Annotated in this window: 39 protein-coding genes; 22 read left to right on the top strand and 17 right to left on the bottom strand. The window is 71.6% G+C overall.

Annotated features, from left to right (window positions below; all coding sequences use genetic code 11):
• Positions 1-140: 140 nt before the first annotated feature.
• Together DEJ02_RS17070 and DEJ02_RS17065 are read right to left on the bottom strand one after the other, a co-directional pair.
• Positions 141-470 (bottom strand): DUF6507 family protein, encoded by a 330-nt coding sequence (locus tag DEJ02_RS17070; protein ID WP_128780490.1) that lies wholly within the window; start codon positions 468-470, stop codon positions 141-143.
• 107 nt (positions 471-577) lie between these two features.
• Positions 578-874 carry a WXG100 family type VII secretion target gene (locus DEJ02_RS17065; RefSeq protein ID WP_071404660.1) on the bottom strand — a complete coding sequence of 99 codons (297 nt, stop codon included), beginning with the start codon at positions 872-874 and terminating at the stop codon, positions 578-580.
• Between the two features lie 107 nt (positions 875-981).
• Here DEJ02_RS17065 and DEJ02_RS17060 point away from each other — a divergent pair, with 107 nt between their 5' ends.
• On the top strand, positions 982-5,397 hold the full coding sequence (locus DEJ02_RS17060; RefSeq protein WP_111033916.1) for an FtsK/SpoIIIE domain-containing protein: 4,416 nt from the start codon (positions 982-984) through the stop codon (positions 5,395-5,397).
• An 18-nt stretch (positions 5,398-5,415) separates the two neighbouring features.
• On the opposite strand, the gene DEJ02_RS17055 is transcribed toward DEJ02_RS17060, so the two are convergent.
• The 6 genes from DEJ02_RS17055 to DEJ02_RS17030 form a co-directional block, all read right to left on the bottom strand.
• Entirely contained in the window at positions 5,416-6,027 is a 612-nt protein-coding gene (locus DEJ02_RS17055; RefSeq protein ID WP_071404662.1) for an FHA domain-containing protein, read from the bottom strand.
• Positions 6,027-6,635: a hypothetical protein gene (locus DEJ02_RS17050; protein WP_111033915.1), complete on the bottom strand. Its 609-nt coding sequence runs from the start codon at positions 6,633-6,635 to the stop codon at positions 6,027-6,029. Before DEJ02_RS17050 ends, DEJ02_RS17055 begins: the two co-directional genes overlap by 1 nt.
• A gap of 5 nt (positions 6,636-6,640) precedes the next feature.
• Entirely contained in the window at positions 6,641-7,480 is an 840-nt protein-coding gene (locus DEJ02_RS17045) for an oxygenase MpaB family protein (RefSeq protein ID WP_111033914.1), read from the bottom strand.
• Complete coding sequence (locus tag DEJ02_RS17040; protein ID WP_146249329.1) at positions 7,477-7,842, bottom strand: hypothetical protein; 366 nt, start codon at positions 7,840-7,842, stop codon at positions 7,477-7,479. The genes DEJ02_RS17045 and DEJ02_RS17040 overlap by 4 nt, the downstream gene beginning before the upstream one ends.
• 50 nt (positions 7,843-7,892) lie before the next feature.
• The gene (locus DEJ02_RS17035; protein ID WP_035809242.1) at positions 7,893-8,192 is read right to left on the bottom strand and encodes a hypothetical protein; all 300 of its coding nucleotides are present in this window, start codon (positions 8,190-8,192) and stop codon (positions 7,893-7,895) included.
• Between the two features lie 242 nt (positions 8,193-8,434).
• Positions 8,435-10,066, bottom strand: coding sequence for a RecQ family ATP-dependent DNA helicase (locus DEJ02_RS17030; protein ID WP_111033912.1), 1,632 nt, complete (start codon positions 10,064-10,066; stop codon positions 8,435-8,437).
• A 223-nt stretch (positions 10,067-10,289) separates the two neighbouring features.
• Here DEJ02_RS17030 and sucC point away from each other — a divergent pair, with 223 nt between their 5' ends.
• The 8 genes from sucC to DEJ02_RS16990 all read left to right on the top strand — a co-directional run bounded on the left by sucC (position 10,290) and on the right by DEJ02_RS16990 (position 21,557).
• Positions 10,290-11,459, top strand: coding sequence for an ADP-forming succinate--CoA ligase subunit beta (sucC, locus tag DEJ02_RS17025; RefSeq protein ID WP_111024796.1), 1,170 nt, complete (start codon positions 10,290-10,292; stop codon positions 11,457-11,459).
• 11 nt (positions 11,460-11,470) lie between these two features.
• A complete protein-coding gene (sucD, locus tag DEJ02_RS17020; protein ID WP_071404667.1) occupies positions 11,471-12,358 on the top strand; it encodes a succinate--CoA ligase subunit alpha in 888 nt (295 codons plus the stop codon).
• Positions 12,359-12,499: 141 nt separating this feature from the next.
• Positions 12,500-14,539 (top strand): DUF6350 family protein, encoded by a 2,040-nt coding sequence (locus DEJ02_RS17015; protein ID WP_111033911.1) that lies wholly within the window; start codon positions 12,500-12,502, stop codon positions 14,537-14,539.
• A 41-nt stretch (positions 14,540-14,580) separates the two neighbouring features.
• On the top strand, positions 14,581-15,174 hold the full coding sequence (gene purN / locus DEJ02_RS17010) for a phosphoribosylglycinamide formyltransferase (protein WP_071404669.1): 594 nt from the start codon (positions 14,581-14,583) through the stop codon (positions 15,172-15,174).
• The gene (gene purH, locus DEJ02_RS17005; protein WP_111033910.1) at positions 15,171-16,805 is read left to right on the top strand and encodes a bifunctional phosphoribosylaminoimidazolecarboxamide formyltransferase/IMP cyclohydrolase; all 1,635 of its coding nucleotides are present in this window, start codon (positions 15,171-15,173) and stop codon (positions 16,803-16,805) included. The genes purN and purH overlap by 4 nt, the downstream gene beginning before the upstream one ends.
• A 576-nt stretch (positions 16,806-17,381) precedes the next feature.
• Entirely contained in the window at positions 17,382-19,190 is a 1,809-nt protein-coding gene (locus DEJ02_RS17000; protein ID WP_027466673.1) for an ABC transporter ATP-binding protein, read from the top strand.
• A gap of 101 nt (positions 19,191-19,291) precedes the next feature.
• Positions 19,292-21,091 carry an ABC transporter ATP-binding protein gene (locus DEJ02_RS16995; RefSeq protein ID WP_110863292.1) on the top strand — a complete coding sequence of 600 codons (1,800 nt, stop codon included), beginning with the start codon at positions 19,292-19,294 and terminating at the stop codon, positions 21,089-21,091.
• Positions 21,092-21,128: 37 nt separating this feature from the next.
• Entirely contained in the window at positions 21,129-21,557 is a 429-nt protein-coding gene (locus DEJ02_RS16990) for a DUF805 domain-containing protein (protein ID WP_110863162.1), read from the top strand.
• Positions 21,558-21,607: 50 nt separating this feature from the next.
• Here DEJ02_RS16990 and DEJ02_RS16985 read toward each other — a convergent pair whose 3' ends face one another.
• The 8 genes from DEJ02_RS16985 to DEJ02_RS16950 form a co-directional block, all read right to left on the bottom strand.
• Entirely contained in the window at positions 21,608-21,946 is a 339-nt protein-coding gene (locus DEJ02_RS16985; protein WP_111033909.1) for an MGMT family protein, read from the bottom strand.
• A 29-nt stretch (positions 21,947-21,975) separates the two neighbouring features.
• On the bottom strand, positions 21,976-22,431 hold the full coding sequence (locus DEJ02_RS16980; protein WP_027466669.1) for a GNAT family N-acetyltransferase: 456 nt from the start codon (positions 22,429-22,431) through the stop codon (positions 21,976-21,978).
• A 104-nt stretch (positions 22,432-22,535) separates the two neighbouring features.
• Positions 22,536-23,285: an SDR family NAD(P)-dependent oxidoreductase gene (locus DEJ02_RS16975; protein ID WP_111033908.1), complete on the bottom strand. Its 750-nt coding sequence runs from the start codon at positions 23,283-23,285 to the stop codon at positions 22,536-22,538.
• Positions 23,285-24,082 (bottom strand): SDR family NAD(P)-dependent oxidoreductase, encoded by a 798-nt coding sequence (locus tag DEJ02_RS16970; protein WP_217499762.1) that lies wholly within the window; start codon positions 24,080-24,082, stop codon positions 23,285-23,287. The genes DEJ02_RS16975 and DEJ02_RS16970 overlap by 1 nt, the downstream gene beginning before the upstream one ends.
• Positions 24,079-25,428, bottom strand: coding sequence for an MFS transporter (locus DEJ02_RS16965; protein ID WP_175330793.1), 1,350 nt, complete (start codon positions 25,426-25,428; stop codon positions 24,079-24,081). The genes DEJ02_RS16970 and DEJ02_RS16965 overlap by 4 nt, the downstream gene beginning before the upstream one ends.
• Positions 25,429-25,510: 82 nt before the next feature.
• Positions 25,511-26,539 (bottom strand): asparaginase, encoded by a 1,029-nt coding sequence (locus DEJ02_RS16960; RefSeq protein WP_111033907.1) that lies wholly within the window; start codon positions 26,537-26,539, stop codon positions 25,511-25,513.
• Positions 26,536-26,910, bottom strand: coding sequence for a hypothetical protein (locus tag DEJ02_RS16955; protein ID WP_071404676.1), 375 nt, complete (start codon positions 26,908-26,910; stop codon positions 26,536-26,538). The genes DEJ02_RS16960 and DEJ02_RS16955 overlap by 4 nt, the downstream gene beginning before the upstream one ends.
• The gene (locus DEJ02_RS16950; RefSeq protein ID WP_111024790.1) at positions 26,910-27,812 is read right to left on the bottom strand and encodes a polysaccharide deacetylase; all 903 of its coding nucleotides are present in this window, start codon (positions 27,810-27,812) and stop codon (positions 26,910-26,912) included. Before DEJ02_RS16950 ends, DEJ02_RS16955 begins: the two co-directional genes overlap by 1 nt.
• A gap of 195 nt (positions 27,813-28,007) precedes the next feature.
• Here DEJ02_RS16950 and DEJ02_RS16945 point away from each other — a divergent pair, with 195 nt between their 5' ends.
• From DEJ02_RS16945 to DEJ02_RS16925, 4 genes are all read left to right on the top strand, one after another.
• A complete protein-coding gene (locus tag DEJ02_RS16945; protein ID WP_220038398.1) occupies positions 28,008-29,060 on the top strand; it encodes a LacI family DNA-binding transcriptional regulator in 1,053 nt (350 codons plus the stop codon).
• 69 nt (positions 29,061-29,129) lie between these two features.
• Positions 29,130-30,443, top strand: a complete 1,314-nt coding sequence (locus DEJ02_RS16940; protein WP_111033906.1) for an ROK family transcriptional regulator — start codon at positions 29,130-29,132, stop codon at positions 30,441-30,443.
• Positions 30,444-30,552: 109 nt separating this feature from the next.
• Positions 30,553-31,542: a hypothetical protein gene (locus tag DEJ02_RS16930; RefSeq protein WP_146249328.1), complete on the top strand. Its 990-nt coding sequence runs from the start codon at positions 30,553-30,555 to the stop codon at positions 31,540-31,542.
• Between the two features lie 268 nt (positions 31,543-31,810).
• Complete coding sequence (locus DEJ02_RS16925; protein ID WP_111033903.1) at positions 31,811-34,243, top strand: lamin tail domain-containing protein; 2,433 nt, start codon at positions 31,811-31,813, stop codon at positions 34,241-34,243.
• Positions 34,244-34,403: 160 nt separating this feature from the next.
• On the opposite strand, the gene DEJ02_RS16920 is transcribed toward DEJ02_RS16925, so the two are convergent.
• On the bottom strand, positions 34,404-34,916 hold the full coding sequence (locus tag DEJ02_RS16920; protein WP_111024089.1) for a hypothetical protein: 513 nt from the start codon (positions 34,914-34,916) through the stop codon (positions 34,404-34,406).
• Between the two features lie 147 nt (positions 34,917-35,063).
• Here DEJ02_RS16920 and DEJ02_RS16910 point away from each other — a divergent pair, with 147 nt between their 5' ends.
• The 9 genes from DEJ02_RS16910 (at position 35,064) to DEJ02_RS16870 (ending at position 46,076) form a co-directional block, all read left to right on the top strand.
• Positions 35,064-35,618, top strand: coding sequence for a DUF805 domain-containing protein (locus tag DEJ02_RS16910; protein WP_111033901.1), 555 nt, complete (start codon positions 35,064-35,066; stop codon positions 35,616-35,618).
• A gap of 9 nt (positions 35,619-35,627) precedes the next feature.
• Positions 35,628-36,470 carry a PhzF family phenazine biosynthesis protein gene (locus DEJ02_RS16905; protein ID WP_111033900.1) on the top strand — a complete coding sequence of 281 codons (843 nt, stop codon included), beginning with the start codon at positions 35,628-35,630 and terminating at the stop codon, positions 36,468-36,470.
• A 221-nt stretch (positions 36,471-36,691) separates the two neighbouring features.
• The gene (locus DEJ02_RS16900) at positions 36,692-38,050 is read left to right on the top strand and encodes an extracellular solute-binding protein (RefSeq protein ID WP_017888132.1); all 1,359 of its coding nucleotides are present in this window, start codon (positions 36,692-36,694) and stop codon (positions 38,048-38,050) included.
• Positions 38,051-38,157: 107 nt separating this feature from the next.
• Positions 38,158-39,108 carry a carbohydrate ABC transporter permease gene (locus DEJ02_RS16895; protein WP_110894824.1) on the top strand — a complete coding sequence of 317 codons (951 nt, stop codon included), beginning with the start codon at positions 38,158-38,160 and terminating at the stop codon, positions 39,106-39,108.
• Between the two features lie 5 nt (positions 39,109-39,113).
• The gene (locus DEJ02_RS16890) at positions 39,114-40,007 is read left to right on the top strand and encodes a carbohydrate ABC transporter permease (RefSeq protein WP_371830315.1); all 894 of its coding nucleotides are present in this window, start codon (positions 39,114-39,116) and stop codon (positions 40,005-40,007) included.
• Positions 40,008-40,112: 105 nt separating this feature from the next.
• Positions 40,113-43,121 carry a glycoside hydrolase family 38 C-terminal domain-containing protein gene (locus tag DEJ02_RS16885; RefSeq protein ID WP_111033899.1) on the top strand — a complete coding sequence of 1,003 codons (3,009 nt, stop codon included), beginning with the start codon at positions 40,113-40,115 and terminating at the stop codon, positions 43,119-43,121.
• A 728-nt stretch (positions 43,122-43,849) separates the two neighbouring features.
• Positions 43,850-44,386, top strand: a complete 537-nt coding sequence (locus tag DEJ02_RS16880; protein WP_111033898.1) for a hypothetical protein — start codon at positions 43,850-43,852, stop codon at positions 44,384-44,386.
• Between the two features lie 96 nt (positions 44,387-44,482).
• Complete coding sequence (locus DEJ02_RS16875; RefSeq protein ID WP_111033897.1) at positions 44,483-45,223, top strand: histidine phosphatase family protein; 741 nt, start codon at positions 44,483-44,485, stop codon at positions 45,221-45,223.
• Entirely contained in the window at positions 45,213-46,076 is an 864-nt protein-coding gene (locus DEJ02_RS16870) for an NAD(P)H-hydrate dehydratase (RefSeq protein ID WP_111033896.1), read from the top strand. The genes DEJ02_RS16875 and DEJ02_RS16870 overlap by 11 nt, the downstream gene beginning before the upstream one ends.
• The last annotated feature ends 133 nt before the right edge of the window (positions 46,077-46,209 follow it).

Below are 46,209 nucleotides of genomic sequence, written 5' to 3'. Positions count from 1 at the left end.
CTGCAACCGGGTCGAGGCGTCATCGGCCGCGTCGGAGATGCGCTGGTACTCCCGCGCCATCATCCGCAACGTCGACGGATCACCCTTGACCGGATCATCACCCTGATCGACGACGTCCCACCCCGACGGTCGCCCCACGACTACTGCGCCCTCGAGGCAGCGGGTCCGCCGCCGCCGTTCTCGTCGTTGACCTGCAGGGCCTGTGCCAGCTGCTCGTCGGTCTCGGTGTAGGTCTCGATGGACGAGCTCAGCATGTCCGCCAACGCCTTCGTCGACTCGCTGATCTTGTCCCGCTTGTCGCCCCAGCGGTGGTCGAAGTCGTGCAGAGCGTTCTGCACCGTCCCCGAACCGATCTCGTCGTCGGACGCGTCGACACGCTTGTGTGCCTGCTCGAGCGTGCTGTGCACGGTCGTCAGGTCGTTCTGGAGCTCCCCGAGCCCCATCAGGTCAACCAGCAGTTTGCCTGCCACGGAACAATCCCTCCCCGATCACGAACCGGCGCCGTCAGCACGGCGCCACAGGAACCGCGACGACCCCGTGCCCCACGCGATCGCGGGGCACGGGGTCGACGACGGTGTCAGCCCTTGAGGCCGGAGGCCAGCGACTCGTCCGTCTCGGACAGGGTCTGCGAGGCCTTGGAGAGGAACGTGGAGAGGCCTTCGAGCCCCTGGACCGTCTGGGTCACGCCACGGTTGAACTCGTCGTAGGACTCGCCGAACGCGACCGACGACTTGTCGGTGACGTAGCCGTCCGAGATGAGCTGCTGGATCTTGCGCTGCAGTGCCGACAGACGGTCTTCGATGTCTGCCTGGCCCGCCTTGAGGTCGGAGGCTGCTGCCTCGAGGTCTGCGTACGAGACGTTGATGTTCGCCACGGTGTGACTCCCTTTCCCCGGAGTTTCGTTTGTCCCCCCAACGGGGCGTGTTGCAGGGGACACTACCATCGTCCTGCGACACGAAGTCAACGCTACGGGGGAATGCCATGACCTTCACGTTCACGATGGTCGACCGCGAGAGCGGCCAGACCGCGAACGTCTACGTGGACGGCGACGACTCCCGGGCGGTGCGCGAGCTGGTGGCCGAGGCCGAGCGCCTCATCGCGACGGACGTCGTCGCCTCCGGCCGGACCCCCGTGTACTTCGTCGGGGAGCAGCCGCTCGACCTCTCGGCGTCGGTCGCCGAGTCGGGCGTCCGCGAGGGCGTGGTGGTGCGCCGGAGCCTCGAGCAGGTGCCGCCGCCGCCGCTCCGCCCGCTGACCGACGCCGAGGTCCGGATCGTGTCCGGGCTGCACGCGGGGACGATCGTGCGGGTCAGCACCGGCACGGTGACCATCGGTACGGCGCCGTCCGCGCACGTGCGGGTACCGGTGAGCACCACGGACGAGGTCGAGGCCGAGGCGTCGGGGTCCGACACGGTGCCGGACATCGCCCTGCTCGTCACGGTGACCGCCGACGGCGCGAAGGTGCGCCCGGCGAACGGCTACTCCGGCGCGCTGCTGGACGGCGAGCCGGTCACCGAGGAGACCGACTGGCCCGAGACCGCACAGCTCGCGGTCGGCGGGGTCCTGCTCGGCTTCGGCCGTGCCCCGAACCGCGGCGCCCACCTGTCCCTGGCGGACGACGGCATGTCGCTCGAGTACAACCGGCCCCCGCGCATCCTGCCGCCGGACGAACACACCCGCTACCAGCTGCCCCCGCCGCCGACCGAGCCCCCGGCCCGGGCGCTCCCCATCCTGATGGCGCTGGCGCCGATGGGCATGGCGGTCATGTTCGTGTCGACCACCGGTCGCTGGATCTACCTGCTCATCGCCCTGCTGTCGCCGATCCTGATGATCATCACGGGCCTCCAGGGCCGCCGGCAGGGAAAGAAGACGTACCGGCAACGCGTCGTGGAGTACGAGGACACCAAGGCGCGGATCGAGGCGGACGCGACCGAGAGCCTCCAGTCCGAACGTGCACGCTGGATCGCGAGCGCGCCGGACCCCGCCGCCGTCTACGAGACGGCGGTCACGCCCCTGCCGCGCCTGTGGGAGCGACGCCGGACGGATCCGGACCACCTGCTGGTCCGCGTCGGCACGGCGACGCAGCGCTCCGAGGTCACCATCGAGGACCCGGAGCAGCTGTCCCACAAGCGGACCGTCGCGTGGGACGCGACGGACGTGCCGGTGCGCATCCGCCTGGCCGAGCGCGGCGTGATCGGCATCGCCGGTCCGGACGACGACGCCCGACGACTCGCGAACTGGGTGGTCGCGCAGCTCGCGACGCTGCAGAGTCCGAAGGACGTCACCTTCACGCTGCTCACCGACACCACGCGCACGTCGCTGTGGGAGTGGATGTCCTGGCTGCCGCACGTCCGCCGCGACGGTGCGGACCAGCCGATGACGAGCATCGCCTCGAACGCCGCGTCGACCGCGCGGGCGATCGCCGAGCTCGCCGCGATCATCGACGCCCGCAAGGAAGCCGGGATCGGCAAGAAGACCCCGCCGGCCGACGAGATCGTCGTCGTGATGGACGGCGCACGCCGGCTCCGCGCGATGCCCTCGCTCGTGCAGGTGCTCAAGGAGGGGCCGTCGGTCGGGGTGTTCAGCATCTGCCTCGACCTGGACGAGCGGCTCCTGCCCGAGGAGTGCGACGCCGTGGTGGTCGTCCGCGACGACCGGGTGCGGGTCACCCAGCAGCGCAGTGAGCGCATCGACGACGCACGCCCGGACCTGGTCGACCAGGACTGGCTCGAGTGGGTCGCCCGGTCGCTGTCGCCGATCGTCGACGCCAGCCCGGACGTGCAGGACGGCGCCATCCCGTCGTCCGCCCGGCTGCTCGACGTGCTCCAGCTCGAACCGCCGACGTCCGAGGCCGTGCAGGCACGCTGGCTGCTCGGCGGCCGCAGCACCACCGCCGTGGTGGGGGCGTCGATCGACGGGCCGTTCGCGATCGACCTGCGGAACGACGGCCCGCACGGCCTGGTCGCCGGGACCACCGGTTCCGGCAAGTCGGAGCTGCTGCAGACGATCGTGGCGTCCCTCGCCGTGGCGAACCGGCCGGACGAGATGAACTTCGTGCTCGTCGACTACAAGGGCGGCGCGGCCTTCAAGGACTGCGTCGACCTGCCGCACACGGTCGGCATGGTCACCGACCTCGACACGCACCAGGTCGAGCGCGCGCTCGAGTCGCTCGGCGCCGAGCTGCGCACCCGCGAGCACGCTCTGGCCGAGGTCGGTGCGAAGGACCTGGAGGACTACCAGGACCTGCAGGCCAAGCGCGCGGCGAACGGGGACACGATCCCGAGCCTGCCGCGGCTGCTCATCGTCATCGACGAGTTCGCCTCGCTCGCCCGCGAGCTGCCCGACTTCGTCAAGGGCCTGGTGAACATCGCCCAGCGCGGTCGCTCGCTCGGCATCCACCTGATCCTCGCCACGCAGCGCCCTGGTGGCGTCGTGTCGCCCGAGATCCGCGCGAACACGAACCTCCGCATCGCGCTGCGCGTCACCGACCAGTCGGAGAGCCAGGACGTCATCGGCGCGAACGACGCCGCACGGATCGCGAAGTCGACCCCGGGGCGCGCCTACGTGCGGCTCGGCGCTGCCTCGCTGCTGCCGTTCCAGTCCGGTCGTGTGGGTGGGCGCCGGCCCGGCTCGGACGACCAGGAGGCCCGCCCCGCCCTGGTCCGCGAGCTCACCTTCGCCTCGTACAGCGATCCAGCCCCCCGCCCGGCCGCCGTCGAGGCCGCGGCCAGCGACGTGGAGGTCACCGACCTGAGCGTGCTCGTCGCGTCGATCGACGACGCCACCCGCGCCCTCGGCACCCCCGAGCAGCGGAAGCCCTGGTTGCCGCCGCTCGGCGAGGTCGTCGGGCTCGACGACGTCGAGTCGACCGGCACCGCCGACCTGGCACCGCTGGCGGTCGCCTGGGGCGTCGAGGACCACCCGGGTGACCAGCGGCAGCGCCCGGCGGTGTTCGACCTCGACGCGGACGGCCACCTGTTCGTCATCGGCTCGCCGCGCTCGGGCCGCAGCCAGACGCTCCGCACCTTGGCGGGGGCGATGGCCCTGCGGCTCGGCGTCGGCGACGTGCACATGTACGGGATCGACTGCGGCAACGGCGCGCTGCTGGCCCTCGGGGCGCTGCCGCACTGCGGTGCCGTGGTGCAGCGGCACGAACCCGACCGGGTCTCGCGGCTGCTCGGCATCCTGCTCCGCACGGTGCAGGAGCGCCAGGCCGCCTTCGCCGCCGGCGGGTACTCGTCGATCGCGGAGCAGCGGACCGACGCGGGCACCGTGCCGATGCCGCACATCGTCGTGTTCCTCGACCAGTGGGAGAGCTTCATGGCGACCCTGGCGGACGCCGAGAACGGTGCGCTGCACGACGCCGTCCAGACCCTGCTGCGCGAGGGCGTCGGCGTCGGCGTGCACCTGGTCGTCTCCGGCGACCGCACCCTGACGTCCGGCCGGATGTCGAGCCAGGTGGAGCGGAAGCTGCTGCTCGCCCTGGCCGACCGCGGCGACTACAACTACGAGGGCATCAACGGCAAGAAGCTGCCGGAGTCGATCCCACCGGGGCGCGGGTTCCGCAACGCCACGGCGACGGAGACCCAGGTCGCCGTGCTGCCCGGTGGACTCGGGGGCCGTGACCAGGCCGCCGCGCTCCGGGGCATCGGTGACGAGGTCCGTGCGCACGTGCCGGCCGACGCCCCGAAGCCGTTCCGGATCGACGTGCTCCCGCGCTCCATCACCTTCGCGGACGCCGTGCGGTACCTGCCGTCGGCCGAGGCATCGGTGGGTCGGGTCGCACTCGGTGTCGGCGGCGACGAGCTCCGGCTGTTCACGCACGACTTCGTGCAGGACACCCCGGTCTTCATCGTCGGCGGCAGCCCCCGCTCGGGCAAGAGCACCGCGCTCGTCGCGATGGCCCGTCACGTGCTGTCGGCGGGTGGGTCGGTCGTCGCGGTGACACCGCGGGAGTCCCCGCTCCGAGCACTCGACGGGGCCCCTCGCGTCACGGTCGTGACCGACGGCGCCATCGGGGCCGAGGGGCTGTCCGCCGCGATCGACACCGGCTCGGACGGCTTCACGCTCGTGCTGGTCGACGACGCCGAGGCCCTGAAGGAGTCGCCGGCCGAACCGGTGTTCCGGGCGATCATGGACTCCGACCGGGGTCGTTCGGTCGGGCTCGTCCTGGCCGGTGACGTCGAGGGCGTGGCGAGTGGGTTCCGCGGCTGGCAGGTCGACGCGAAGAAGGCCCGTCGGGGCATGCTGCTCGCGCCGCTCAGCACCGTCGACGGCGACCTGATCGGCACGAAGCTGTCGAAGAGCCTGGTCACCCAGGACCGCGTCGCTGGTCGGGCGCTGCTGAACGACGCCGACCAGGCGCTCCGACTCGTGCAGGTACCGGCCGGCGACTAGCGCCCGGTCCGGGCCTGCTCAGCCCAGCGGCGTCTCGCTGACGAGTCCGACGGCGGGTTCGGCGCGGAGCGTGTGCCCGCCGAACACCACGGTGTCGCCGGGCTGCACGGTCGTGCGCTGCGACGGCACGAGCATCGCCGCGGGGAACCCAGGGCGCTGCAGCTCGACGCCGTTCGCCGAAGCGGTGTCGAGCACCCAGAGGGAGCCCTCGGCGCCGAACCCGAACTCCAGGTGGGTGCGGCTGAGCAGCCGCTCCGGGTCCTCCAGAGCGATCATGTGGGCGTGTCCGCCGTCCGGGTGGGCGCTCGCGGGGTCACGGCCGATCAGCCCGCCGCCCGACACGGTCACCCGCTGGGCGCCGTCGAGGACGAGCACGGCAGCCGCTGCCTGGCGGGCGGGGGCGGCGTCACGACGGGCGGTGGTTCCGCCGGACGATCCGAGCGGTCGGCCGGGCAGCTGCGCCACGGTCGCCCGGACCCGGTCGGCACTCGCACGCGGAGCCGGGGGTGGCGTGGTGACCGACCGGGCGAGCTCGCCGCGCTGGGCCATCTGTGCCAGGTCACGCTCGTCGACCCGCTCGACGACGGGTTCGACGACCTTGCGCTTCTTCCGGAACGGCCAGAGGCGCATCAGGACGCCTCGCTGCCGACCGCGGCGGAGTCGATGAGCTCGAAGGTGTCGGTCACGGTCTCGAACAGTTCGTACAGGGGCTCGGCCAGGTCGGTCGCGGGCGACGAGACGCTGACCAGGGCGACCTGGTCGCCGGCGGGCACGAACGTCTGCATGAGCACGACGTCGAACGACCCGCGGCCGTCCGGTGCCTGCACCGTCGAGACACCCCAGACGCGCGGCACCCGGCCGACGCGGGGGACCTCGTGCACGTCGACGTGTATGCCGTCGTCGTCCCCGCCGAGTGCGGCGACGTGGTCGGTGAGCGCGGCGAGCGGGTCGCCGCCGGCCTCGGGCGCGGGCAGGACCGTCACGGTGAGGGCACCGGAGACGATGCCGTCCTCGCTCGGCTCGGCGAACGCGGCGCAGTACCGCGCGCCGCTGTCCCACGCCGAGCGGGCGAACCGGCGGAGCACCCGGACGATCTCGGTGCGGTGGTCCCACAGTTCCCGGTGGTCCTCGATGCGTTCCTGCACGAGGGCGCTGATCCGGTCGTCGCGGCGTTCCGGTTCGACCGGGAGCTCGAACCAGGACCGCGGGACCGTGATGGCGAAGTGGTCGACCGACATGCCCGCTACCGTACCGTGGCGTGTCGCCCAGCGGTCCGCCGCATCGCCCGCAGCAGCAGCGGACCCGGCAGCCGCAGCAGCACCCTCGGCACGAGCGCCCGCACCCCGGCCACCACCCGGACGGTGCGCCGGAAGCGCCGTTCCTCTCGCGGCCCCCACGCGAAGCCGTACGCCGTGCGCACCCGTTCCGGCAGCATCCCCACGGTCACGATGCGGACGAGGGGCATCGCCGCCCGCACCCACAGCGGCGCGAACCGCGGGTGCAGCAGGTCGCGGACGACCCCGCGGGCGTCGTCGGTGACCTCGAGCCCCTCCAGCGTCCGCTGCCAGTACCGGTCGAACGCCGCCACCGAGGTCGGCCAACGCTCCGGCGGCACCCGCAGTGCGGTCGCGATCGGGGCGTAGGCGGCGAGGACCTGCTCGGCTCGGGCCGCGGAGACGCGTGTGCCGAACAGGTCGTGCGCCCGCCGCGCGGAGTCGAACAGGGTCGCGGCCACCCAGAGCTGCCGGTCGACGTCGTCGGCGCCGGCGACGGGCCGGTGCGCACGGTTGACGAAGCCCGCTGCGGTCGCCGAGTCGGTCTCCGTCCCGATGACGACGGCGTAGACGAACATCAGGGTGTGGGCGAGCCGCTGCTGGGGTCGCCGGGCGAAGTCCGAGTGCCGTCGGACACCGGCCGCGACGACCGGGTCGGCGATCTGCAGCAGGATGGCGCGGCCGCCCGCGGCCACTGGGGTGCTGTCGGCGAGGAACCGACGCAGGTGACGGTCGTGGACGCGCCCAGCAGGCGGACGGGAGGCACGGTGCGGGTCGTGTGTCGCGCCTCCAGGCCGTGGGGTGGTCACGCCGCACCCCGTCGGCGTCGCGCCCGCAGGACGGGCCGGAGGTCCACGGCGATCGCCGCCAGGAGTGCGACCCCGCCGACGACCAGGGCGACCAGTGCGGACGAGGCGTCGACGGGCACGTCACCGGTCAGGGCGAGGAGCGTCGCGACGAGCCAGATCGCGGGGAGCGGCCAGAGGCGGGTCGGTGATCCGGTGACGACCGCACCGACGACCCCGACGACGAGGAGCGGGACCCAGCGGACACCGGGCTCCGAGCGGGCGGCGAGGTGTGCCGAGGCGGCGACCAGCAGCATCGCCGCGACCGCCAGCAGCCGCGCCGCCGAGGGCATGCTGCGGACGCTGGAGCGGACTCGTCGGAACACGGCCCGATGCTACCGAGCCGTGTTCCGGGAGAGCCTGATCAGGTCAGCGCTCAGAGCGGCTTCGTGCCGAGGTCGTTGCCGAGGTCGGCGCGGTCCTCGTCCTGCTCGTTCTCGTGCTCCCACAGGTCGGGCGAGCCCTCGCGCGGGGACCCGCCGGTCGGACCGTCGTCGGATCCGTCACCGGGCTGCGGCTCCACCGTCTCGCCGGCGACCGCGTCGTTCGTCACCGTCTCGAGGGACTCCTCGGCCTCGTCCACCTCGTACGGGCCGACGTGCTCACGGTCGATGTCGTCGTCGCGACGCTGCTGGGACTCGAAGTCGTCGACGGGGCTGATGCCGGGGTCGCTCATGGTGGTTCCTTTCCGTTGCGGGCTTCCTGCCTACCCGCCGGCGCTTGGCGGCCGTCCGGTTTCGTGTCGTGTTCACCCGGGCGTCACCTTCCGGTCACACCGCCACGGCAGCATCGCCGATGCTCGGGGGAGTGGAGCGCGGTCGCCGACGGGTGGTCGAGCGACCGCGCCTTCCCCGCCCGGGCCGGCCGGACCGTCCGGGCCCGTGCGCCTGGCGCCGGTGCGATTCGTCCGTGCCGCTGTCAGGCGCGTTCGAGCAGGTCGCGTTCCTCGACGTCGGCGAGTGCGAGGGTGCGGTAGCCGGCGGACTCGAAGAACACCGTGATGCGGTCCTCTTCCGTGCTCATCACCACTCCCGTGCCCCACTCGGCGTGTTCGACGCGGGCATCCGGCGGCCACGCGGCGTCGTTCGCGCCGTCGGCGACGTGGGCAGAGGCCTCGCGGGCCGTGCCGGACGAGCAGGTGTCGCAGTTCCCGCACGGCTCCGGCAGCTCGTCGCCGAAGTAGCCGAGCAGGAACTGCCGGCGGCACCCGGTCGTCTCGGCGAGCTGGCGCATCATCGCGATGCGGGACTCCTCGACCCGTTCCCGTTCGGCGGCACGGTCGGCTGTCGCACGTGCCGCACGGTCGGCGTCCTGCGGGCCGTCCGGCACCCGGGAGACACCGTCGACGTCGTCGCGCAGGGCGCCGGCGTCGAGCAGGGCGTTGAGTGCTCGACCGGCAGTGCGGGCCGACAGGCCGGCGGCCTCCACCAGTGCGGAGCGGGCGATCGAACCGTTCGCCGGGACGGCGTCGAACACGGCCCGGACCGAGGCGGGCCGCGGCGAGCCGGACGCGAAGAACGTGCGCAGGCCGAAGTCCTCGGCGCGGTAGTGCAGGGTGGCACCGGCCGGTTCCGCGTCCCGCCCGGCCCGTCCGATCTCCTGGTAGTAGGCGTCGATCGACTCGGGGACGTCGGCGTGCACGACGTACCGGACGTCGGGCTTGTCGATGCCCATGCCGAAGGCACTCGTCGCGACCACCACGTCGACGTCGCCGTCCAGGAACCCGGTGTGCACGGCCTCGCGCTCCGCCACCCGCATGCCGGCGTGGTACGGCTGCGCGCGGCGACCGCGGGCGGCGAGGGCGTCGGCGTACTCCGTCGTCGCCGCGCGGGTGGCGACGTAGACGACGGTCGGCCCGTCGAGCTCGGCGACCTGGTCGACCACGGCCTGGCGCTTCTCGGCGTCCTCGGCGTGCCGGACCACCTCGAGCCGGATGCCGGGACGGTCGAACCCCGAGGCGAGCACGAACGGGTCGCGCATGCCGAGCCGCTCGACGATGTCGTCCCGCACCGGAGCGGAGCCCGTCGCGGTCAGGGCGAGCACCGGCGGGCGGCCCAGGCGCTCCGCGACCTCGCCGAGCGCCAGGTAGTCGGGTCGGAAGTCGTGGCCCCACGACGAGATGCAGTGCGCCTCGTCGACGGCGACCAGCGCGACCCCGGCGTCGCGGAGTCGCTCGAGCACGTCGTCCTTCACCAGCTGCTCGGGGGCCAGGAACACGTAGCCGACCTCGCCCGCGGCGACGGCGTCCCACGCGTCGGCGACGTCCCGTGCCTTCTTCGTGGCGTTCAGGGCGACGGCGCGGGGCGCGTCGGGATGGTGCTCGAGCCCGACCACCTGGTCCTCCTGCAGCGCCACGAGCGGGGAGACGACCACGACGAGGCCGTCCAGCCCGAGGCCGGCGACCTGGTAGATCGCGGACTTCCCCGATCCGGTGGGCATGACCGCCAGGGCGTCGCGGTGTTCGAGCACCGCGTCGATGACGGACTCCTGGTCGGGGCGGAGCTTCCAGCCGAAGACCTCGGTGGCGCGGGTACGGAGTTCGGGTTGCACCGATCCACAGTGCCGAGCGGGAGCTCGGGCCCGTCCCAGCGGTGCGCGCAGCGGCTCATGCGCGTCGGAGCGGACCGGGGCCTGGCATCCGTGCACCGGCCGTCCACCGAGCAGCGCTAGGCTGCGTGGCGGCCGTTGTCTCGACATCGAGCGACCCTCGATGTGGAGTGCGCGACCGGGAAACCGATGCCGATCGCACGAACCGTGCGGGAAGAAGAACAGCGTGGATCTTTTCGAGTATCAGGCCAGGGACCTCTTCGAGTCCTACGGCGTCCCCGTGTTGCAGGGGATCATCGCCGACACCCCCGAGCAGGCGAAGGCGGCGGCCGAGAAGATCGGCGGCGTCGTGGTCGTCAAGGCGCAGGTGAAGGTCGGCGGTCGCGGCAAGGCCGGCGGCGTCAAGGTCGCGAAGACCCCGGACGAGGCGTTCGAGCACGCGCAGGCCATCCTCGGCCTCGACATCAAGGGCCACACCGTCCAGCGCGTCATGGTCGCCCAGGGGGCCGACATCGCCGAGGAGTTCTACTTCTCCGTGCTGCTCGACCGGGCCAACCGCTCCTACCTCTCGCTCACCAGCGTCGAGGGCGGCATGGAGATCGAGCAGCTCGCCGTCGAGAAGCCCGAGGCGCTCGCCCGGGTCGAGGTCGACCCGCTGACGGGCATCGACAAGGCCGCCGCGCTCGAGATCGCTCGGCAGGCGAACTTCCCATCGGAGCTGCAGGACGCCGTCGCCGACGTCTTCGTCAAGCTCTACGACGTCTACAAGGGCGAGGACGCGACCCTCGTCGAGGTGAACCCCCTCGTCCGCACCGGCGACGGCCAGATCCTGGCACTCGACGGCAAGGTCTCGCTCGACGAGAACGCCGACTTCCGCCACGAGGGCCACAAGGACCTCGAGGACACCGCCAGCGAGGACCCGCTCGAGGCCAAGGCGAAGGCCCACGGGCTGAACTACGTCAAGCTCGACGGTCAGGTCGGCGTCATCGGCAACGGCGCGGGGCTCGTCATGTCGACGCTCGACGTCGTCGCCTACGCCGGTGAGCGCCACGGCGGCGTGAAGCCCGCCAACTTCCTCGACATCGGCGGCGGCGCCTCGGCCGAGGTCATGGCCAACGGCCTCGACGTCATCCTCGGCGACCCGCAGGTGAAGAGCGTGTTCGTGAACGTCTTCGGCGGCATCACCGCCTGCGACGCCGTCGCGAACGGCATCGTCGCCGCGCTCGGCATCCTCGGCGACGCGGCCACCAAGCCGCTCGTCGTGCGCCTCGACGGCAACAACGTGGAAGAGGGTCGTCGGATCCTGGCGGAGGCAGCGCACCCGCTCGTCACCGTCGCCGCGACCATGGACGATGCGGCCGAGAAGGCCGCCGAACTCGCCGCCGCAGCGGCCTGAAGGGACTGACCATGTCGATCTTCCTCAACAAGGACTCCAAGGTCATCGTCCAGGGCATCACCGGTGGCGAGGGCACGAAGCACACCGCCCTGATGCTCAAGGCCGGTACGAACGTCGTCGGCGGCGTGAACGCCCGCAAGGCCGGCACCACCGTCACCCACGGCGACGTGTCGCTGCCGGTCTTCGGCTCGGTGCGCGAGGCCATCGACACCACCGGTGCCGACGTCTCGATCGTCTTCGTCCCGCCGGCGTTCGCGAAGGACGCGGTGATGGAGGCCATCGACGCCGAGATCCCGCTCGTCGTCGTCATCACCGAGGGCATCCCCGTGCAGGACTCGGCCGAGTTCTGGGCGCACGCCAAGGCGAAGGGCGGCACGACCCGGATCATCGGGCCGAACTGCCCCGGCATCATCACCCCGGGGGAGTCCCTCGTCGGCATCACCCCGGCGACGATCACCGGCAAGGGCCCGATCGGGCTCGTCTCGAAGTCCGGCACCCTGACCTACCAGATGATGTACGAGCTCCGGGACCTCGGCTTCTCGACCGCCATCGGCATCGGCGGCGACCCGGTCATCGGCACGACGCACATCGACGCGCTCGCCGCGTTCGAGGCCGACCCCGAGACCGAGGCCATCGTGATGATCGGTGAGATCGGCGGCGACGCCGAAGAGCGTGCGGCCGAGTTCATCAAGGCGCACGTCACGAAGCCGGTCGTCGGCTACGTCGCGGGCTTCACCGCTCCCGAGGGCAAGACGATGGGCCACGCCGGCGCGATCGTGTCCGGTTCGGCCGGTACCGCCGAGGCGAAGAAGCAGGCGCTCGAGGCCGCCGGCGTCAAGGTCGGCAAGACGCCGTCCGAGACCGCCGCGCTGCTGCGCGAGGTCGTCGCCGCTCGCTAGCGGCCAGCGCGTTCCGCAAAACACCGGTGTTCGTCGGTTGAACCGCGTCCTGCGCGTGTTCGTCCTGCGAACACCGGTGTTTTGCGTCGGCAGCCGCGCGGCTCCGGGGCGGCCGCGCGAGGGGCACGTATCCTCGCTGCGATGAACCGCCTGGGAACCGCTCTGCTCGCCGCGATCGAGGCGGTCGTGACGGTCGGCGTCGGCATCGGGATCGCCCTCGTGCCCCTGACGCTGCTCTGGGGGTTCGAGTACGGCCTGCAGGTCGACTGGGACGTGTTCTGGAAGGCCACCGGCAGCGTCTGGCTGGTCGGGCACGGCGTCGACGTCTCGTTCCTGCTCGGGTCCGCACTCGCCAAGAGCACCGGGGTCAGCGGCGCAGCCGACCCCATCCACGTGACCCTGGCGGCCCTCGGGTTCGCGGTCGTGACGGCCTGGCTCGGCGCCCGCGCCGGACGTCGGTTCGCGGAGACCGAGCACCGCACCACCGGGCTGCTGGTCGGGACCGCCGTCGTCGCGCTCCTCGGTCTGGCCGTCGCACTGTCGTCGACCTCGGCTGCCACCCGCCCCACGCTCTGGCAGGCCGTGGTGCTGCCGGCGCTCTGGTTCGGGATCCCTGCACTCGCCGCCTCCGAGGTCTGCCGTCGTCGCCGTGACCTGCCCGCCGACGCCGGCACCCAGCGGGTCATCGACCTGGTCGACCGCATCCCCGCCGTCTGGCGGACCGTCGCCGGGTTCGGCCTGCGCGCCGGGACCGCCGCGACCGCCGTGGTCGTCGGGGTTGCCGCGCTGCTGGTCGGTCTACTCCTCTTCACCTCGTTCGCCGAGGTCATCACCCTGTACGAGCAGTCGCACGCCGGGGTCATCGGCGGCGTCGCACTCACCGTCGGACAGCTCGCCTTCCTGCCGGACTTCGTCGGGTGGGCGACCTCGTGGCTGATCGGCCCCGGGTTCGCGATCGGCACCGGGTCGAGCGTGTCCCCGATCGCCACGACCCTGGGCCCGATCCCCGGGCTGCCGGTCTTCGGCGCGCTGCCGACCGCTGGTCACACCTTCGGGCTCGTCTGGATCCTCGTGCCGGTCATCGCCGGGTTCGCGATCGGCGGCTCGATGCGGCCGCGGTTGGTGCGGGCCCTGGGCGCCGCCGACTCCGCGCTGCACCGTGCGATCGGCGGTGTCGTCGCGGGACTCGTGGCCGGGGTGCTCACGGGGCTCATCGCCTGGGTGTCCTCCGGTTCGTTCGGCCCCGGGCGCCTTGCCGACGTCGGTCCGCACGCCCTCGCGGTCGGCGGGTTCGCCGCACTCGAGATCGGCCTGCCGGCGATCATCGCGCTCGCCGCGGGCAGTGACCTGGTCCGGCTGCCGGACCGCGGATGGACGCGAGAGCGCTGGACCGAGGCCGACGAACCCGACGATGCCCACGACACGGCGCGCGCCGGGGTCGACGTCGGCGAGGGTTCGCTGCTCGCCGCGCTCGACCAGGCCGGCGCCGGGCGCACCACCGACGTGCACCGTTTCGTGGTCGAGGAGTCACACGACGGATCGACCGCTGCACGGCCCCGTGCGACGGCCGAACACGCGACCGAGCCGGTCAGCAGCGAGCCCGCCTCCGCACCCGCACGGCCCGCCTCCGCGCCCGCACGACCCGCCTCCGCACCCGCGCCCGTCGCACCGCGTGCCGGCGACACCGACCACGACGTCGAGCTCCCCGACTGGGCGAAGACCGACGCGGTGGCCGCCGACCGCCTGGCCGCTGAGCCCGAACCGGAGCGCCGCAGTGCCGGACGAGCAGCCCTGGGTGGCCTCCGCGACCGCCTGGCCGGTGCGGCCGAGGGCGTCCGGGGACGAGCCGGTGCACTCCGCGACCGCGTGACCGGCTCCGACGCCGAGCCGGAGCAGCCCGGCTCTGAGCGGCCCGCAGCCCAGACAGCCGCGTCCCGCCCCGCACCCGCCCCGGTGCCCACCGACGCGCAGCCCGCGTTCCCGTGGAGCACCGAGGAGTTCGTGGCCGGCCGCGACGACGTGGACGAGACGGCCGAGGCGGACCGCGTGGACGTCGCGCTCGACACCCGAGCGCCCGCGTCGAAGCCGGCGGAGCAGTCCCGCCCGGCGAAGTGGGACGTCACCGACCAGATCCCCGAGGACGAGCTGCCCTGGTGGCGGCAGCCGAAGGACGACCGGTAACAGCGCCCGTCGGGTCCGTGCCTGCCGGTAGGGTTGGTGCCGTGCTCGAACTGGTCGTCCTGATCTCCGGTACCGGGTCGAACCTCCGAGCCCTGCTCGAAGCGACCTTCGACGCCGAGTACCCCGCCCGTGTCGTCGCCATCGGTGCCGACCGTGACGCCGAGGGGCTCGGGCTGGGCGAGGAGTTCTCGATCCCGACCTTCACGGTGCCGTTCACCCGCTACGACTCCCGCGCCGAGTGGGGCCAGGCCCTGGCGGAGCAGATCCGCCCGTGGTCGCCCGACCTGCTCGTCCTCTCCGGCCTGATGCGCCTGCTGCCCCCGGCCGTGGTGTCCGAGTTCGCCCCGGGGATCATCAACACCCACCCGGCGTACCTGCCCGAGTTCCCCGGCGCCCACGGCGTGCGGGACGCCCTGGCCGCCGGGGTCACCGAGACCGGTGCGAGCGTCATCGCGGTCGACGACGGCGTCGACACGGGGCCGATCCTGGCCCAGGAGCGCATCCCGGTGCTGCCGGGGGACACCGAGTCGACGCTGCACGACCGCATCAAGCCGGTCGAGCGCCGCCTGCTCATCCAGACCATCCTCGACATCGCCAACGGCACCACCGACCTGAAGGGCACCCCGAGCGCATGAGCGTGCACGCAGCCGACCCCAGCCTCTACCGCGACCGTGACGTGGTCCCGGTCCGCCGTGCACTCATCTCGGTGAGCGACAAGTCCGGCCTGCTCGAGCTCGCCGGTGCCCTGGCCGACTCCGGGGTCGAGATCGTGTCGACCGGCTCCACCGCCCAGACCATCCGCGACGCGGGCTACGCCGTCACCGACGTCGCGAGCGTCACCGGGTTCCCGGAGTCGCTCGACGGCCGCGTGAAGACGCTGCACCCGTCGGTGCACGCCGGCCTGCTCGCCGATCTGCGGCTCGAGTCGCACGAGCAGCAGCTCGCCGACCTCGACATCGCGCCGTTCGAGCTCGTCGTCGTGAACCTCTACCCGTTCGTCGAGACCGTGGCGTCGGGTGCCGACACCGCGACCGTGGTCGAGAACGTCGACATCGGCGGCCCCGCGATGGTCCGCGCCTCGGCGAAGAACCACCCGAACGTGGCGATCGTCGTCTCCCCGGCGTCCTACCCCGAGGTCGTCGAGGCCGTCCGTGCCGGCGGCACCACGCTCGAGCTCCGGAAGCGCCTCGCCGCCCAGGCCTTCGCGCACACCGCCGCGTACGACACCGCGGTGGCGTCCTACTTCGCGAGCGACGTCGTCACCGCCGCTGCGGCCCCGACGACCGCCGGCGACATCCGGACCCCCGGTGCGTTCGACGAGCACCTGGCGGTCGAGGCCGAGCTGTCGGCGACCCTGCGCTACGGCGAGAACGCGCACCAGGCAGCGGCGCTCTACACGACGTCGGACGGCACCGGCATCGCGCAGGCGACGCAGCTGCACGGCAAGGAGATGTCGTACAACAACTACGTCGACGCCGACGCAGCGGTCCGTGCGGCCTTCGACTTCGACGAGCCCGCCGTCGCGATCATCAAGCACGCCAACCCGTGCGGCATCGCGATCGCCCCGGCCGATTCCGCCGACCCGATCGCCTCGGCCCACGCCGCCGCGCACGCCTGCGACCCGCTCTCGGCGTTCGGCGGGGTCATCGCCGCGAACCGCCCGGTCACCATGGCCATGGCCGAGACCGTGAAGGACATCTTCACCGAGGTCGTCGTCGCCCCCGGGTTCGACCCCGAGGCGCTCGAGATCCTGTCGCGCAAGAAGAACATCCGCCTGCTCACGCTCCCGGCCGACTTCGCGCTCGCCGACCGCGAGGTCAAGCAGATCTCCGGCGGCTTCCTGGTGCAGGACGCCGACCGCTTCACGGGCTTCGACCAGGCCACCTGGACCCTCGTCGCCGGCGAGCCCGCCGACGAGCAGACCCTCGCCGACCTGGCCTTCGCGTGGCGTGCGAGCCGTTCGGTGAAGTCGAACGCCATCCTGCTGGCGAACCAGGGCGCGAGCGTCGGTGTCGGCATGGGCCAGGTCAACCGGGTCGACTCCTGCCACCTCGCGGTGAACCGTGCCGGTGACCGTGCGACCGGCAGCGTCGCGGCGTCGGACGCGTTCTTCCCGTTCGCCGACGGCCTGCAGGTGCTGCTCGACGCCGGTGTCCGTGCGGTGGCGCAGCCCGGTGGCAGCGTCCGCGACGACGAGGTCATCGCCGCGGCGAAGGCCGCCGGCGTCACGATGTACTTCACGAGCGAGCGCCACTTCTTCCACTGATGTGAACAATCGGTGGCGAACCATTGCGCGCCGTGAGTCACTGTGAATAGTCTGTAAGGCTCCGCGGCAGGCAGCCGACGATCCCTCGGGACCGGCGGCACCGCGGACACAACGGTGACGAAGACGACGACTGGAGTGACGATGGACAACATGACCGGAACCGTGGCGACGGCCGCCCGTGCAGGTCTCGTGTCCGTCGTGGGGACCACTCCCGCACGGCGATCCCTGATCGCACCGCGGCCCCGCGCCGCGGCCGCCGTCTAGTCGGGCCGTTCCCACGGCCCCGCGACGCAGCACCACCGGCGTCCGCGAACCACCCGCCTGAACCCGGGGGACGACTGTCCCTCGGTGCCTCCGGCCCGACCGACGTCACGCGAGTGACGGCGGAGACGCGACCACGCGCCCGGCCGATGATCACCACGCAACGCCACACCGAGCCTCCAGGCCGAAGCCGCGCGACGCGAGCAAGCAAGCAGCAAGCAAGCAAGCAAGCAAGCAAGCAAGCAGCAAGCAAGCAGCGAGCACGCACCGCGCAGCGCGACCCGGGGACCCGGCAGACGCATGAGGACGCAACGCATGTCCAAGTCGCCCACCACGGCGCGCCCGTCCACCTTCCGCGCGATCGCGCGGATCTACCCCTACGTGAAGCCCTACCAGGGGCGCCTCATCGGCGGCATGGCCGCAGCGATGGGAGCCTCCCTGGTGGCGCTCGCAATCCCCTACGTGCTGCAGTGGCTCGTCGACGGTCCGCTGTCGTCGCGCGACTCGGCACAGATCTGGCCCGCCGGGCTCGGGGTGCTCGCCCTCGGTGTGCTCGAGGCGTTCTTCATCGCCTCGCGCCGCCGGCTGGTGATGCGCCCCTCGACCCGCATCGAGACCAGCATGCGCAACTCGCTCTACGCGAAGCTGCAGGACCTGCCGGTCGCGTTCCACGACCGCTGGGAGTCCGGGCAGCTGCTGTCCCGTTCCGTGTCGGACCTGTCGCTGATCCGGCGCTGGCTGGCCTTCGGCGTGGTCCTGCTCGTCGTGAACATCGTGACGATCGTCGTCGGCTTCGTCGTGCTGTTCACCTTCGGGTGGATCCTCGGGCTGATCTTCCTGATCGCGTCGATCCCGCTGTGGATCAACGGTCTGCTCTTCGAGCGCCGGTACTCCGCCGTCGCTCGCCGCAGCCAGGACCAGGTCGGTGACCTCGCCACGAGCGTCGAGCAGTCGGTGCACGGCATCCGCGTGCTCAAGGCGTTCGGTCGCGGCGGCGCGAAGCTCGAGGAGTTCAGCGAGCAGGCCGAGGCCCTGCGCGGCACCGAGATCAAGAAGGCGAAGGCCATCGCGGGCATCTGGCTGTGGCTGCTGCTCGTGCCGGACGTCGCGTTCGCGCTGTGCCTGCTCGCCGGCATCTGGCTCGCATCGCAGGGGCAGCTCAGCGTCGGGCAGCTGTTCGCGTTCTTCGCGACGGCGACGGTGCTGCGGTTCCCGATCGAGTCGATCGGCTTCCTGCTCTCGATGACGTTCGACACCCGCACGGCGGTCGACCGCTTCTTCGAGGTCATGGACTCCGAGAACACCATCACGGACCCGGAGCACCCGAAGACGATCGCGGAGCCGCACGGTGCGCTGTCGTTCAACGGCGTGCACTTCCGGTACCAGGACTCCGCACCGCAGTACCCGGACCTGATCAACGGTGTCGAACTGCAGCTGCAGCCGGGCGAGACCATGGCGCTCGTCGGGCTCACCGGCTGCGGCAAGACGACGCTGCTCTCGCTCGTGCCGCGTCTGTACGACGTGACCGGCGGGTCGGTGACGATCGACGGGGTCGACATCCGCGACCTCACCCGCGAGGAGCTGCGCCGGCACGTCGGCGTCGCCTTCGAGGACGCCACCCTGTTCTCGTCGACCGTGCGTGAGAACGTGCTGCTCGGTCGACCGGACGTGCAGGGTGCCGAGGCCGAAGCGCTCATGCGCGAGGCGCTCGACATCGCGCAGGCGTCCTTCGTGGACGACCTGCCCGACGGCGTCGACACCCGGGTCGGTGAAGAGGGGCTGTCGCTGTCCGGTGGGCAGCGCCAGCGTCTGGCGCTCGCCCGCGCGATCGCCGCACGGCCGTCGGTGCTCGTGCTCGACGACCCGCTGTCGGCGCTCGACGTCGACACCGAGGCGCGGGTCGAGGCGGGCCTGCGACGCGTGCTCGCCGACACCACGTCGCTCATCGTGGCGCACCGTCCGTCGACGGTGACGCTGGCCGACCGGGTCGCCCTGATGGAGAACGGCGTCGTCACGGCCGTCGGGACCCACCACGACCTGATGGCCACCAACGAGCACTACCGCTACGTCATCTCGTCGCTCGACGACGACGACGCGACCGCACGACAGGAGGCGATGGCATGAGCCAGCAGACCGACCAGAACCTGCCTGGAGGAACGGCGTCCGTCCCGCAGGAAGCTCCGGACGAGCAGGCTGCCGCCCCCGTCACCGCCTCGATCACCACCATGGGCGTGCGCGGCGAGGAGCGTGAGGACTTCACGAAGGCCGAGAGCAAGCGCCTGCGGCGCCGGTCCCTCGCCCTGCTCGGGTCCCTCGCCGCACCGCTCAAGCTCCGGCTGGTGCTGCTCGGGATCGTGGTCGTGGTCTCGACCGCCGGCACCGTCGCGGGTCCGGCGCTCATCGCGTGGGGCATCGACAACGCCCTGCCCGCGGTGATGGACCAGAACGACTGGGTGCCGGCGTTCGGGGTCGTCGCGACGTACATCGTCGTGGCCGTCCTCGGCGCGGTGCTCACCGCCTGGTACACGGTGCTCGCGGCACGGATCAGCCAGGCGATCCTGTTCGACCTGCGCAAGCGGGTGTTCCTGCACACGCAGCGGCTCTCGCTCGAGTTCCACGAGACCTACACGTCGGGCCGGATCATCTCGCGCCAGACGAGTGACCTCGACTCGATCCGCGAGCTGCTCGACTCCGGGCTGAACCAGCTCATCCAGGGTGTGCTGTACATGGCGTTCACCGCCGTGGCCCTGGTGCTGCTCGACCCGACGTCCGGGCTCGTGCTCGCGGTGTCGCTCGTGCCGCTCTGGTTCCTGATCCGCTGGTTCCAGACGAACTCGCAGACGCTGTTCCGCTCCACCCGTGTCACCTCGGCGCGCGTCATCGTGCACTTCGTCGAGACGATGACGGGCATCCGCGCGGTGCAGGCGTTCCGCAAGGAGTCCCGCAACCGGGACGAGTACGGCGGCTACGTCGAGGACTACCGGGTGGCGAACACGAAAGTGTTCAACCTGTTCGGGACCTTCGACCCCGTGCTCGTGCTCATCGGCAACGCCACGCTCGCCGCGGTCGTCATCGTCGGCGGCTTCCGGATCGTCGGCGGGACGCTCGAGGTCGGTGCGCTGCTCGCGGTCGCGCTGTACGCCAAGCGCTTCTTCGACCCGGCGCAGGAACTCGCGATGTTCTACAACGGGTACCAGTCGGCCTCGGCGGCGATGGAGAAGATCTCCGGTGTCCTCGAGGAACGGCCGAGCGTGCCGGACCCCGTGAAGCCCACCCGCCTGGCGGACGCCACCGGGAAGATGGACTTCGACGACGTCGTCTTCGCCTACAACAAGGGCAAGGTCGTGCTGCCGGAGTTCGACCTGCACATCCCGTCGGGGCAGACGATCGCCCTCGTCGGGTCCACCGGTGCCGGTAAGTCGACGCTCGCCAAGCTCATGGCGCGCTTCTACGACCCGACCCAGGGCTCGGTCAAGCTCGACGGTGTGGACCTGCGCGACCTCGACACGAAGGACATGCGCCGCGCGATCGTCATGGTCACGCAAGAGGCGTACCTGTTCTCCGGCACCGTCGCGGACAACATCGCGCTCGGCAAGCCCGGTGCGTCGCGTGAGGAGATCGAGGCGTCGGCCAAGGCCGTCGGCGCGCACGAGTTCATCATGGCGCTGCCCGACGGGTACGACACCGACGTGAACAAGCGCGGTGGCCGTGTCTCGGCGGGTCAGCGGCAGCTGCTCTCGTTCGCGCGGGCGTTCATCGCGGACCCGAAGGTGCTCATCCTCGACGAGGCCACGGCGTCGCTCGACATCCCCTCGGAGCGACTCGTGCAGGAGGGCCTGGAGACCCTGCTCGCCGACCGCACCGCGGTGATCATCGCGCACCGACTGTCCACCGTCGCGATCGCCCACCGGGTGCTCGTGATGGAACACGGCCGGATCGTCGAGGACGGCACCCCCGCCGACCTCATCGCCGGCACCGGGCGGTTCGCCCAGCTGCACGCGGCCTGGCGCGACTCGCTCGTCTAGGCCCCGGTCGGGCTGCACCACGTGGTTGGCTTGCTCCATGAGCAACGACAGCGTGGTGCAGCCCGGCGGCGTCGCCCTGCACGACCCCTTCTACGGTGCCCCCTTCACCGAGGCCGTCCGACGGTTCTGGCGGAAGTACACCGTGTTCACCGGACGGGCATCGCGCGCCGAGTTCTGGTGGTGGTGGCTGACGTCGTTCGCGATCGGGCTCGTGCTGCAGCTCGTGCCGCAGGTGTTCACGCCGGACACCCCGGTGCTCGAGAACCCCGTCGGCTCGTACCTGTTCATGCTGTGGGTGCTCGCGACGCTCATCGGCTCCCTCGCCCTCGGCGCCCGACGACTGCACGACGCCAACCTGTCCGGCTTCTGGCAGTTCCTGCACGTGCTGCCGGGCCTCGGCTCACTGATCGTGTACGTGCTGTGCCTGCTGCCCGCGAACCCGAAGGGTGCGCGTTTCGACCGCTGACGGTGGACCCTGACGGTGCACCCTGGCGGGCCGACCTGCGCGGCCGGGGATCAGAACGGGTCGTCCGCGTCCGTGGCGAGTGACCAGCGCGCACGACGCATGTCGAGCCTCCAGGCCGTCGTCCCCTGCGCGAGCGGCGTCCCCTCGACGCGGTAGTGCTCGAGCGCCCGGGCCTCGTGGTGCAGCGGCGGGTGCCCACCCGCGCGCACCACGCGCCACCACGGCAGGTCGGCGCCCTCGTGCGCCATCACCTTGCCGACGGCACGCGACGCCCGCGACCCGAGGGCTGCGGCGACGTCGCCGTACGTCATGACGTGACCCGGCGGGATCATCCGCACCACCTCGGCGACGGCGGCGCCGAAGTCGACGGGGGCGTCGTCGGATGCCACGTCGTCGGAGCGTACGTCGTCGGGGAACGCTAGAGCGTCAGGACCGCGAAGTGGTCGCCGTACTGGGTCTCGCGCACGACCTCGAAGCCCACGGCGCGGAAGAACGCCTCGGGGCTGTCGTCGCCGCCCGGCTCGTACACGACCGTCAGCCGCTCGAACCCGCGGCTGCGCGCTTCGTCCGCCAGACCGTGCACGGCGAAGCGACCGACGCCCCGGCCCTGTGCGCTCGCCGCCACGTTGACGCGCCAGATGCAGCTGCGCAGCTCTTCCTGCGCGTTGTCGGCGTCGAACGAACCGATGATCAGGCCGAGGACCTCGTCGTCGTCGAGGACGACACGGGTCCACGCGGAGCTCGGCTTGACGTCGGACTCGGCGACCCCGTAGGTGGTCGGCTGCACGAACTGTTCCTGGCCCGGCTTGAGCGTCAGGGAGTTGGCCGCGGCAGCGGTCTTCGCGGAGAGTTCTTCCAGGCGCAGGTCGGACATGCGGCCAGGCTAACGGTGCAGACCCTGCGGAAGCCAGTGACGACGGCAGACCGAGACCGCACCGTTGCCGCGGCGGAACCGGGCGGCCGACCGGCGTGTGGTGCTCACGGCATGACGTCACCCGAGTTCGGGCCGAGCGTCTGCCCGGTGTACAGGTCGCCCGCTGGCGACGACGCGAGCAGCAGCGCGGTCGGAGCGACCTCGGCGGGGACCCCGAAACGTCCGATCGGGAGCTCCGCGGCCTTGTCCGTCCGCCACTGCTCCGTCATCCGGTCCGTCATCGGCGACACGATCGGGCCGGGTGCGATCGCGTTGACGAGCACGCCCCGTCCGCTCCACTCGATCGCGGCGCTCTTCGTCAGCGCGATGACGCCGGCCTTCGCGGCCGCGTAGTGCGCGACCTCGGAGCCGCCCTTGATCGCCAGCTGGGAGGCGAGGTTGATGATGCGCCCGTGCCCGTCGCGGAGCATCCGCCGACCGACTGCTCGCATCACCAGGAAGACCCCGGTCAGGTCGATCGCCATGACGCGCGCCCAGTCCGCCGTGGTGAGCTCCTCGAGCGGGGCCTGCGTGAGCACGCCGGCGGCGTTCACCAGGACCTGGATCCCGCCGGACTCCTCGTCGACCGACGCCACGGCGGCCTCGACCCCGTCCTCATCCGTGACGTCGAGCACGATGGTCCGGACGCCCAGCCGCTCGGCGAGGTCCGCCAGGCCGTCGGCGTCGAGGTCCGCGGCGACGACCCGCGCTCCGGCGGCGACGAAGGTCTCCACGATCGCGAGACCGATGCCGCTCGCGCCACCCGTCACCAGGGCGGTCGTCCCGGTGAGGTCGAACACCGTCCCGTCGCTCATCAGTCGGCCATCAGGATGGTCAGGCCACCGTCGACGACGAGTTCCTGCCCGGTGACGTAGCGCGCCTCGTGGCTGAGCAGGAACCGGATCGCCGCGGCTGCTTCGTCGGCGTGGCCGACACGACCCCACGGGATCCGCGCACCCGCGGCGGCGAGGCCTGCCGGGCCGAGCGAGTTCTGGGCGTCCGAGGACTGTGGGGTCTCGATGAGCCCCGGGACGATGGTGTTCACCCGGATCCCGCGCGGTGCCAGCTCGGCTGCCGCACTCCGGGCGAGGCCGATCACCGCCGCCTTGCACGCGGCGTAGTGGCTGTGTGCGACCCAGCCGTACACCCCGCCCGCGATCGAGGACACGGCCACCATCGACCCGCCCCGGTCGAGGTGCCGGGCACCGGCCCGGAGCGTGCGCATCACACCGTGCAGGTCCACCTGCAGGATGTCGTCCCACGCCGCGTCGGTCATGGTGTCGAGCGGCTGCCGACGGAGGACCCCCGCTCCCGCCACCACGTGGTCGACGCGACCCCAGCGGTCGACGGCCGCCTGGAACACGGCGTCGACGTCCTCGGTGCTGCGGACGTCCGCGGTGACCGTCAGCGCACTGCCCCCGGCGGCCTCGACGGCGTCGACGACGGGTGCGGGATCGTGCGGGTCACCCGCGAACACGGGGATGACGATGTTCGCGCCGTACTCGGCGAGCTGCACGGCGAGGGCCGCGCCGATCCCGCTCGCGGCGCCGGTGATGACGACCACGCTGCCCGAGAACTCGGAGTACACGCCGGTCGGTGTCGTGGCGCTCAATGGTCGATCACCGCCACGCGCTTCGTGCCGAGCATGATCAGACCGGAGAGGACCATGCCGCCCGCACCGACGATGAGGGCGGCCGGGCCGAGCCCGATGCTCCCGGCGACGAGGGCCGTCAGCACAGCCGAGCCGATGATGGTGCCGGGCTGGCCCATCGCGGTGACGAACGCGGACCCGGTGGCGCGGCAGCTCGAGTCGAAGCACTCCGCCTGCAGGAAGAGCAGCGACGCGTACGGTCCGAGCAGGAAGAACAGCGTCAGCATGTACGTGACCAGGACGTAGCCGAAGTCGTCCGGACCGAGCACGAAGAGGGTCCAGCAGACACCCGCGAGCACCCAGCCCACGACGATCGTGGTCTTGCGGCCGATGATGTCGCCGAGCCAGCCGTGGAACAGGTAGCCGGCGGCGCCGACCACGTTCGACAGCACGATGATGAGCAGCGACATGCTCGCGTCGACACCCTTGACGCCCTCGAGCATCGTCGTCCCGAGCACGCTCGTGGTGGTGATGCCGAAGTAGTTCACGATCCACGCGATCGAGAGCACGACGGTGTTGCGTGCGTACCGTCGGCCGAAGATCGCCCGCAGCGGGTTCGGACCCTCGTCGACGATGCCGAAGCGGGCGGCGACCTCGGTGGCTTCCTCGGTGCGACCGGACTTCCGCAGCTGCCGCAGGTACGTGTTCAGACGGTGCTGCGGCGTCTCCTTGATGCCCTTGCGCAGGAACAGCACGAACAGCGCCGGAACGGTGGCGATGAGGAACGCGAGCCGCCAGGACTCCTGTCCGAACAGCCCGTTGATGCCGGCGATGAACGCGGCGGCGAGGAGCGCGCCGATCGGCCACCCGGTCTGGACGAGGCTGTAGAAGAAGCCGCGACGCTTCTTGACGCCCTCGAGCTCGGTGAGCGCGAAGACCTCGTTGAGGTAGGTGGAGTTGACCGACTGCTCGGCCATCCCGAAGCCGCTCAGGGCCCGGAAGCCGACGAGCGAGGCGACCCCCGTCGACGCCGCCGTCAGCAGCGACGACAGGGCCGCGCCGCCGATCGTGATCATCATGCCGCGGCGCCGGCCGAGTCGGTCCACGAACAGACCGACGAGGACGACGACGACGAAGACACCGACGCTCACGAGGGTGTTCGCGAGCAGGGCGGTCTGTTCGTTCCACCCGAAGTCCTCGGCGATGCGGGGGAGGAGCGTGCCGAACATGATGAAGTCGTAGACGGCGAGGGTCCAGGCGAAGAACGCCAGGGTCGCGCCGCGCTTGGTCTCCTTCGGCCCGATCGTCGGGAACGTCCCGGTGGCGAGCTCGAGGTCCTCGGGCTCGTGGATGGTCGTGGTGGACATGGTCTTCCTCTCGGTACGGCGGTGCGGCGCTGCGACGGTGTCGCGGCGCGGGCTGACGGGCGGAGGCGGAGCGTCGGTGCGGTCAGGGGTGGCCGGTCGGGGGAGAGCCCCGGCCGTGCGCGGCGAACGCCGCGTGGATGCGGGCGTCCGGGGCGTCGAGGGCGAGCAGGGCAGCCAGCAGGAGACGCGCCTTGAGGCCGTCGAGGTTGCCGGCGGGGACGAGTCCGGCGCCGAGCAGGTCGATCTCGCCGCCCGCGAAGCCGTACGTCGTCGTGAGCGTCGCACCGGCGCCGGTCCGCGACGCCAGCACGACCGGCATCTGCGCGGCGAGGGCGCGGACGGCGTCGACCGTGCGCTCGGCGACGTGCCCGCCACCGAAGCCCTCGATGACCGCGCCGCGGTACCCGAGTCCGTCCAGGGTCGACAGGACCCGGCCGTCGTCGGCGAGGGTGACCCGCTGCAGGGCCACCGGTGGCAGCGGTGCGACGTGTGTGGTGAGCGCGGGCGCTCGGGACGCCGGAGCGTGGAAGACGGGCGAGCCCTCGGTGACCCGTCCGAGCGGACCGGAACCCGGTGAGGCGAAGGCACCGGTCGACGAAGTGTGCGTCTTGCGGACCGTCCCGGCGGCGTGCACCTCGTCGTCGAGCACGACGAGGACACCGCGTCCCGCTGCTGCCGGTGCCGCGGCCACGCACACGGCCGCCAGCAGGTTCGCCGGACCGTCCGCACCGGGCGAGGACGCGTGGCGCATCGCTCCGGTGACGACGAGGGGCTCGGGGCGGTCCCACGCGAGGTCGAGCAGGTACGCGGTCTCCTCGATGGTGTCCGTGCCCTGCGACAGCACGACGCCCGAGGCTCCGGAGCCGACGGCGTCCCGCGCGGCGTCGAGCGCGCGCTGCACGTCGTCGAAGTCGAGCGAGGGCGAGGGCACCATGCCGAGCTGGCGGGCCTCGACCCGTGCGATCTGCGCGATGGCCGGCACACCGGCGAGGAGGTCGCGGGCTGCGATCCGCGGGACGGCGCCGCAGTCGCGCGGATCGCCCGAGGTGACGCTCGCGATGGTCCCGCCGAGGGCGAGGTACACGATCCGGGGGAGCGTGGGGCCCGTCACGGCAGGGTGTCCCTTCGCCGATCGACCGCGCGGGCGAGGCTGCGGTGTTCCCAGTCGGTGTCGTCACGCGGGTCGGCCCTGCGGACGCGGGTGGCGACGGCCGACCAGTCCGTGCGCCCGGCTCCGACCTGTTCGACCGCGTCCAGGACCCCGTCGACGCCCTGGGCCACGACGCGCTTGCCGGTCGGCCCGACGATCACGAGCCGCACGGTGCCCGGGACCTCGTGGACGCGGATCCGATCGTCCGCGAAGAGCCGGGTCGCCCAGGCGGCCAGCCGGAGCTGCGCCCGCTTGCGCGCCGCGGGGGTGTCCTCGACACCGGCGGCGTACCAGTCACGGTGCCCGCCGTTGCCGCCACATCCGCCGCACATCAGTACTCGCGTGGACGCTCGGGCTGCGCGAACGGGAAGCGGACGCGGAAGTCGTCGGCGATCTCGTTCATCGTGACGAACCGGACGCCCTCGTGGCCCCCGATGTACTCGATGAGCCGCTCGATCATGAGCAGGACCTGCGGCCGGCCGGAGACGTCGGGGTGGATCGTGATCGGGAAGACGGCGTAGTCGAGTTCGCGGTACACCCAGTCGAACTGGTCCTTCCACATCTGCTCGACGTCGCGCGGGTTGACGAAGCCGTGGCTGTTCGGGCTCGACTTGATGAACATCATCGGGGGCAGGTCGTCGACGTACCAGTTCGCCGCGATCTCGACGAGGTCGATCTCGCTCCCGTGGACGAGCGGCGTCATCCACGTGTGCGGGTCCTGCGAGTAGTCGATCGGTGTCCACTGGTCGCCGACGATCGAGTAGTAGGGGACGAAGTCCTTGTGCTGCTGACTGTGGTCGTAGCTGAACCCGAACTTCTCCAGGAGCGTCGGCGTGTAGCTGCTCAGTTCCCACCACGGCGCGACGTAGCCCGTCGGCTGCTGACCCGTGAGTCGCGTGATCAGCTCGACCGAGCGCTCCATCACCGCGTCCTCCTGCGCCTCGGTCATCGCCACGGGGTTCTCGTGGCTGTACCCGTGCGCACCGATCTCGTGGCCGGCGTCGAACAGGGCCTTGCACTGGTCCGGGAAGGTCTCGAGCGAGTGGCCGGGGATGAACCAGGTCGCCGCGATGTCGGCGCGGTCGAACACCTTCTGCAAACGGGGGACGCCGGTCCGTCCGGCGAAGATCCCGCGCTGGATGTCCGAGGGGGAATCCGCCCCTCCGTAGGAGCCGAGCCAGCCTGCGACCGCGTCGATGTCGACGCCGAAGGACACGAAGATCTCTTTCACCATGGGACACCGTCTCTCGTCGTTGCTGCAATTCGTGCAATCGTTTGCATTGACCGGAATCCTGACAGTCGACTGTTTCGATCGACGTCCAACCTTGTAACCAGTGTGTTTCGGCTCGTCCGGGCTGTCGTCGGGCGAGGCGTCCGCAAACGTTCGCGCCGTCCGGTGTGACGACGATCTGTCACCTAGACTCGACGGATGGGCAGTGCAAGCGACGACCCGGCCGGACACGGTCAGCAGGATCGTCGTGGTGACGTGAACCTCCAGGCCATCGCCGCGCTCGCCGGCGTGCACATCTCGACGGCGTCGCGCGTGCTCCGACAGGCGGAGCCGACCAAGGGGTGGAGCGCCTCGGCACAGCGGGTGATCGCGGCGGCGGCCGAGCTCGGGTACCGCCCCAACCGGCTCGCAGCATCGCTCCGGACCCGGCGGTCGAACACCATCGGCGTCGTGATGCCACGGCTCGCCGACACGGTCATCGCGACGATCTGCCAGTCCGTCGAGTCGGCCGCCCGATCTGCCGGGTACCAGCTGTTGCTCACGACGCCCCCGGACGACATGGGCGCGCAACTGGACGCGGTCGACTTCCTGCTCTCTCGACAGGTCGACGGCCTCATCGTCAGCTCGCTCCACCTGTCGTCCCCGAACCCTCGGCTGATGGACCTCCCCGTGCCGGTCATCGCGACGAACCGCCACCCCGGGGACTGGATGCCCGCCGTGGTCGGTGACGACGTCGAGGGCGGCCGGATGGCCACGGAACACCTGCTCGCGCTGGGGCACCGCCGCATCGGCGTCATCGCGGGTCCGCGCCACGCCAGCACCGCCGTGGAGCGGGTGGCCGGGTTCCGCCTGGCGCACGAGCAGCGGGACCTCGCCGTCGACGACGCGCTCGTCGTCCACAGCGACTTCGAGGTCGAGGGAGGCGTCGTCGGCGCGCACACGCTGCTCTCGCTGTCGGACCCACCGACCGCGATCTTCGCCGTCAACGACACCGCGGCGATCGGCGTGATGGGCGCCGCACGGCAACGCGGCCTCCGCGTGCCCGACGACCTGTCGATCGTCGGCTACAACGACATCTCGGTCGTGGCGCAGCTGCCCACGCCCATGACGACCGTGCACTCACCGACCGCGCTGATGGGCACCGTGGCCGTGGAGCGGCTGCTCGCGGCGATCGGCGACGGGGCACTGCAGGGGGCGACGCTCCCGGTCTCCCTCGTGGTGCGGTCGTCGACCGGACGTCCGGCGGGCTGATCCAGGACAGGGCGCTCTGACCGGACCACGCGAGCGGGTGCCCGAGCGGCGTCGCGGTATGGTCGCGGCATGGCAGAGCATCGACGCGGAGCGAACCTCCCGTCGATCGGCGGGTTCAACCGCACCGTGGTCCTGGACGCCGTCCGCCGCTCGCCCGACGGCCTGAGTCGCGTCGAACTCGCCGCCCGCACCGGCCTGAGCGCGCAGACCGTGTCGAACGTCACCCGGTTCCTGATCGAGGCCGGCATGATCGTCGAGTCCGGCACCGTCGTGTCCGGCCGCGGCAAGCCCCGCACCATCCTGCGGCTCGAACCGGGCAGCCGGTACGCGGTGGGCGTGCACGTCGACCCGGCCGTCGTCACCTACGTGCTGCTCGACCTCGCCGGCACCGTCGTCGCCGCGTCCACGACCTCGACCCCCACCGCCGACGACCCGTCCGAGGTGGTGCGCACGATCGCCTCGGCCGTCGACGGGCTCGTCGCCGACGCCGGGGTGGCCGTCGACAGCGTGCTCGGCGTCGGGATCGCGAGCCCCGGCCCCATCGACGTCGAGGCGGGCATCGTGGTCGACCCGCCGTTCCTGCCCCGGTGGCGGGACGTGCCGCTGCGCGATGCGCTCGCCGAGGCCACCGGCTACCCGGTCCTGCTCGAGAAGGACGTCACGGCCGCCGCGGTCGGCGAGATGTTCCTGGCGGGGGAGTCCTCGGCCCGGAACTTCGCGTTCGTGTACTTCGGCACCGGGTTCGGCGTCGGGCTCGTCGTCGACCACGAACCCGTGCGCGGGGTGGGGTCGAACGCGGGTGACGCCGGGCACATCATGGTCGACCAGGGGTCCCTCGCGGGCACCCCGGACGGCTCGGGCACGCGCGGCGAGGTCGGTGCAGCCGTCGCGCCGGACCGGCTGGTGCGTGTCGCGCGGTCGCGGGGGCTGGCGTTGTCGGGCGGCGGCGCGGTCGCCGAGGCGGATGCTGGTGCAGATGCCACAGATGCCACCGATGCCACCGATGCCACCGACGCCGCCGATGTCGACGCCGTGAACGCCGCGTGGGACGAGCTCGCCGCGGCCATCGCGGACGGGGACGACACCGCCGTCACGCTCGCGGCCGATGCCGGCACCGTCATGGGCAACGCCGTCGTCCTCATCGTGAACCTGCTCGACATCGACCGCGTGGTGTTCGGCGGACCGTTCTGGTCACGCATCGCGAGCGCTGCCCTGCCGGCTGCGCGGACCGCCATCGTCGGGTCGCCGCTGCTCGTGCCGAAGCACGCCGTGCAGGTGGTGGAGAGCGATCGCGGTGCCGACGTCGCCGCCGTGGGCGCCGCCTGCCTGGTGCTCGACGCCGCGCTCTCGCCGCGGGCCAGCACCCTGCTCATCCGGCGCTGACGGCGCGGGCGCCGTCGCCCGGTGGCCTGCCCGGCCGGAGCACGCCGCCCCGGCCCGCTACGCTGCGATCCGACGCAGCCGCCAGGTGCGCGGGATCGACGGGGGACACATGACGGACAGCACGGACACCACGGACACCACGGACACCACCGACACCACGGACAGCGCGAACGACACGGACGGCACGATGGACCCGCGGTGGGCGAGGGTACGCCCGCTCGTGTTCCGGACGATCATCGGCGCGGTCGTCGCCGCGGGCCTGGTCGGCATCGCCGCGGTACTCCTCGGCGACTTCGGACGGGTCGCGGTCCAGCTGCTCCTGACGATCGTCGTCGTGGTCGTCTTCGCGCTGCTGTCCTGGTACGACGCCGACGTCTCGTCCAGGCGGTCCGGGATCTTCGCGTTCGCGAGTATCGCCACGTCGATGTACCTGCTCGTCGCCGGACTGTACAAGGTGTGGATCGTGCCGACGGGGATCTCCGGTGACGGCATCTGGTTCGTCCTGGAGCACTTCTGGCACTGGATCTGGCTCGTCGGCGTCGCCCGGGTGGCGCTCCTGCACGTCCACCTGCTCCTCGTGATCCACCGGCGGTACCCGACGCCCGTCCTGCAGATCGTCGCGAAGGCCACCGTCGGCGTCATCGCACTGCTCGCGCTGCTGCTCTCGATCCCGCTGCTCGCGCCGGACGTCGACTACGCCCGCGGCTACTGGCGGCTCGTCTGGGTGGTGGTGATCCTCGACCTGCTCGGGACCGTCGTGGTGCCCCTCAGCAACGCCCTGTTCCGTCCGCGAGCCACCACGCTGCCGTCGGCGACGTGGCCGGTGCCCGAGCAGCAGCCGGCGTGGAGCGCGACGCCGACGCCCGCCGCTCCCGCACCTGCTCCCGAGGTGCCGCTGCCGCCCGCTCCTGCGCCCGCTCCCGCTCGCGCCTCCACCCCCGGCCCCGCGCCCGAGACGGTCGTCGCGTCCGACGGGCGTCGCTACGAGTCCCGTCCGTCGGCCTCCCGCGCCCTGGCCTGGCCCCGCTACGTCGACGGCACGCCCCTGCCCGCGCTGCCCGACGGGACGCCGGACTTCTCGGAAGTCACCGAGCGCTGACACCTCGAGCAACGAGTGTGCAGAAGACGTCGGGTTCGCAGTGCGGACCCGACGTCTTCTGCGCACCGGATGCGGTGAGCGCGACCGCAGGGCGGACGGGAGGCGCGGTGCGGGCCCGCCCCGCGCCTCCCGTCCGCACGCGGCGGGTCCAGGGCGCCGGGCGCGACCCGGGACACCGTGCGTTCACCCCGCGGCCACCGGCCGGTCGCGTGGATGCTGAACAGTCGTGCAGGTCTCCGCCCGCTCGCTCCCCCGAGAAGGACCCTGCATGCGCGCTTCCGCCCTGCGCCCGCCCACCCTGCGCCCGCCCACACTCCGCATCGGAGCCGCCGTCGCGACCGCCCTGGTCGTCGCCGCCGGTGTCGTCACCGCCAGCCCGGCCCTCGCCGCCGTCGGTGACGACGACCCGGCAGTCGGCGCCGTCGCGGCGAACGGCCTCGTCGTCAACGAGGTCGAGTCGAACGCCGACGACACCGACTGGGTGGAGCTCAAGAACACCTCGGACACCGCGATCGACCTGACCGGGTACGCGTTCCTCGACTCCGACAACTCGCACGACGCGTACGTGCTGCCCAGCGGCTCGACGATCGCCGCCGGCGGGTACTTCGTCGTCGACCAGCTGTCCGCGACCGCCCCCGGCTTCGACTTCGGACTCGGCGGTGCGGACACCGCGCGCCTGTACGCCCCTGCCGGCGACCTGGTGCTCCGGTACGCCTGGACGACCCACGCGGGTGTCACCTACGGTCGCTGCGCCGACGGTGTCGGGCCGCTCGTGGACACCACGGCCTCGACCAAGGGCGCTGCGAACGACTGCTCCTCGCCCGTGCGGATCAACGAGGTCGAGTCGCAGGACGGCACCCCCGGCGACTGGGTGGAGCTGACCAACACCGGCAGCACCACCGTCGACCTGGGCGGGTACGTGCTGCGCGACAGCGAGGACGACCACACGTACACGATCCCCGCGGGCACGACCGTCGCGGCCGGGGGCTTCACCGTCCTCGACGAGGCGGCGTTCGGCTTCGGACTCGGCAAGGCAGACTCCGCGCGGCTCTTCGACGCCCGCGGTGCGGTCGTCGACTCGACCTCGTGGACGGCGCACGCCGCCACCACGTACGGCCGCAACCCCGACGGCACCGGCGACTTCGCCGAGACGGCAGCACCCACGAAGGGTGCGGCGAACCGGTTCGCCGGCGTCGTCACCGCCGAGGCCTGGCCCGGCGGCCCGGACGAGACCGTGCTCGACGACGAGGACACCTTCACCGGTGACCTGAGCGGCCTCGACTGGACGACCTCGGGGAGCTCGCGGGACGGGCAGCTCTGGGCCGTGCAGAACGGCGACGGCCTGCTCTACCACCTGACCTCGGACGGCGCGGGCGGCTGGGCGCCGTCGAACGCCGCGGGCACCGACCTGCGCTACGCCGACGGCACGGGCACCCCGGACGCCGAGGGCGTGACCGTCACGAGCGACGACCCCGGCGCCGTCTACGTGTCGACCGAGCGCAACAACGACGTGTCGAGCACGAGCCGCCCGTCGGTCCTGCGCTACGCCACGACCGACGGCTCCGAGGCCACCCTGCGGGCCACCGACGAGTGGAACCTCGCCGCGGACTTCCCCGGGCTCGGCGCGAACGCCGGGCTCGAGGGCGTCACCTGGATCCCGGACACCTGGCTCACCGCGCACGGCTTCACCGACCAGCGCACCGGCGCCGCCTACGCACCGTCGAGCTACGCCGGACACGGCGAGGGGCTGTTCTTCGTCGGGGTCGAGGGCACCGCGAGTGTGTACGCCTACGCCCTGATGGACGACGGGTCCTCGGCGCGGGTCGCCACGATCGCGACCTCGCTCGCCGTCGTCGCCGACGTGCAGTTCGACCCGACGCTCGACGCGCTCTGGGTGGTCTGTGACGAGGTGTGCTCGGGTCGGACCGCGCTGTACGAGGTCGCCGACGGGGCCTTCGCCGCCTCGACGCTGTACGAGGCGCCGTCGGCCGCCGACCGCACGCTCGCCAACGAGGGCTTCGCGATCTCGGGCGTCTGCACGGACGGGGAGCGCGCGACCTTCTACGCCGACGACAACGACACGGACGGGTTCTCGCTCCGGACGGGGACGTACCCGTGCGAAGGCGGCGACACCGATCCGGGCACGGAGCCCACGCCGACGCCGACCCCGACCCCGGCCCCGGGCGACGGTGGCACGACGCCGACCCCGGTTCCGAACCCGGGTGGGACGCCCACCGCGGGTCCGACCCCGGGTCCCTCGGCTGCCCCGGTCGTTCCGGTGGCGCCGTCGGAGTCGCTGTTGACGGAGGCGAGCCGTGGTGGGGTGTCGGCTCCGGCGACCGCTCGTGCGGGGGAGACGATCACGGTGACGGTCGGGACGGCGTCTGCCGGTGACACGGTGAACGTGTGGTTGTTCTCGCAGCCGACGCTGATCGGTACGGCTGTGGTCGCTGCTGACGGGACGATTCGGGTGACGATCCCGGCGGACACGGCGGCTGGTGCGCATCGTCTGGCGGTGACGGCTGCGGACGGGAGTCTGATCGGGTGGACCCCGATCACGATCACCGTGGATGGGCAGCTCGCGTTCACGGGCGCCGCCGGGATGGGTGCCGGTGCGCTGGTGGCGTTCCTGCTGCTCGCGGCGGGCGCGGGCGTGCTGATCGTGCGTCGCCGACGTCGGACTGCGGCCGCTGCGGAGTAGTCCCCACGCCCCACGGGCGCACTTCGTGAGCAGGAATGGTCGGGTTCGCACAGCGGACCCGACCGTTGCTGCTCACCATGCGCGGTGGGCGCGACCGCGCGGCGGACGGGAGGCGCGGTGCGGGGCTGCCCCGCGCCTCCAGGCCGGTGGGTGGCTGCGATCAGTCCGCCGACCCGTGCATGGTCTGGGTGTCGTCCTGACCGGGGATGGCGTCCTTCGTGGTCCAGCCGTACCAGCGGCCGTCGATCTCGGTGACCGCGCGGCCGTCGCCGCAGGTGACCAGGCCCTTGGTCGGGAGCTCCTCGGGCAGGAAGTCGGCGGTCATCGCCGTGCCGCCGTACGACTCGTCGAGCGGGGTGCAGTCGTCCACGTCGACGCCGTCCTTCGACGCGAACCCGATGACGTACCCGGGCTGCGAGACGTGGAGGCGCACGTCGATGTCCTTCGCGTCCTCCGGCACCCACTTCGGCATGAAGAAGGCCAGGTCCTCGGACTCCCCGGAGCGCGGGGCGTCGGAGTACGCGTCGAAGTGCTTCTGCGGGGTCTTGTTCGGCACGATGTCCTGGATCGCGCTGCAGCCGGCGGTCAGCAGCAGGGCGGACACCGCGGCGGTGGAGGCGAGGGCGATCCGGAGGGTGCGGCGGGCGGTGGTGGGGCGCGTGTCGGTGCTCATGGATCCAGTCTCACGACGGAGGCGACGCTGAAACATCACGTGCGCACCCGGAAGCGGTCGGGGGTTACCCCCACCCGGGCACCGCAGCACGTCGGGCCTGCCGAGCAGTGCTCAGGAGTGCCCAGGTCGCCCCGGTAAGCAGGTTCGGTGCACCAGACGCAGCAGCCACCGGTCGGAGTCCCCTGGCACCAGGCCACCTTCCCCGCCTCGTTCTCGCGGTTCTGGCGGGGGTACGTCGTGTTCCGCGGTCGTGCCGCTCGTGCCGAGTTCTGGTGGTGGGCGCTGTGGTGGGCGATCATCTCCGCGGCGATCAACATCGTGTACGGCGTCGGACTCTTCACCACGCCGCCGCTGATGCCGAGCCCGGAGGAAGCGCGCGTCCTCGACCAGGCGATGCAGTCCTTCAACCCGTTCCCGGTCTGGTGGTTCCTGCTCACGTCGATGCCGGCCTTCGCCCAGATCGCACTGGGGGTCTTCGTGATCGTCGGGCTCGCGGCGTTGCTGCCCTGGATCGCCATCGCGATGCGGCGGCTCCACGACACGAAACGCTCCGGGTGGTGGGTCCTGCTCTGCTTCGTGCCCGCCGGCTACATCGTGCTCGCCGTGTTCCTCGCGCTGCCCTCGGAGCCACCCGCGGCGCCGCAGCAGTCCGGGCCACCCGTCGGTGATCGGCTCGCGCACCCCGTCGTGACACCGCAGTAGCGTCGGGGCATGCAGCAGGAGATCCTCCGGTACACCGCGTTCGCCGCCGAGTCGGGCGGTGGCAACCCAGCCGGGCTCGTGCTCGACGCGGCCGGACTGTCCGACGACCGGATGCTCGCGATCGCCCGGCAGGTCGGGTACCCCGAGACCGCCTTCGTCGTGGGCGCGACGTCGACCGGGCCGCGGGTCCGTTACTTCTCGCCGAGCGCCGAGGTGCCGTTCTGCGGGCACGCCACCGTCGCCCTGGCCGTCGCGCTGGCCGAGCGCGAGGGGCCGGGCCGCCGGGTGTTCACGACCCTGGCCGGCGAGGTCGCGCTCGACGCCACCCTGGGTGCGGACGGCTCGGTGCAGGTCGCGATGACGAGCGTCGAGCCGGCGACACGGGACATCGACGCGGCCCTGCTGGCGCGGCTGTTCGACCTGCTCGGGCTCTCGGCCGCGGACATCGCTCCGGGGTTCCCGGTGCTGGAGTCCTTCGCCGGCAACTGGCACCCGGTGCTCGTGCTGCACGACCGCGAGCTGTTCCACCAGTTCCGGTTCGCGCCGGGGCCCCTCGCCGAGCTCAAGCGCGAGGCCGGCTGGGCGGGGACCGTCACGGTGCTGCACCGCACCGGCGACCGGGAGTACGAGGCCCGCAACCTGTTCCCCGCCGGGCGCATCACCGAGGACCCGGCGACGGGATCGGCAGCGGCGTCCACCGGGGCGTACCTGCGGCAGATCGGGGCAGCGCAGCCGGGCGACCGCGTCACGATCCGGCAGGGGCGGCACGTCGGGCGTCCGAGTCTGCTGCTCGTGGACGTGCCCGAGGCCGGCGGGATCACGGTGACGGGGAGCGCGACGCCGATCTCCTGACGGACGTTCCTTCCCAGAACGCACGCGATGGGAAGTGGAATCGGGCGTAACTGGTCGAAACTTCCGGCTCGGTACGCCCGATTCCGCTCGGTACGCCCGATTCCACCCGGTACGCCCGAATCGGCCCGAGAAACTCCTTGACACGGTTAAGTCAATACGGTGGACTAATCCTGCGCGCGGGCGATGGTGCCCGCGGACATCACCCGTGCAAAGGAGCACCGATGAAACGCACCCGCATCATCGCCGGACTCGCAGCTGTGGCCGTGGCCGCAGTCGGTCTGGCTGGCTGCTCGAGCTCGGGGTCCGCCTCGAGCGACACGATCAAGATCGCGTACCAGAAGTTCGGCGCCTTCCAGCAGCTCGACGCCCAGATGAAGGTCGTCAAGAAGCAGTACGAGAAGGACAACCCCGGCAAGAAGGTCACCCTCGTGCCCATCCAGGCGCAGGGCAACGACTACTACACGAAGCTCGCGCTCATGAACAAGGCGCCGGCCACCGCCCCGGACGTCATGTACGAGGACACGTTCCTCGTCAAGGCCGATGCCGAGGCGGGCTACCTGCTGCCACTCGACAAGTACACGGACAAGTGGGACGAGTGGGACCAGTTCTTCGACAACGCCAAGCAGGCCGGGCAGGGTGACGACGGCAAGATCTACGGCGTCCCGATGGGCACCGACACCCGAGCCCTCTGGTACAACAAGGACATCTTCAAGAAGGCCGGGCTCGACGTCCCGTGGAAGCCGAAGACGTGGGACGACGTGCTCGCGGCGGCGAAGACCATCAAGGAGAAGCAGCCCGACGTCATCCCGTTCAACATCTACTCGGGCAAGGCGCAGGGCGAGGCCTCGACCATGCAGGGCTTCGAGATGCTCCTGTACGGCGCCGACGGCTCCGGCAACACCCTGTACAAGGACAAGAAGTGGGTCACCGGCTCGAAGCAGTTCGAGGACTCGCTCAAGTTCGTGAAGGACGTCTACCAGGGCGGCCTCGGCCCGACACCACAGCAGGCGCTCGACACGAACGTCGGCACGACCATCGCCCAGACGTGGCTGCCGAAGGGCAAGCTCGCGATCGACCTGGACGGTTCGTGGCAGTCCGGCACGTGGCTCAAGTCCGGCACCGCGCCGTGGCCCGAGTGGAACGACGTGATGGGCCAGGCGCCCATGCCGACCCAGAACGGGCAGGCTCCCGGCTACAACTCGATGTCCGGCGGCTGGACCCTGGCGGTCGGCGCGAAGTCGAAGAACCCGCAGGCGGCGTTCGACTTCATCACGAGCTTCCTCGACAAGGACGGTTCGCTGAAGTACGACACCGAGAACAGCCAGATCGCCGTCCGGAAGGACGTCGCGGACGACCCGGAGTACACGGCGGCGAACCCGACGTTCAAGTTCTTCTCGGGGCTGGTGGAGAACACCAACTTCCGCCCGGCGACGAGTGACTACTCGCAGGTGTCCAACGCGATCCAGGTCGCGATGGAAGCGGTCATGACCGGTCAGCAGTCGCCGAAGGACGCGGCTGCCGCCTACGACAAGGCCGTCACGCAGGTGGTCGGCAAGGAGAACACCGTCTCCGCTGGTTGACGGACGTCACCCACCGACGGACCGGAGGCGCGGGGCGGTCCCGCACCGCGCCTCCCGTCCGTCCTTCCCCACCTTCGGAACCCCTCCGCACCCGGAAGGCACCCATCGTGTCCAGCACCCCCCTCGCGCCGACGCTGTCGGCGCCCGGTGCGCCGAAGCGCACCGATCCACCCGTGCCGCGCAAGCGGCGACCACTGCGGAACGTCGGACGAGCGGTCCCGCTCCTGCCCGCCCTGGTCCTCCTCGTCATCTTCCTGCTCGGCCCCGTCATCTCGTCGTTCTACGGGTCGTTCACCAACTCGGCCCTGACCGGTGCCAGCGCGGCCGACCAGCAGTTCGTCGGCTTCCAGAACTACGTCGAGCTGTTCCAGGACCCGGACTTCCCGAAGTCCGTCATCCTGACCGTCGTCTTCCTGCTGGCCTCGGCCGTGGTGGGACAGAACGTGCTCGGCCTCGGACTGGCCCTGCTCATGCGCTCGGCCAACAAGGCCGTCCGGGCGATCGTCGGCACCTTCGTGGTCGCTGCGTGGGTCCTGCCCGAGATCGTCGCGTCGTTCGCGGCGTACGCGTTCTTCAACGACGAGGGGACGCTCAACACGTTCCTCGCGTCGATCGGGATCACCGGCGCGAACTGGCTCTACACGTACCCGATGCTCGCCGTGATCCTGGCGAACATCTGGCGCGGCACCGCGTTCTCGATGCTCGTCTACTCGGCCGCCGTGCAGGAGGTCCCCGAGGAGATCACCGAGTCCGCCGAGGTCGACGGAGCCACCGGCTGGCAGCGGCTCGTCTACATCACGCTCCCGGTGATCCGCCGGAGCATCTCGACGAACCTCATGCTCACGACGCTGCAGACCCTGTCGGTCTTCACGCTGATCTTCGTGATGACCGGCGGCGGCCCGGGCACGAACTCGTCGACCCTGCCGATCCTGGCGTACCAGGAGGCGTTCAAGTTCTCGCAGCTCGGCTTCGGGACGGCGATCGCGACCATCCTGCTCGTGGTGGGGGCGGTCTTCTCGATCATCTACATCCGGGCACTCAAGCCGGAGGTGGACTGATGGCCATGACAGCCCCGTCCCTCGACCAGACCACGACCCGCTCGGTGACCGCACCGGGGTCGATGCACATGACGTCCCCGCGCGGCCGCACCATGCGGTGGGTGTCGAACGTCGTGCTGCTCGTCATCGCGGTGTGCTTCGCGGTGCCGCTGCTCTGGCTCGTGCTCGCCTCGTTCGACACCCAGGCGTCGCTGTCGGTGAAGCTGCCCTCGCAGTTCACGCTCGACAACTTCGCGAAGGTGCTCACCCCCGAGCTGTCGTTCATCCCGCTCGCGAACAGCCTGCTGCTCTCCGGCGGCACCGCGGTCGTCACCGTGGTGTTCGCCCTGCTCGCCGCGTACCCGCTGTCCCGGTACAAGATGCGCGTCAACAAGCCGTTCCTGTACAGCATCCTGTTCGGCACCGGCCTGCCGATCACCGCGATGATGGTGCCCGTCTACGCCCTGTTCGTGTCGCTCAACCTCATCGACAACGTGTGGGGCTGCATCTTCTTCCTCGCCGCCACGTCGCTGCCGATGGCGATCTGGATGGCGAAGAACTTCATGGACTCGGTGCCGATCTCGCTGGAAGAGGCGGCGTGGACCGACGGTGCCTCGATGCTCACCACCCTGACCCGCATCGTGATCCCGCTCATGCGTCCGGGCATCGCGGTCGTGTTCATCTTCGTGTTCATCCAGGCGTGGGGGAACTTCTTCGTCCCGTTCGTCCTGCTGCTCTCGCCCGAGAAGGTGCCCGCCGCGGTGAGCATCTTCAACTTCTTCGGGCAGAACGGGGCGGTGGCGTACGGCCAGCTCGCCGCGTTCTCGATCGTCTACTCCGTGCCCGTCATCGCCCTCTACGTGATCGTGTCCCGAGGCCTCGGCGGCGGCAACGCCCTCGCCGGCGGCATCAAGGGCTGATCCGCCGGTCCACGCCCCGCAAAACACCGGTGTTCGCGCGTCGAACACCCGCGAACCGCGGTTCCGTTCGCGAACCCCGGTGTCTTGCAACCAGAAAGGAAGCACATGCACCAGGACGAACCGCTCGTCGAGGCCCGGATCGCCCGCCTCGTGCGCGACCGCGTCGATCCCGCCGTCCTCCGTCGCTCGGCGCCGGTGACGATCGAGGCGTGGGAGGTGCCGGGCGAACCGGTGCCGTTCGACGCCGCCGTGGGTGAGACGTACACACCGTTCACGGTGGAGTCGCACTGGGGCGGACGCCCGTGGGGCACGACGTGGTTCCGGGTGACCGGGACCGTGCCGGCGGACTTCGGCACCGCGCCGGGGACCACCGCCGAGCTCCACGTCGACCTGGGGTTCACCAAGCGGCAGCCCGGGTTCCAGGCCGAGGGACTCGCGTTCCGCGCCGACGGCTCCACGATCAAGGCGATCGAGCCGCGGAACGACACCGTGCCGCTCGAGGTCGGCCCGGGGGAGTCCTTCGAGCTCTGGATCGAGGCCGGGGCGAACCCGGACATCGGCGGCGACTCGTTCCAGGGCGCGACGCCGCTCGGCTCGCGCTCCACCGCCGGCGACGACCCGATCTACCGCCTGAAGGCCCTCGAGGTCGTCGAGCGCGACGACACCGTGTGGGAACTGCAGCAGGACCTCTGGGTGCTGCGCGGGCTGATGGCCGAGCTCCCCACCGACGGCACCCGCGGCGCCGACATCCTGCGGGCACTCGAACGCGCCGCCGACGCCCTGGACCCGGACGACGTCGCCGCCACCGCCGCGGACGCCCGGCAGGTCCTGGCGCCCGTGCTCGCCGTCCCCGCCAGCCCCGCCGCCCACCGCGCGATCGCCGTCGGGCACGCCCACATCGACTCCGCCTGGCTGTGGCCCGTGCGCGAGACGAAGCGCAAGTGCGCCAGGACGTTCTCGAACGTGCTCGACCTGATGGACCGCGACCCCGACTTCACCTTCGCCTGCTCGTCCGCGCAGCAGTACGCCTGGATCCGCGACGAGTACCCGTCCATCTGGACCCGCATCAAGCAGCGGGTCGCCGAAGGGCGGTGGATCCCCGTCGGCGGCATGTGGGTCGAGTCGGACACCAACCTGCCCGGCGGTGAGGCCCTGGCCCGCCAGTTCGTCGCCGGCAAGCGCTTCTTCCTGGAGGAGTTCGGCATCGACACCCCCGAGGCCTGGCTCCCCGACTCGTTCGGCTACTCGGGCGCCCTGCCGCAGATCGTCCGCGCCGCCGGATCGAAGTGGTTCGTCACCCAGAAGCCGTCGTGGAACGAGACGAACGTCATCCCGCACACCTCGTTCCACTGGGAGGGCATCGACGGCTCGCGCGTCCTGACGCACCTGCCCCCGGCCGACACCTACAACTCCGACGTCTCACCCGCCGACCTGCGCCGCGGCGAACGGAACAACAAGGAACGCGGCACCGCGAACACCTCGATGCTCCTGTACGGCTTCGGCGACGGCGGCGGCGGTCCCACCCGCGAGATGGTCGGCGCCGCACACCGCCAGCACGACCTCGACGGGTCGCCCCACGTCACGCTCGGCACGCCGGCGCAGGTGTTCGAGCAGCTCGAGGTCGAGCTGCCGACGCCGGGGGTCTGGTCGGGGGAGATGTACCTCGAGTTCCACCGCGGCACCTACACGTCGCAGATCCGTACGAAGCAGGGCAACCGCCGCTCCGAGCACCTGCTCCGCGAAGCCGAGCTCTGGGCAGCGACGGCGGCGGTCCGGCTCGGCAGTGAGTACCCGTACGCCGAACTCGAGGACGCCTGGCACACCGTCCTGCTGCAGCAGTTCCACGACATCCTGCCCGGGTCCTCGATCGCGTGGGTGTACGAGAACGCCGAGGAGCAGTACGCCCGGGTCGCCGGGGTGCTCGAAGAGCTGATCGGCAGCGCGACGACGGCGCTCGCCGGCACTGCGGACGCCGCGTCGGTCGTGCGCTTCAACGCCTCGCCGGTCGCAGCGGGGGACGTGACCGCCCTGGCAGGTTCGGTCGTCCACGCGCCGCGACCCGTGCCTCCCGTCCGGAGCGGCGACCGCTTCGTCTTCGACACCGGCGTCGTCACCGCGACCATCGACGCTGCCGGCCACGTCGTCTCGTTCGTCGACCACGCCACCGGACGCGACGCGATCGCACCAGGCGCTGCGGCGGCGGAGTACACGGTCTTCCGGGACACCCCGAACCAGTGGGAGGCGTGGGACATCGACCGCGCCTACCAGCGCAACGGCACGGTGCTGTCGGCCTCGTCCGTCTCGGTCGACGGCGACGAGCTCGTGGTGGAACGGTCCTTCGGATCGTCGACGCTCACCACGCGCTACTCCGCCGTGCAGGGCGAACCGGAGCTGACCGTCGAGACCGAGGTCGACTGGCACGAGCACCAGAAGCTGCTGAAGCTCGCGTTCCCGATCGACGTGCTCGCGTCGTCGGCCTCGAGCGAGATCCAGTTCGGGCACATCGACCGGCCGACGCACCAGAACACCTCGTGGGACCACGCCCGCTTCGAGACCTCGGCACACCGCTGGGTGCACGTCGCGGAGCCCGGGTTCGGCGTCGCGGTGGCGAACGACTCGACCTACGGCCACGACATCACGCGCGAGACCCGGCCGGACGGCGGGATCACCACGCTCGTGCGGGAGTCGCTGCTGCGCGGGCCGACGTTCCCGGACCCGAACGCCGACCAGGGGCACCACGTGTTCCGGACGGTGCTGCGGATCGGGGCCTCGGTGCTCGACGCCGCCGACTCCGGGTACCGGCTGAACCTGCCCGTGCGGAGCGTGCCCGGGTCGGCCGAGGTCGCGCCGCTCGTCACGGTGGCGTCGCCGCAGGTGTTCGTCGAGGCCGTCAAGCTCGCCGAGGACCGCTCCGGAGACGTCGTCGTGCGCCTGTACGAGGGGCTCGGGGGCCGGGCGACGGACGTCGGGGTCTCCTTCGGGTTCGACGTCGAGTCGGTGTCGCAGGTCGACCTGCTCGAGCGGCCGCTGGAGCGCTCGTGGTCGGCGGGGGAGCCGGTCGTGCTGACCCTGCGTCCGTTCGAGATCGTGACGCTGCGCGTGCGTCGGGCCTGAGGCAGCGGGCCCGGCGTTCGGTCGGGGAGAGACCGCGGCGCCGGACGGGACACGGGTGCGTTCCGTCCGGCGCCGTGTTGCGTGTGGGTGCGGGTGCGGGCCGGGCCGGGTGGAATCGGGCGTAGCTGGTCGAATCGGGCGTACCTGGTCGGAACTTCTGGCCAGGTATGCCCGATTTCGTTTGGCATCGCGGCCGTTCTGGGAAGGAACGTCTCCCCTCCACAACCGCCCAGGCCTGGAGGCCCGTCCACAGTTCCCGACATCGGCCTCCGGAACGGATGGTCGGTCCGGCATCGTCACGTGCATGAACGAGTCGCTGCCCATCCTCCGAGCCTCCGCCATGCACGAGGCCGGCCTCGACGCCACCACCCTGCGCCGCCGAACCCGGACCCAGGGTGTCGGCCGCCTGGTCCGGGTCGGACCGAACGCCTTCGTCGACGGTGCCGCGTGGGACGCCGCCGGGCCTCGTCAGCGGTACGTCACCCGGGTGTTCGCGCGGCTCGGCCGGCTCGGCACACGGGCGACGGCATCGCACCTGTCCGCCGCGGCCCTGCACGGTCTCCCGGCGCTCGGCGGGTGGGACGTCCCGGTGCACGCGACAGTGCCCGAGTCGATGTACCGGGGCCGGAGCGCCGAGCTGGTCCTGCACACGAGACCCGTCGGCCGGGGCGAACGGGCCACGGTCGGTGCGATCGCGGTCACCTCCGTCCCCCCGGACCGTCGTCGACGTGGCGATGACCGGCGACCTGCGGGCGGGCGTCGTCATCGCGGACGCCGCACTGCGACGTGGGTTCGACGACGCCGATCTCCGACGAGCGGTTCCTCCGAAGGCCCGCGCCCGAGCCCTGGCGCAGCAGGTGCTCGACCTGGCCGATGCTCGCTCCGGGTCACCGGCCGAGTCGCTCGCGCGGGTCGTGTTCCGGGAGCTCGGGCTTCCGGACCCGTTGCTGCAGCAGGAGTTCGTCGTCGACGGACGTCGGTCCGCAGTCGACTTCTGGTTCCCGGACCACGGGGTCATCGTCGAGATCGACGGGCGGGCCAAGTACTCCCAGGAGCGCTACCTGGGCGGCCGGAGTCCGACCGAGGTGTTCCTCGACGAGAAGCGGCGGCACGGTCGCTTGCTCACCGTGCCGGGTGTGCGGACGATCATCCGGCTCGAGTGGCGAGACCTGTTCGACCTCGATGCGCTGGCGCTGCGACTCCGGGCGGCGGGGCTCTCGTGTGCCGTCCGACCGGTCCGGAGCGCTCGGCTCCGTACGGGGTGACCGCTCGGTGCCGCGCGGGGTGACCGTCCGGCGCCGCGCGGAGTGACCGTCCGGCGCCGGTGAACCGGCACAGCACGCTCTGGCTAGCGTGGCGGCATGGCAGTGCAGGAGATCTGGCTCGTCCGTCACGGCGAATCGGTCGCGAACGTCGCAGCGGCTCGGGCCGAAGCCGCGGGCGACGACGTGATCGACGTCGAGTGCCGGGACGCCGACGTCCCGCTCAGCCCGCTCGGCACCGATCAGTCTCGTGCCCTCGGCCAGGAGCTCGCCGACCGCGGGATCGACCACGTCCCCGTCGCGCTGTGGGTGTCGCCGTACCTCCGTGCGCAGCAGACCATCGCGATCGCGCTCGAGGCAGCCGGCCTCGCCGAGCCCGAGAAGCGGGTGGACGAGCGCCTCCGCGACCGCGAGCTCGGCGTCCTCGACCTGCTGACCCTGCAGGGCGTCCGCAACCGGTACCCGGACGAGGAACGCCGCCGGCAGTGGCTCGGCAAGTACTACCACCGGCCGGCGGGCGGGGAGTCGTGGGCGGACGTGATGCTCCGACTCCGGTCGCTCCTGGGCGACCTCGAGCGGGTCGACGGTGTCGAGCGCCTGGTGATCGCCGCGCACGACGCCGTGGTGATGCTCGCCGTCGCGGTGTGCCTGGACCTCGACGAGCCGGCGCTCATGGAGTTCGCCCGGACCCACGCCGTCGCGAACGCCTCTCTCACCCGACTCCGTCGTGACGATGCCGGATCGCCATGGGTGCTCGAGGAGTTCTCCTCCGTCGGACACCTGGACGACGACGAGGTCACCCAGCACACCGGCCGGAAGGACGACGAACATGTCCACTGAACCCGTCACCCCGAACTTCCTGCGGGACTGGCCACTGCCCGAACCCGGTGCCGGCAAGTACGGCCGCGGGCAGGTGCTCATCGTCGGCGGCGCCGCTCGGACCCCCGGTGCGGCGATGCTCTCCGCGCTCGCCGCACTCCGCGTCGGCGCTGGTCGTCTCACCCTGGCGGTCGGCCGGAGCGTCGCGAACGAGGTCGCGGTCGCCGTGCCCGAGTCCGGGGTCGAACCCCTCGACGAGGACCAGGACGGACACATCGCCGTCGGTGCGATCGAGGGCATCGCGGACAGCGCCTCGAGCGCTGATGCCGTGCTGGTCGGGCCGGGGCTCGACGAGCCGGACGGTTCGCGTGACCTCGTGGCCGGACTCGCCGACGTCGTCGGTCCGCAGACCACCGTCGTGCTCGACGCCTTCGCCCTCGGTGTCGCCGCCGACGTGCGGGACCGCCTCGAACCGCTGCGTGGACGGCTCGTGATGACGCCGAACTCCGGCGAGGCCGAACGCCTGCTCGGGCGGGAGTGCAGCGACGACGACGTGGCCGACGCCGTCGCGATCGCGAACCGCTTCGGAGCGGTCGTGGCCCTCGGCGACGCCATCGCCACACCGCAGGGTCTAGCGTGGCTCAAGGGCACCGGCTCCGGCGGTCTCGGCACGAGCGGCAGTGGCGACGTGCTTTCCGGTGCGGTCACCGGCCTGCTCGCCCGCGGCGCCGATCCGGCACAGGCCGTGGCGTGGGCGTCCTACGTGCACGCTGCCGCAGGTGACCGACTCGCGGTGCAGGTCGGGCCGCTCGGGTACCTGGCGAGCGAACTCGTCACCGAGATCCCGCGGGTCCTGGTCGAACTCGGGGCCTGAGCGCGCCCGTTCTTTCCCAGAACGCCCGCGATACCTGGTGCTTTCGGGCGTACCTGCCGAGAACTTCCGACCAGGTACGCCCGAAAGCACCAGGTATCGCGGGCGTTCTGGGAAAGAACGGGCGCGCTCAGGC

The organism is Curtobacterium sp. MCLR17_042 (assembly GCF_003234695.1).
Classification (GTDB): Bacteria; Actinomycetota; Actinomycetes; order Actinomycetales; family Microbacteriaceae; genus Curtobacterium; species Curtobacterium flaccumfaciens.
Note: the sequence above shows the minus strand (reverse complement) of the source record. Positions and strands in the feature narration are given on the sequence as shown.

Excerpts from the sequence above, each read along its gene's own strand:
- DEJ02_RS17015 (WP_111033911.1), top strand. The coding sequence starts at position 12,500 with ATGAACCGCCTGGGAACCGCTCTGCTCGCCGCGATCGAGGCGGTCGTG.
- DEJ02_RS17060 (WP_111033916.1), top strand. The coding sequence starts at position 982 with ATGACCTTCACGTTCACGATGGTCGACCGCGAGAGCGGCCAGACCGCG.
- DEJ02_RS16980 (WP_027466669.1), bottom strand. The coding sequence starts at position 22,431 with ATGTCCGACCTGCGCCTGGAAGAACTCTCCGCGAAGACCGCTGCCGCG.
- DEJ02_RS16990 (WP_110863162.1), top strand. The coding sequence starts at position 21,129 with ATGAGCAACGACAGCGTGGTGCAGCCCGGCGGCGTCGCCCTGCACGAC.
- DEJ02_RS17050 (WP_111033915.1), bottom strand. The coding sequence starts at position 6,635 with ATGTCGGTCGACCACTTCGCCATCACGGTCCCGCGGTCCTGGTTCGAG.
- DEJ02_RS16885 (WP_111033899.1), top strand. The coding sequence starts at position 40,113 with ATGCACCAGGACGAACCGCTCGTCGAGGCCCGGATCGCCCGCCTCGTG.
- purH (WP_111033910.1), top strand. The coding sequence starts at position 15,171 with ATGAGCGTGCACGCAGCCGACCCCAGCCTCTACCGCGACCGTGACGTG.
- DEJ02_RS16870 (WP_111033896.1), top strand. The coding sequence starts at position 45,213 with ATGTCCACTGAACCCGTCACCCCGAACTTCCTGCGGGACTGGCCACTG.
- DEJ02_RS16930 (WP_146249328.1), top strand. The coding sequence starts at position 30,553 with ATGACGGACAGCACGGACACCACGGACACCACGGACACCACCGACACC.
- DEJ02_RS16965 (WP_175330793.1), bottom strand. The coding sequence starts at position 25,428 with ATGTCCACCACGACCATCCACGAGCCCGAGGACCTCGAGCTCGCCACC.
- DEJ02_RS17000 (WP_027466673.1), top strand. The coding sequence starts at position 17,382 with ATGTCCAAGTCGCCCACCACGGCGCGCCCGTCCACCTTCCGCGCGATC.
- DEJ02_RS16925 (WP_111033903.1), top strand. The coding sequence starts at position 31,811 with ATGCGCGCTTCCGCCCTGCGCCCGCCCACCCTGCGCCCGCCCACACTC.
- DEJ02_RS16940 (WP_111033906.1), top strand. The coding sequence starts at position 29,130 with ATGGCAGAGCATCGACGCGGAGCGAACCTCCCGTCGATCGGCGGGTTC.
- DEJ02_RS16945 (WP_220038398.1), top strand. The coding sequence starts at position 28,008 with ATGGGCAGTGCAAGCGACGACCCGGCCGGACACGGTCAGCAGGATCGT.
- sucD (WP_071404667.1), top strand. The coding sequence starts at position 11,471 with ATGTCGATCTTCCTCAACAAGGACTCCAAGGTCATCGTCCAGGGCATC.
- DEJ02_RS17035 (WP_035809242.1), bottom strand. The coding sequence starts at position 8,192 with ATGAGCGACCCCGGCATCAGCCCCGTCGACGACTTCGAGTCCCAGCAG.
- DEJ02_RS17055 (WP_071404662.1), bottom strand. The coding sequence starts at position 6,027 with ATGCGCCTCTGGCCGTTCCGGAAGAAGCGCAAGGTCGTCGAACCCGTC.
- DEJ02_RS16900 (WP_017888132.1), top strand. The coding sequence starts at position 36,692 with ATGAAACGCACCCGCATCATCGCCGGACTCGCAGCTGTGGCCGTGGCC.
- DEJ02_RS16950 (WP_111024790.1), bottom strand. The coding sequence starts at position 27,812 with ATGGTGAAAGAGATCTTCGTGTCCTTCGGCGTCGACATCGACGCGGTC.
- DEJ02_RS16975 (WP_111033908.1), bottom strand. The coding sequence starts at position 23,285 with ATGAGCGACGGGACGGTGTTCGACCTCACCGGGACGACCGCCCTGGTG.
- DEJ02_RS16955 (WP_071404676.1), bottom strand. The coding sequence starts at position 26,910 with ATGTGCGGCGGATGTGGCGGCAACGGCGGGCACCGTGACTGGTACGCC.
- DEJ02_RS16905 (WP_111033900.1), top strand. The coding sequence starts at position 35,628 with ATGCAGCAGGAGATCCTCCGGTACACCGCGTTCGCCGCCGAGTCGGGC.
- DEJ02_RS16875 (WP_111033897.1), top strand. The coding sequence starts at position 44,483 with ATGGCAGTGCAGGAGATCTGGCTCGTCCGTCACGGCGAATCGGTCGCG.
- DEJ02_RS16995 (WP_110863292.1), top strand. The coding sequence starts at position 19,292 with ATGGGCGTGCGCGGCGAGGAGCGTGAGGACTTCACGAAGGCCGAGAGC.
- DEJ02_RS16920 (WP_111024089.1), bottom strand. The coding sequence starts at position 34,916 with ATGAGCACCGACACGCGCCCCACCACCGCCCGCCGCACCCTCCGGATC.
- DEJ02_RS16890 (WP_371830315.1), top strand. The coding sequence starts at position 39,114 with ATGACAGCCCCGTCCCTCGACCAGACCACGACCCGCTCGGTGACCGCA.